Below are 57,088 nucleotides of genomic sequence, written 5' to 3'. Positions count from 1 at the left end.
AGGACGGCGGCATCGGTGACGACAGAGACGGGGGGCGTGTCAACGATCACATAATCGAAGGCGTTCTGCAGCGCCTTAAAGATCTTCTCGGTCGTGGAGGAGGCCAGCAGCTCTGCGGGGTTCGGCGGGATGGTGCCGACCGGCAGGACCGTGATGCCGGTGTCCTTCATCCGGATGAGTGCGGAGGCCAGTGCATTTTCCTCATGGGAGGTGATGACATTCGTCAGGCCCGTGCGGCTGCGCGGGATGCGCAGATAGCGGGAGACGGCGGATTTGCGCATGTCGCAGTCCACCAGCACGACCCGCTTGCCGGAGGAGGCCAGCGTGATGGCGAGGTTGACGGCAACATTGGTCTTGCCCTCCTCGGGGACAGAGGAGGTGATCAGGATGGTCTTGCAGCTGCCGGAGGCAGAAAGGAACTCCAGATTGGTGCGCAGGGACTTATAGGCCTCGGTAAACTGGAACGGGGCATCGGAACCGACCGTGAACAGTTTGCGATGGTTCTTTTTTGCGGGCTTGCTCATTTCTTTTTGCCTCCCTCATATTCAGGGATGACACCGACAACGGTGAGATCCAGATACTTTGTGACATCCTCCTCGGTGTTGATCTTGTTGTCCAGCAGGACGGTGAGGAAGATGATGCCGAGGCTGATGACCAGACCGGCCACGCCGCCCATGGCGGTATTGCGCATCGTGTTGGGGGAGACGGGATCGGGGTTGATCGAGGCGCTGGAAATGACCTTGACCGAGCCGGCCTCGACAGATTCCAGAATGACATCGGGGGAAACCACGGTGATCTGCTCACAGACCTGACGCGCCCACTCGGGGTTGTCACTCAGGACGGTGACCTTCATGACCTGAGTGTCGTCCACGGCGCTGACGGTTACGCGCTCAGCCAGCTCGGAGTAGGTCAGATTCAGGCCCAGATTGTTGATGACCTGCTGCAGCACGGTATCACTCTTGATGATGATGCTGTAGGTGGAGACCAGCTTGGTGGCGGAGTTGATCTGGTCGCTGGTGACATTGCTGGTGGTGTCCTGCCGGGTGTTGACGATCATAAGCGCGGACGCCTGATATTTGGGGGTCATCAGGAACTTGGAAACACCAAAGCCGGCGCAGGCCAAGATCAGGGTTGTGAGAATGACGGCCAGCAGGTGCTGGCGGACGGCATTCAGGACCTCTAAAAGGTCAATGGTTTCGTATTCTTCGTTTTCCATGCGTATCCTCCGATTAAGTGTTTTGACGGCGTTTGGTGCGGCTTCCGGCGGTGAAGGTCAGCGCCAGCAGGATCACGGCAAGGGCACCGTAAACCAGAGCGAACAGGCCGAAACGGCCGAAAAGATTCTGGACATAGGTGATGATCAGCTGCTTGACCGAGGCGGGGTTGAGGTTCAGATTGTTCAGGTGCATGGCAGGCACAAGCGCGGTGGCCCCGATGCTGCACAGAACGGCCGATGCGGTGAAGGCAAAGGTCAGACAGCGCACGGCGAAGCGGGGAGAAGCCGCCAGACGCAGCATCAGGAAAATGCTGGCGGCGCAGACAAGGGCCATGGCGGCAACGCTGATGGGCACAATGCGGTCAAACTTCTCAATGATGGTGTACAGCTGGCTGGCCAGCGGAATGGCAACATAGTTGGCATAGTCAAGGCGGCAGGCATCGGCAACGATCGCAACGGCAGACTCCACATCGGAAGTGACATCAACGCCGCGGGCATTCAGGTTGGCAAGCAGAGCGTCATAGGTGGCGGTCTGGATGCTGTCGCGGCTGTCAAGCGCTGTGTCGCCGTCATACAGCCGTGTGACGGCGCTGTCCATGTCCGCAGTGATCTGGTCGCGCGAGATGGCAGAGGTCATTACATCGGCAGAAAAGCCGGAGGAGGCACCGTAGCTGACGAAGTTGTCATACAGGTAGGTGTACGCAGTCTCGCTGAATCCACTGCGTGCGACCTGCTGCTTCATAAAAGTGGGGCTGCAAATGGTGGTCAGCAGCACCAGAAAAAAAGCAAGCAGCGTCAGCAGAAGGCTGGACAGCCAGGACATGATCAAGGCCCAAACGGTATTGCCCTTGGAACGGGGGCGTGCGGAGACATTCTTATGCATATTCAACACCCCCTTAGCTGTTCTTGTCCAGCACGGGGCCGGATACATATTTGGCATAGACGAAATAGCGGTTCGGGGTAAAGCCGAGCGCATCAAAGGGATAGCAGGTGTACAGGATCAGGTTTTCATCGGTGCGGGAGAAGTCATAGGAGGTCTCGTCCTGATAATCCATGACCTTCATCTCGGTGACCTCGTAGGTGTAGACGCCGTAGTGGGTCGTGATTGTGACGGTCGCGCCGACCTCGGCGTGCTGCAGGTCATTGAAGAAGGTGTTGTTGTGGCCCGCCAGCAGGATGGTCTTGCCCTCGCCGGGAATGCCGGCGCCGCCATTGTCTGCGTAGGTGCCCACGCCCTGATTTAGGATCTTGTTTGTGTCACCGTAAAAGACCGGGGCGTCCACATTGGTGCCGGAGACGGTGATCGTGGCATAGCGGTCACCCACAGTCGGGTAGGTGACAGAACTCAGGGGGATGGAATCGGGCTGGGAGGATGCCTCCTCCGCAGCGCCGCCATTGATGACGGTGGCTGCATTTGCCAGAAGATCCTGCGGCTGCGCAACCTCCGTGGTCGTGAGGACCCAACTGATAAGGGCTTGATAGGGGGCAAGCAGGATTTTAGTTGTGGTGAAAAAAATTACGGCACTGATTGCCGTGAAAACCAACGGCACAACCACATAGGCCAGCGGACTGCGCCGCACAAAAGAATGCTTTTTGTTCGACTGCATAATAAAATAATTTCCCTTCTGATGCAATGAAATCCCAAACGGCTTCGATAAGCTCGACTCTCTATGTATAAAAACGGCCAGTCAACACAAAGTTGACAGTGCCGTGTAAACAACGAAAACGGGCAGAGCCGAAGTTCTGCCCGTCACTGATGATAAGTCATCAGTGTGTGCAACTGTCTTACAGCGCACGCTCCTTGCGGACGGCCATGCCGAGGACGCCGGCAACAGCCAGAGCTGCAACGGCGAACACAACGGCAGAGTTGTCACCGGTAGCCTTGATGACTGCAGAAGTAGCAGTCAGGGGGTTGGCACTGGCAGACAGGCCCTTCTCAGCAGAAGCGGTCTCGGTGATGCCGTTAGCAGTAACCTTGACACTGACCTTCAGCTTGGAAGCATCAGAGATGTCAAAGACAGGCTCAACACTGACGCCGGCAGGCAGCAGACCATTGACGGTCTTGATGCCCTCGTTCACATAAGTGATAGCAGAGTTGGCATCAGCGGTGCCAGCAACGGAAGAAGCAGTGTTGTTGACAGCATTGACCAGAGCGGACTGGTTGTCGCGGATGGTGGCCAGCTGGCTGGGAGTCAGGCTGTCAACCGTGCGGCTCAGGGTGGTGACACCCTTCTGAGCCAGGAAACCCTGGATCGTGGCCTTAGCCTTGGCGGTGTTCTGAACATCAGCAGCAAAAGCGGAGGTCGCGAAAACGCAAGCCATCACAACGCCCAGCAGAACGGCGACGAACTTCTTGAAGTTGTTCATTGGTAGTTTCCTCCTTTCCTCGAAAAATATATACGGCATAAACCGCATATACCGCGCGGCGGAACGGAGATAGACCATCCCGACTGTAACGGTACTAAAAGTATAGCACAAAGGATTGCAAATTTCCAGAGCAGATACGAAAAAATACGAATTTTGGATAAACTAACGAAAAGCGGCCCACCACACGAGATTTCATTGACTGATTTTAGAAAAAAAGCAGAAGTGTTATGCTGAAACAGCCCGAAAGGAGGCTGCTTTATGCTGCGTATTGAAAATCATGCTTGTATATGGTACAATAATCGTAACTATTCGGCCATACGGAGGTCCGTCATGCATTATCATAAAGTACCGCTGCTGTGCTTCTTGAACGCGGCAACTGAATTTATACTGCTCGTCACTGTGTTCATTCTGGCTGGTGTGCTGCGCGCGTTCAGCCCCATCGGCAGCCAGTTCGGCATGTGGGATGTCTGGACCTTCCTGCCGGTGGCGGGGCTGTATGCCCTTGCCAATGTGGCCTGCTATGCGGTCGAGGGAACTTATCGCACGCTGCATGTCAAGAACTGGGGCAAGCAGCTTTTTCTTGTCGGGCTTACAAACCTCGCCGGTCTGGCGCTGATGGCTACCGTGTTCTACACCTTCCGGGTCAATCAGCTCTCCCGCCTGCTGCTGGTGTACTATTATCTTTTGTCCATCGTGGTCATTGTGGGCAAGCGGTTTGCCTTTGACAAGGCCGCCGATGCCTATGTGCGCAGGAACGACATTGCCTCCCGCACGCTGCTGATCGGCAGCGGGGAGCTGGCGCAGCGGTTCTACGCCGAGACTTTCCGCGGGAAAAGCCCGGTGTCGCTGCGGTACAGCGGCTATCTGGCCCCCGCCCCCTGCAAGGCCCTGCCCGATTACCGCGGCACCGTGCAGGACCTGTACCGGGTCGTGCGGGACAACCGCATCGAAACGCTGGTACTGGTGCAGGATGTGCAGGATGCCGCCGAGATCCGCCGCATCATGCTGCTGGCGGACAGCTACCACCTGCGGGTCGCGGCGGTGCCGGTCTACAACGATTTTATGACCGCGCGCAGCGAGCTGGACAGCGTGGGCAGCATGCGCTACACCAACCTGCATCTGATGGACACCTGCGACATTATGGGCGTGAACATTGTGGTCACCGACATGGACAAGACGCTGCGCCTGATCGAGGAAAAGCTTGAGGATTGGCGCGGGAAATACATCTGCGTGGCAAATGTCCACACAACGGTGACGGCCCATGAGGACCCGGACTATCAGGCTGTGCAGAACGGCGCGGTCATGGCGCTGCCCGACGGCGGCCCGCTGTCGAAGTACAGCCGCCAGCAGGGCTACACCAATGCCGCCCGCGTGACCGGCCCCGATCTGATGAAAGAGCTGCTCCGGCAGAGCGCCACAAAGCACTACCGCCACTATTTTTACGGCTCCACGCAGGAAACGCTGGACATTCTGCGCAAAAAGGTTGAGGAAAACTACCCCGGCGCCGTGATCGCCGGGATGTACTCGCCGCCGTTCCGCCCGCTGAGCCCCGAGGAGGACGAGGAGGTCGTGCGCAGGATCAATGAGGCAAAGCCGGATTTTGTCTGGGTGGGCCTTGGCGCGCCCAAGCAGGAGCGCTGGATGGCTGTGCATGAGGACCGCGTGCAGGCGCTGATGGTCGGTGTCGGTGCGGCGTTCGACTACGAGGCGGGCAACATCCGCCGTGCGCCGATGTGGATGCAGCGGCACAATCTGGAATGGCTCTACCGCCTTATGCAGGACCCGAAGCGGCTGTTCAAGCGGTATTTTGTGACGAACACCAAATATTTGTGGTGGACCTGGAGACAGTAAGGCAGCTTTGTAAGAGCATCGCGCCCTTTTTTGGGCGGCGGTGCTCTTTTTTGTTTGTTTATATGTTGTTTTCGGGTTTCCACGCTCTGCGGCAAAAAGCGGCGGGCGGGCGTGGTATAGTCATGGCTGTCCGGACATACACTGTAGGCGGCCCGCACGGGCTGCCGGTACATTGCGGAGGGTGACTGTATGACTGTATCAAGCAGAGAGCATCTACCTATCAACACGGAAAAGCTGCTGCCCGGCGCGCGCAGCGCGGCGCTGCTGTGGCAGGGGGCGGCGCTGCTCGGCGGTGCGGCACTGGGGGCCGGGCAGGTCTATGGCGGTGCGGCACCGTTCGGGCTGGCGCTCGTCATCGGCTGCCCGCCCGCCTACTGTGTGGCGGCGGCGCTCGGCACGCTGGCGGCAGGGTTGGCGTTTCAGCCGGCGCTGCTGGGGATCAAGCTGGGGGTGGCGGCGGTGGCGGCCGCCACGGTGCGGCGGCTTGTCGATGGCAGCACAAAAGCCGGTGTGCTGGCCGGCTGCCTGACGCTGACGGCAGCGCAGGTCATACAGCTGCTGCTGGTGGGGGGCATCCAAAATTTTTCCCAGACCGTCACGGTGGGGTGTACCGCCCTGCTGGCGGCGGGGTTCGGCTGGGCGTTTGCGCATTTTCCGGCGCGGGAGCCGCGGGGCGTCTGCCTGTGGCTGGCGGTGGCCACGGCCTGCCTGCAGCGCTGTGCCGCCGGGCCCTTGGCTCCGGGCCTGGCGCTGGCCGCCGGGGCAGGGCTGTGCGCGGCCATGGCCGGAACGCTGGAACAGACGGCGGTGCTGAGCATCGCGCTGGCGGCGGCCATCACGGCATCCGGCCCGGCGCTTGCCTTTGCGGCGCTGGCGGTCGCGCTGGGCAGTCTGGCGGCGGCCTGCCTCTGCCCCGGGGAGCGCTGGCGCTGCGCCGGGGTCTTTGCGGTGGGCTGTACGGTGGGCGCGCTGGCAGCCCCCGATGCGGTGCATGCCGTGCCGCTGGCCGTCAGCGCCGGGGTGGGTATGGCGGCGGCGATGGCGCTGCCCTCCGGGGCGCTGCGCAGGGTCTTTCCCCCGCCGGCCCCGCCCGTGCAGGCGCAGGGGCTGAGCGGTGCGGCGCGCAAGCTGTCCGGCGTGGCGGATGCCCTGAGCGACATTGCTGACACGGTGAATGCCGTCTGCCAGCGGCAGATGCCGCCGAAGGGAGAGTGCTTTGACTTTGTGGTCGAGCAGGTGGCGCGCACGACCTGCCAGAACTGCACCCGCCGCAGCCGGTGCTGGGTGCGCGGGTATGCCACGGCGATGGACGGGCTGTACCACCTGAAGCCGGTGCTGGAGAGCCGCGGCCGGGTGGAGGTGCAGGATCTGCCGGGGCAGCTTTCGGTCTGCATCCACCCGGCGGACCTCTGCACGGCGGCCAACCACGGCTACCGGCTGTGGCGCAGCCGCCGCCAAAACCGCGCCCGGGCGCAGATGCTGCGCACCGCCCTGACGGAGCAGTACAGCGCACTGGCCGGGGCGCTGGCCCAGCTGGCCGGTAAGCTGGGGCAGGCGGGTCTGCCCGACCCCCGGCGGGAGAGCCGGGTCGCCCAGCTGTTTGCAGGGCTGGGCCTTGAGGCGCTGGAGTGCAGCGTGACCGCCGACCTGGCCGGGCGGCTGACTGCCAGCGTTACGATCTGCCGCACCCATTTTACCCGGGAGGAGATCGCGGGGCTGACGGAGGAGATGAGCCGCCTCTGCCGCCGGGATATGGATCTGCCAGAGATCACCCACTGCCGCACCGTCACGATGCTGACCTTCGGCGAGCGGCCGCTGTTTGCGGCGCAGTTCGGTGCGGCGGCCCACGCGGCGGCGGGGCAGAGCGTCAGCGGCGATGCGCTGGATCAGTTCTGTGATACGAGCGGCCGCGCCCAGATGCTGCTGTGCGACGGCATGGGCACCGGACGGGCGGCAGCGGTGGACGGCCAGATGGCCGCCAAGCTGACAGCCCAGCTGCTGCGGGCCGGCTTTGCGGCCGAGAGCGCCGCCCGCCTTGTAAATGTGGCCCTTGGGCTGAAGGGAGCCGAGCAGGAGGCCGGGGCCACGCTCGATCTGCTGACGGTGGATCTCTACACCGGGCGGGCCGGGCTGTTTAAGGCGGGGGCGGCACCGAGCTTTCTGGTACGGGGCGGTGTGCCCCGGATGCTGGACGGCGCCAGCCTGCCGATGGGGGTGCTGGACAGTCTGGTGGGGCGGTCCTCGACCTTTGCGCTGGACGCCGGGGATTGGGTGGTGCTGGTCAGTGACGGTGCCCTTGCGGACGGCAGCGACTGGCTGATGCAGCAGCTGCAGCTCTGCGCGCGGCTGGGCCATACCCCGAAGCAGGCCGCCGAGACGGTGGCCGATGCCGCCGCCCGCCGCGCCGGGGAAAAGCGGGACGACATCACGGTGGCGGTGCTGGCGCTCAGCCGCCGGTGACAAAAAAGCCCCTGCACCGCGGAAAACGCAGCGCAGGGGCGCGGGATCAAAACAGCTTTTGCTTGCGGGTGGGCTGAGGGTCGAAGGGGGTGTCCTCATGATGGCGGCGGACAAAGACCTGCCGGGTCTTTTCCGTCACGGTGCGGCCGTTGTGCCGGGGGACCGAGTAGAAGGTCCGGGTAATGTTGTAGTAGCCGAGCAGATGCTGGACAAGATACTGCGCCACGGCGGGCAGACAGTCGGTGTCCTCGATGTTTTCGTAGTTATAGTCGCCGTAGAGAAAGCGAACCTCGCCGGTGCCGGCGTAGAGGATGATGCCGGTCTCGTCAAGCAGCACCTCGCGGATGACGCTCTGCTGCAGGCCGGCGGTGCCGCATTCGGCGGCGCGCTTGGTGGCTAAAGGGCGCTGCTCAAGCGGTACGCTCTGGGGGTCCAGCTTTTCGGTGCCGCGCTGGCCGATCTCAAGCAGGATGTCCCGCATCATGCGGCTTTCCAGCAGCGGACGGATGCGCTCCTTCGCACGGACTTGTTCGGTTTTGTTCTGGATGGTGGTGATCAGGCCCATGGGGGCGCCTCCTTGCAGATTTTGACGATATATGCTTAGGGCAACACCGCATAATTCCCGCCTTACGGCTTAAGCACCGCTCCGGCGGATCTCCGCGCCAAGAGCCGCCGCAAGCGGCGGTTGCGCTCCGAAGCGCCTCGCTGCGGCTCGGTGTGCGGCACGGCATCTGCGTTGCCAAAATGCTCGATAATACACAAAGTATTATCTGCGCTTTTGGCTTAGCAGCTGTCGCGCCTCGCTCGCCGTATCGGCACTTAGAATTATGCGGTATTGCCCTAGTATACCACAGGCGGGGCAGCTGTGACAACTGCCCCGCCTGTGAAAATTGTAAATTGTGAACAGGCCCGGTCAGCCGACGATGAGCACCTGCAGGCTGGCGGTGCCGTGCTGCACAGTGTAGCGGTCGGTGATGGTAAAATGCTGCTCAAGCCAGGTGTGGAACGCAGCCATGTCGCGGACCTCGGCGTCATCGTAGAGGATGACGCGGGGCTGCTTTTCGGGCAGCTCGGCGTAATACTGTTCAAACCGGGGGTCACTGTCGGTGCCGGAGATGACCGACGCCTGCGCCACGGTCAGGGTGCCGTCCGCCATCAGAAAGCCGAGGCCGTGCTGTTCGCCGATGGCCTGCAGCACCGGCCGGCCTGCATAGGGGGCCAGCGCCTCATACAGGCACTCCTGCATGTCGGCAGCCTTTTCATCGGCCCATGTCCCGGCGGCGGGGCCGGTGGTGATGCGCTGCACCGCCACCTCCCGCACAGTCCCGCAGCGCCAGCCGGTCTGCTGCACAAGCCAGAGGCGGGGCAGCGCGGCGGCAAGCAGCATACAGAGCAGAAGCAGCTGCGTTTGTCTGCGGCGGTGCGGCGCGGCGGGGCTTTTCAGTGCGAGTGCGGCGGCACCGCAGAGGGCGGGCCAGAACAGGTACATAAAGGTCGTGCAGAGCGCGATGAGGGTCGAGCGCAGGATAAAAAGGTAGGCCGCCATGCCGGGCAGCCAGCCCAGCCAGAACAGCAGGCGGCGCAGTGTGCGGTGCTGCACTTCCCTGCGGTCGCAGCAGAACGTCCAGCCGCCGGCCAGTGCAGCCGCCAGATAGAGGTGGCGGAAATCTAGACTGACCGAGATCAGGCTGTGCGCCGTACACCAGAGCGTCAGGAAAAAGGTGAAATACCAGAGCAGCCGCTCCAGCAGGCGGGCGGGCGCGGGGCGGCTGCCCCGCCCGGAGAGCACCCCTGCAAGGACGGCCGCCGCTGCGGCCAGCGCCGGGACCCGGCAGGTCTGCAAAACGGCGGCAGCCTGCCCGGCCAGCGTGTGCAGCCGCTCCCCGGCTGTGAAGTCATACTGCGGGTCGTTCAGGATCAGTGCGGCGCGGGCCAATAGGGCGGGCAGATCAAAGCCCATGCCCTGCAGCAGCCAAAGCGCAAACGCGCCCCCGCAGACGGCGCAGCTCACCAAAAAGAGCAGCGCGCCGCAGCGGCGGGGCGCTGCACGGTCAAGCAGCCAAAGGCCGAGCAGCAGGAACGGTGCCGCCGCGGCAGACTGCGGGTAGGCTAAAAAGCTGAAGCAGGCGCAGACCGCACCTGCCGCCACCCGCCACAGGCCGCGGTACTGCTGCGGGCCGGGGGCATAGTAGCCGTAAAAAAACAGAAAGGCTGCCAGCGTAAAGTGGAACTGCTGGCTGACATAATCCGGCCCAAGAAACCACTTGGGGGTAAAGACAAAGAGGACCAGTGCCAGCAAGCAGGCGTTGGTGCGGCCCAGCGGGGCGCGCAGGCCGCGGTAAAACCAGACAGACAGCACAGCCTTGAGTACCAGCATGGTGACGCGGACAAACAGCAGCACGCCGGTGGTGGTGCCGGTAACGGCGGTGTATGCCGCGATCAGCAGCGCGGGGGGCAGGGCGGAAAGCTGGTGCGGCTCCCACATCGAATAGAACAGCCGGTCGCCCCGCACAAGGCGGAATCCCAGCGAAAGGGCGTATTCCTCGTCGATCTCCAGCCCCACAAACAGGGTGTGCAGCATGGCGGCTGCGGCCAGCAGCACCGCTGCCGCAGCGAGAAGGCGTTTACAGGTATCGTTTTTTGTCATGATAATTCAATGCTTTGGCGGCTCGACCCGGCGGCGCAGCAGGGTATCCCGCGCCCGCCACAGGTAGGGCAGCCAGTTCAGGCAGAAGGCCTCCCACTTGCGCGCAGGGAAGCTCTGCGGTTTTTTGACGGTGCGCGAGGCATCGATCTGGATAAAGCGCGATTTCTGCAGCACAAGGATCGCCTCATGCCCGGTGGGGGTCTCCTCCGGCGTGCAGTAATCGGGGGGCAGGATGCGGAAGTGCTGCGGCGCCTCGGCCACGAGCCGGTTGAGCTGGCTTTCATCGTGGAACCGCGCAATGACGCCGTGCTGCAGATCCTCATCGGTGCGGGCCTTCAGCTCCCGGCAGAGGGCGAGGAACGCCGCCGCCGTGCCGCCGTTCAGCCCGCCCGCCACATAATACTGCCCGCAGTTGTAGGGGATCGAGGCACGGCTTTTGCCGCTGCGGTCGTAGGGGTGGAACATCGGAGCCCTGCCGTAGTAGGGCAGGTGGCAGACTGCCGTGAGGGTCTGCCCGGCGGCAGGGTCGGGCAGCAGCTCGGCGGCGGAGATGACGCGGGTGCAGTGCAGGTTGGCGTTGGCAAAAAACAGATAGTCGAATTTTGCGAGCGCAGCCTCCTGCCCGAGGAAGGCGTCGAACCGCTGCATCGTGCTGTAGGGCCAAGGCAGCGCCTGCTGCGGAATGCGGCGCACATCGGGCGCGTCCTCATACGCGATGTGGTCGGCATCGGTAAAGACGAAGAAGGTGCGGTCGCAGTCCGGCAGGAAGTTTGCCTTGAAGTTGGGGTAAAAATCGCGCCAGAACGCAACATAAGCGCCGGTGCAGATATAAAGAACAGCGAGGGTTTTCATACTATCACCTGTTTGCAGGACAGTTACTTTTTCAGCAGCTTTTTGGCTACCTTGCCGCCGTACTGGCGCAGGTAGGCGGCATCTTTGCCCCAAGCGTAGACGGCCAGATTCAGCACATTGGGTACAATAAGCACAATAAGGATGCGGGGCACAAGGCCAAGCCAGCCGCCGGGCATTTTGGCGCACAGTGCGTAGCTGCCGCCCATGCAGGCGGCCAGCGTGGCAAGGTGCAGCGCCTGCACCGCAAGGTAGTGCGCAAGGCCGCCCCGCATATACTGGCGGAAAACGACCCGGATGCGCCCGGCCCACATGATGCAGTGGGCCACCACGGTGGCGATCAGCGCGCCGGTGATGTCAAATCGGGGAAAGAGCAGAAAGCTCAGCGCCAGATTCACCGTTGCGGACGCGACCATAAACCACTGGTCATCCTCAAAATGGCCGAGGACGGCGCGGTAGCTGCCGAGCATCCGGTGGTTCCAGCCGACATACTCATTCAGGCAGAACACCAGCACAAAGCCGAGGGGGAGCAGCCACTGCTCACCCATCCAGGACGCCATGAACGGCTGGAACAGGCAGAAGTAGGCCGTGGCCACAAAGCTGGCAAACAGGTAGCTGAACAGGTCCATGCCCCAGAACACCTGTTTGTCGTGGTCGTTGGCGGCGGCAGATTTGTCGTAGACGATGTTGCCGATGGCGGCCGCAAAGCTGTCCATGACCTTGTTGCCGAGGTCGGTTGCCGAGGTGGAAATGGTATTGTAGTTGCCCAGAAAGGTCGTCTGGGTCGAGCCGCCCATGCGGGAGGTCACGATGGTGTCGGACGAGCCGTAGATCGTGTTGGAGAGGCGATGCACCAGAAAATACCGCAGATCGTGGAAAATACCCAGCTCTTTAAAGTCGTTGACCGTGACTTTTACATCATGCACATAGGGGAAGTCCTTTTTGAACCGCCGCGCAATGAGCAGGTTGGCCATGACATTGAAGAAAATCGTCACGCTGAAATACAGCACATAGTTCGCAAACCAGAGCGAGACGGCGATCTTGGCAAGGCTTGTCAGCACATTGCAGCAGAAGTCGATCTGGGTGCAGCGGTAGCCCTGCTGGGTGCAGGTGTACATCAGGCGGCGGGTGATCAGAAAATAGCTGCACAGCGTTGAAACTACATTTAGCCCGTACACGGTGTAGGCCGTGGCGGGGGGCACATCGGGCATGATCCAGCGCAGCGTTACCGCGCCGAGGAGCGCAAGCCACGCAATGACCATGCCGACGACCCGGTAGGCCCACTTGTACATCGACATATACTTGCTGATTTTTTCCTCGTTTTTCGCGGCGATCTGCTCATACAATCGGTAGCTGATGACGCTGCCGACACCGAACTCGGCGATCGAGAAAAAGTTGAAAAGCTGGCTGACGACCTGAGATGCGGTGGTGATCTGCGGGCCGAAGTTATCGACCAGCAGACGCCGCGTGACAAGCCCCAGCAGCAGCAAAAGCAGGCTGGAGCCCAGGGCGTAGGCCATATTCAGTAAGGTACGTTTGGTACGCAAGGCAGTTCCTTTCACAAAAGCCTTCCCCCGAGGGGGAAGGTGGCCCGGAAGGCCGGATGAGGGGAGAGTATGAGTTGTAAGCCGTTAATGGGCGGTGATGGCGAGGTTAGCCCTCATCAGTCGCCTACGGCGACAGCTTCAGTCTCCGCGTCAAGAGCCGCCTACGGCGGTTACGCTTCGACACGCGCCTGCGGGCACAGCCCCTTGGGGGAAGCCTTTAGCGGCGGCTCGCCGCCCACAGGGTAAATTTCGGCCCGAAGGTCTGCATCAGCTTTTGGAAAAGCCGCCAGTCGCGGCGGGTCGTGACCTCGGTGCCGCAGGCGTAGAGCGGGCGCAGTTGTGCAAGATAGGGCAGACACGCTTTGCGGATGGCGGCATCCTTTACCGCCGCCGTGCGGGCCTGCGGCCAGAACACATCGGCGGCCGCATCCTCCATGACGGCATAGGTCGCGGCATCCACCGCGCCGCTGGCCGAAAGCTTCGCCAGCCGCCGCTGGGCCGCCGCCAGCCCCTTGAGCCGCTTGGGCAGGTTCTTCGCGTCAGTCAGCAGGCTGCCCTGCCGCCCCACGCGGTAGTGTGTGAACACCACATCCAAAAAGTACAGCCGCTCGCAGTGGAGCAGCAGCTCCAGATCGAAGGGCCAGTCCTCGGCCCAGCAGCAGTCGGGCAGGAACTGCACGCCCGTCTTTTGCAAAAAGGACCGGCGGATGCAGTATTTCCAGACAGACCAGTGTCCGGCGCTGTACAGGGCCTTGAGGCGGGCCGCATAATCGGTGCTGTCAAAGGGGCCGGGCACCAGATGCAGGCCGTCATGCGCGGTCAGGCGGCCGTCCGGCTGCCATTCCAGATGACGGCCGATGAACCAGTCATACCCGGGGTGGGCGGGCAGTGCGGCGCGCAGTGCCTCCAGCAGGCCGGGGGCCATGGCGTCATCACTGTCCAAAAACAGCAGCCAGTCGCCCTGCGCGGCCTGCAGGCCGGTGTTGCGCGCGGCGGCCAGACCGCCGTTCTCCCGGTGGATGACCCGCAGGCCGGGGATCTCAGCGGCAAGGGCATCGCAAAGCTGGCCCGACAGATCGGTCGAGCCGTCATCGACAAGGATGCACTCCCAATCGCGCTCCCCCGCTTGCTCCGCCACGCTCTTGACACACGCCGCGAGGTAATTCTGCACATTATACACCGGTACAATAATAGAAAATCGCGGCATAACGTTCTCCTTCTCTATGCTTCCCCCAAGGGGGAAGCCTTTATAAGTTTCCACCCATCCAGATACAGCGCACTGTCTTTCGTATGCGCGTACCACCTGTCCGGGGCCCAGACCTGCTTATCCGGGGCCTCAGCCAGGTATTGCGCCCACCAGCTGTAGGTGGAGTTGCTTACCACAAACCCATGGCAGAGCTGCATAAGCGCAAGGTCGGCAGCGGCCTCGCCCCGGGGCAGAAAGACGGCGGGCAGACCGCAGGTGGTCAGGTTTGCCTGCGCCCAGTCAATGTCGTCCGAAAAGACAAAGAGCGTGGCATCGGGGTGCGCTGCCTTGACGGCGGCGATGGCACGGGCATAGTACGCCGGGGTGCAGACCTGCAGGATGGCATTCTCAGGCTTTTGGTAATCGCCGCGCCGCAGATGTACGCAGACCGGCCAGACGGCGGCGCGCAGCTTGGCCGCATACGCCCCCGCCGGGGGCGTTTTGCTGCGCAGCTCGGTTTTTATAACATCGGCAAATTCGGCAAAATATTTCTCACTCTGGAAGTACCCCCACGCGAGGAAATCTTTGCTTTTCCCTCGCCGTACCGGCGTGTAGCCGTCGGTGGCAAAGTGCAGGCCCAGCGTGTTGAGCAGCGGTGCGGCGGCAGCCTCAAAGCCGTGCCAGTCCCGCGCCAGCAGGCCGCGGCGCTGCTCGTATTTGATCATCAGCGCCTTGGCGGCGTTCTGCCGTGGCAGATGCGACTTGGCAAAGCCTGAATCGGCCAGAATTTCCACCTCGGGGCTGATGTTCAGCGCCCCCAGCGCACAGACTGTGTGGGCGGGCGCACCGTCCCGCCAGTCCTGCCGGTCCAGCAGGGTCACGCCCTCGCCGCAGCGCAGGCCCAGCGCCCGGGCAAAGGCGTAGATGAACATCTGGTTGCCGAGTCCCCCGGCCAGCTCTGCGTAGATCATGGCTGCCCTCCCAGCTTATCATAGAGCTGCTCCATGCGGCGGGCAGCGGTCTTTAGCTCATACCCGGCGGCGGCAAGGGTCTGCCAGTGATCGGCGTGGTCACCGCCCGGGGCGATGGCGTCCGCCTTGGAGGCCCAGTCAGAGAGCGGTGCGGCCAGCGGCAGAAAATGCACCAGCTCGGTCACCGAGCCGTCATCCGGCACATTGGTCGAGGCCAGACACGGCACGCCGCAGCCCTGCGCCTCGACAAGAGTGACGGGGCTGCCCTCAAAATTGCTGGGCAGCAAAAACAGGTCGAAGGCGTTCATAAAGGCGGGCACATTGCTCTGCACGCCCGCAAAAATCACACGGTCGGTCAGGCCGTGGGCCTCGGCGGCGGCGCGCATTTCCGGCTCTTTCTCGCCGGTGCCGACAAGCATCAGCTTCCACCGCACATCCTGCGCGGCCATGGCGGCAAAGACCTCCATCAAAAACAGCGGGTTTTTCTGGTGGTTGAGCCGCCCCACAAACCCGGCCAACCGGTCGGTGTCGGCAATGCCGTATGCACGCCGGGTGGCGGCGCGGGCGGCGGCATCGGGGTGGAACCGCTCTTGATCTACCGCATTGCAGGCAACGGAAAAGTTCGGCTTTTCGTCAATATGGCTGCCAAAGACGAAACGGCCGGCGGCCACGCCGCAGCCGAGGAAGTAATCGGCAAACAGCTGGTAGACCAGATGCGCCGCCCGCCAGGTCAGCGTAAGCGGCGGGTAGACGATGTGGCTGTGTACCACGATTTTAGCCCGGGGGCAGAGCAGCCGCATCATGCCGCAGACCGGCGCGCCGATCTTGCTGGCCGTGTGGTAGTGGATGATGTCGTAGTCGCGGTGGGTGCGCAGGTGGGCGGCCAGCGCCCGGATGCGGTCCTTTTTATGGTCCGGCACGGCAATGATGTGTACGCCGTGCGCCTCCAGTGCCGGGGCGGTGCTGGTCTGGTCGGGCGGGCACTGCCCCACAAACAGGTCGATCTGATAACGGTCTGTGTCAAGGTTGAGCAGCAGATTCTGCACATACCGCTGGACGCCGCTTTGCACGCCGAGGTGGTTGCTGATCATTAAGATACGCATAAAGTTCTCCGATTACCAGTAGCTTCCGCCTTCCACTTTTTCCTTGTTTGTGATGCCCTCGCTCTCATCGGGGCGGACCCAGGCGGGATTGTAGAGCTTGGAAATGACGGGATGGTCATCCCACCGGCGGCCCTTGATGCCAAACAAAAGCTGTGTCGCGCCGCTCATCTGGATGGCGGCATGGCCGGTGTCCCGCGCGTGGGCAGCCAGCGGCAGGCCGTAGGCACCCGCGCCGATGATCGCAACATCGTAGTCGGCGGCGTCCATCTTGTGCTCCATGGCGTCCAGCGCATCGAACCAGCTGTCGTAGCCGGTGTCCTGCCCGGCAAGGCCCTGCACGGCCTGAATGACCGTCAGCGAGGCAAACTCCGGCAGGATGTCCCTGCCGGGGAAAAGCTGCGCGCGCTTTTCATACTGGGAGAGGATCGTCTTGCGGAAGGGATGCACGACCAGCACCCGCTTGCCCGCGAGCGCGGCGCTCCACGGGCGGGTGTGGTAGTAGGGCTCCAGCGCGCGCAGCTCGGTAAAGCGGGTGGCATCGCAGCCGCGTATGACCTCCCGCTCGGCACCCACATTCCAGAGCGCGAGCAGCTCGGCGCTCTGGGCGGTGCGGATATAGAGTTTGCAGAACCGCTCCAGCGCGGCGTCATCCGTTGGGAAAACGCCCGAAAGGTTGCGGATGTCGGCGCGGGTGCGGTCGGCAAACGGGCGGCCGCCGTTGTGCAGGTAGTCGGCGGCGGTGCGCATCTCGGTCGCGCCGCAGCGGCCGAACAGGAAGGGCTGGCCGCTTTCCAGCAGATCACGCGCAAGGTCATTGCCGGCCCCGGCAGACAGGATAGGCACGCCGCGGTATTTCATTTTAAAGCGCAGGCCGCGGTAAAGGTCGGCGGCCTTTTGCACCAGCAGGTTATCGTTATCCATGGGCGGCTCCCTTTTTGGGCAGCAGGGTCAGCGCCAGCTCGGCGCTGTTCTGCCACAGAAAATGCTCGTTCACACGGGTCTGGGCGGCATGGCCCATGGCGGTATCGGTCTTGTCCAGCGCGGCGGCCATCTCGGCCACTGTGCTGCAGAGCAGGCCGCTGACGCCGTTCTCAATGATAAGGTCGGGGCCGGGGGCGTGGCGTGCCACCGGCGGGCAGCCCGCGTACATCGCCTCCAACAGGCTCATGCCGAAGATCTCGTTTTCGTTGAGGTTCACAAAGGCATCGCAGGCATGATAATAAATGTGTACCTGCTCGTTGGGCAGCTGGGCGATCAGGCGGCAGCGGGAGGCGAGGCCGGCCTCCTCCAGCTGTCTGGTCAGCTCGCCGCTCAGCGCGCCCTGACCGATGATGACGGCGTACCAGTCCGGCGCGGCCTGCAGCAGCGGCACAAGGTCGAGCGGCTGCTTGTAGGCATCGAGCCGCCCCACAAAGGCAAGCACCCTGGCCTGCTCGTCGATCTTGAGGGCACGGCGGATCTCCGCCTTACTGCCGGGGACCGCCGGGATGATGGCGGTGTCCAGCCCCACGGGCATCAGCCCGGCGCAGGGCACGCCGAGGCTTTCCAGCTCGGCTGCCACAGCGGGGGTCTTGGCGTAGGTCGGTGTTTTGCGGTAAACCGCAAGGTTGCGGCCAAGCAGCAGATCCATGACGCGGCGCACAACGGCGCTGTTGGAGGTGCTTTTCAGTGCGCCGAGCTGGCTGTAAAACAGGATGCCGTGCTTTTGGCAGAACCGGTACAGCCCCGGCACGCCGAGGGAATTGTCCCCCATGACATGCACGGCGTCCGCCTGCTCATCAAGCAGGATCTGCCAGCTTTTATAAAACGCCTGCACGCCGAAGGCGGCGGCGGGCATATAGCAGATCTTGACATTCGGCTCCGGCGTTTCGATGCGGGGGGCCTTGGCGCCCGGCTCCGGGTAGAGGACAACGGCGCGGCAGCCCAGCGCGGCAAAGGCGCGGGCAAGGCCGACCTCCTGCCGGTTGTACAGCCCGCGCTGGCCGGACGGACCGCGGTAAAATTGCGGGATGACGATGGTTTTCATGTGGATAGGTGTACCTCTTTTACAGAGAAAGGCAGACGGCGCCCCGCAGCGGGGGCGTTACGGGGCGGTATCCCCGGGGGCCGGTTCGTCCGCCGGGGCGGGCTTGGCGGCTTTCTCGATTTTGGGCAGGCGGGTCAGATACCGCGCGTCAAGGATCTCCAGCTGGTCATCGCGGCAGTAGGTGTGTACGCCGATGAGGTCCGCCGGAGCAATGCCGGTGATGGTGACATTCTGGGGCGTGGCGGCGCACAGCGGGATCTCGGAGCTGCCGCGCCGGGCCAGAAACTGCAGATAGAGGCCGTAGTCCACGGTCGAGCTGACCTGCGTGGGGTGGATGATCTGCTCCCCCAGCACAAAGAGGGGGCCTGCGTTGCGGCTGACAAGGTCAAAGTCGCGGTGCTGCAGGTTGTAGGTCTCATCGGGTACAAGCTCAAACGGGCCCTGCGGCGGCAGGGCGGCCGACTCCTGCACGGCATGGCGCAGGGTATAGCGGCGGTAGCGGACATAGAGCTGGTTGTCGGGCTTTGTCTCGCTGCACAGGATGGTCAGCGCCTCGGCGCGGCGGTCCAGCAGAATGGCATCGCAAAGCTCCTCATCGGTCGCAAAGCGCTGCACAAGCTCCCACCCGGTGGGAAACGCCCGGCAGCGGTAGAGCCGCAGGCTGTGGTCGCTGCCGGTTTCGGGCAGCATCCAGATCTCGCCGTTCCAGTCAAAGACAGTCGGGAAGGAGAGGTGAAAGTCCTCCTCCAGCGCGGGCTGCCAAGCGTCGATCGTGCCGTCCTCATGCAGCTCGCAGACCTCGATGCGGCCCTTGCCGGTAGAAAGGTCCATTGCCTCGGCAAAAAGCCAGCGCCGGCCGCCGCGGCGGTAGAGCAGTGGGTCGGCAAACCACCAGCCCTCGCGCCCGGGCAGGGGGGTGTAGGCCCCGCCGTCCAGCGCGGGCAGCGGCTCGGTCCCCTCGGCTGTGGGGCGGGGGCGCACGGCGATGGTGTAGACTTCCTTTTCGCCCAAAAGCTTGCGCAGCAGCCGTCTGGGCGGCATCTGCAGGGCGCGGTAAAACTGGTTCATAGCGATTCCTCGGCGGCGCGGCGGCCGTATAATTTCATCAGAGTTCTGTAGTTTTCTTCCTCGCTGAAGCGGCGGCGGGTGGCGGCGGCAATGGCCGCGCAGTCAAACTGCATGGCCCGCAGGGCGCGCACGGCCCCCGCCAGCGCGGCGGCATCGCCCGGCGCAAAGCAGAGCCCGTCAAACCCGGGGCGCACCGAGGCCCCCACATTGCCGATCCGGCTGGCCAGCACCGGCGTGCCGAGGGCGTGGGCCTCGGCGGGGACAAGGGCAAAGCTTTCATAGCAGAGGCTTGCGGCAATGACGGCATAGCTTGCGCCGATCAGACGGTGCAGCTCCGCACGCTCAAGCTGGCCGAGAAACCGGACCCGGGGCAGCGCCTGTGCGCGCGCCCAGTCGGCCAGCGGGCCGTCCCCGGCGATGAGCAGCTCGGGTGCGGTGTCGCCCAGCAGACGCCACGCCTCAATGACGGTGCGCAGCCCCTTGAGCTCCTCCAGCCGGCCGGCAAAGACGAAGCGGCGGTCGCGCTCCTCCCACGGGATGACCGGCCCGGCGGGCACATTGACGGGGTTTGGCTTGACAACAAGGCGGCTCTCGTCAAAGGTGGGGCGCAGCCTGTTGAAGGCCAGCAGCTTTTCGCGGTCAAACTCGGTCGGGGTCGTGACCCAGACACCGCGCCAGCTGCCCAGCGCCCGGTGCAGCCGGTAGGACGCGGCGACCACAAGGGTCTGCGCCAGACTGCCGCGGTAGCAGCGGTGCTGCAGTGCGCAGTGCAAGCCGCGGCGGGGGCAATCCTCGCAGACGGCGCCGTCCCGCAGCAGGATGCCGTTGGGACAGAACAGCCGGAAATTGTGCAGCGTCTGCACGACCGGCACGCCGCAGCGCTTGGCGGCGCGGACCACGGCGGGGCTGAGCAGTAGGAGCGTGTTGTGGATATGCACGGCCTCGACCCCCTCCCGCCGGATGAGGTCGCAGACCTCGCGGGCAGCGCGGCGGTTCCAGACTGCGTGCAGCGGCAGCAGCGCTTTGGCAAGGCCGTGGGCGGCCTCCTCATTGCTGCGCTCATACACCAGCACGGTATGGCCGCGGCGCTCAAGCAGGGCGCGCTCCGCGGCAAAGACGGCGTCCTCGCCGCCGGGCAGCCGGTAATGACAGTGTATCAGCAGAATTTTCAAGCCGCGGCCTCCTTGGGTGTAAAGGCAACACCGCACAATTCCCGCCTAACGGCTTAAGCACCGCTCCGGCGGCTGCGGCACGGCATCTGCGTTGCCAAAATGCTCGATAATACACAAAGTATTATCTGCGCTTTTGGCTTAGCAGCTGCCGCACCTCGCTCGCCGTATCGGCACTTAGAATTATGCGGTATTGCCTAAAATAAACCTATTTTATTATTATACCTTTTTTTGCAGTGGGGTGCAAGATGGCAAAAGCCGCGCCCAAAAGGAGGCGGCAATAAAAAAGAGGAACGCAGCTTGCGTTCCTCAAGGGGTCAGTCCTCGTCGTGGCTGTCGAGCTGGGCATCGCGCATTGCCTTGATCTTCGCCTCAAGGTCGAAGCTCTTGTTCAGGGCAGGGTAGATGGCCAGCAGACTCAGCGAGCAGGGAAACCAGAGGCTTGTCAGGATCAGCACAGCACCGGACAGAGGCCAGAACAGCGCGATGGCGGCCCAGTAAAGGCCCTGCCACAGGATGCCCAGCGCGCTGCGGGGCAGATACCCCAAAAAGAGCATCAGAGAGTTCTTGAGCAGGCTGGAAAACGGCAGATCGACCAGCGCGACCTGGGCGTAGAGGTACTGCGCGATGCCCGCCAGCAGGATCAGTGCGACAAAGATCGCCACCATGACGGCAACGCTGCCGGCCTCGGTATGGAATGCGGTGAAGATCTCCATTGCCAGCAGCAGGCCGCAGATGGCACCGGGCAGCAGCGCGGCCTTGGCGTTGCGCTTCCATGCGCGGCGGTAGGTCACCCACCAGTAGCCCGGCTCATCGCGCAGGGCGCGCAGGACGGTATCGTTGAGGCCCACGATCTGCGGGGCGGCCAGCATGCCGCCCAGAATGCCGGCCAGCAGCATCGGGATCAGCGAGTGGGTCGTGACGGCAAACCACAGCCCCAGCGCAAAGGGCAGGCTGCTGATCATGGCGAGCAGACCTGCCATCCAGAAGGTGGAAAAATCGCGGGCCAGCACCTCAAAATAGCGGGCAGCACCCTTTTTGCGGGGGGCGTTGGGCGAAACGCCCGGCCCCGGTTTGTCAAAATTCTGATGAAAAAGTCCCATGACGGTGTTCTCCTGATTCTATAAATTTTGTATGTATTTTGCCTTGCCACATATGTAGGGGCGGGGCTTTGCTCCGCCCGCCAACTTTGCCCATACAGCATCTTTCCGGGAAAGCTGCTCACCCGGAAAGATGCCCCGGGCGGAGCAGAGCCCCGCCCCTACTGCATTTTTCAGATGCCACGCCTAACCCTTCGGCCCATACATCGCCGCACCACTCGTTATCAGCACATCCGGCTCGACGCGCAGGCCGGTGCGGCGGCCCTTTTGCGCCTCGACAAGGAAGAGCCACGGTGCGCCGTTTGGCCGGTTTTTGACAAAGGCCAGCCGCTTCGGCTCAAGGCGGGCAGCGCGCAGGGCGGCTAAGATCTCGGCCAGCTGCTCGGGGCGCTGGCACAGCACAAAGCGGCCGCCGTCCCGCAGGGCGCGGCGGGCGCAGTCCACAGCATCGGCGGTGGTGCAGCTGTCGGTATGGCGGGCCTCGGCCCGGCGCGGGTCGGGGCTGCGCGGCCCGGCCGCAAAATACGGCGGGTTGCAGGCGGCAAAATCATACTGCCCCTGCTCCGGCCCGGCGGTGCAGAACTGCCGCAGGTCGGCGCAGAGCGGCGTGATGTGGTCGGCCTCGTTGTCGGCGGCGGCCTGCGCGCAGAGGGCGGAGGCCGCGGCGTCCAGCTCAAGTGCCGTGCAGGGGCCGCGGTGGCCGGCATCGTGCCACAGCAGCGAGATGATGCCGCAGCCGCTGCACATATCGAGCGCGCGCTCCCCCCGGCGGGGCAGGGCAAAGCGGCCCAGCAGCAGCGCATCGGTGCCGAAGGTCGCGCCCGGCGCGGTCAGCACGCGGGTGCCGTGGTCCAGTATCTCAACGCCCATTCAGGCTTTGCCGCGCAGCTGCGCGTATTTCAGCAGGGCCACCTGAGTCTTGCTGTCCTTGATGGTGCCGTCCATCACAAGGCCGAGCGCCTTGTCAAACGGCATTTTGACGACATCAAGGAACTCCCCGGCATCCAGATGCTGGCGGACCTCATGCAGGCCGGTGGCGGCCCACAGGTAGATCTTCTCGCTGTCATAGCCGACGGTTGCGTAGACGATGCCCAGATCGACAAAGTGGTCGGCGGTCAGGCCGCACTCCTCGCTCAGCTCGCGCTTGGCGGCCTCAAACGGGTCCTCGCCGGCCTCCAGCTTGCCGGCTGGCAGCTCCCAGATCTCCTCCCCAAAGGCATAGCGGAACTGGCGTACCAGTGTAATATTGCCGTCTGCATCAACGGGCAGGATGCAGGCCCCGCCGTGGTGATGGACGATCTCGCGGGTGGAGGTGGAGCCGTCCTCCAGCTGCACCTTGTCAACGGTGACGCGGATGACGCGGCCATTGAAGATCTCTTTGCTTTCCAGCATGGTCTCGGTATGTGCCATGGCGTTTTCTCCTTTTACAAACGGGTGATACACAAGACCATTTTACAGCAGCCGCAGACAATAATCAATAAAGTCGAGGGTATATTTTTTGCTGCGCACCCGCTCCCCGGCGCGGCACAGGTCCAGATAGCCGAGCATCGCATCGGTCAGGACGGGATCCTCCAGCAGATATTCGCGGCAGAACAGCTCATCCGGCGCGGTCGTAGCCTGACAGAAAACGATGCCGCCGCCCTGAAAAACATTCACGCTCATGGCGGGGGAGAGGGGCAGCTGGGTGGTGTCCACGATGCGCAGCGTCTGCCGGTCGGCTGCAACGGCCTGCCGCAGCCGCTGCAGCAGCCTGCGCCGTATCTCGGGCGCAGGCGGGTCGTAGAGTGACGGTGGCAGGTCAAACATCAGGCCATTGCGCACAAACTGCAGGATGCCCTCCTCACAGAAAAAGATGTCCGGCGTCTGCTGGCTCCAGCTTGCCAGATAGTCGAGCATCGAGGGCAGCAGCTCCCGCAGGGTATCGTCAAGGCGCAGGACCTGCAGTGCCATCTCTTTGTCGGCGAGCAGGGAAAAGGGCGGCTGGTAGCGGATCATGCTGCACCGCTTGCGGCGTGCAAACAGGCCGCTGTACAGCGCCATCGACTCGAGAAAATCATGCTTGCCGCTGGTCAGACGCAGCACGGAGGAGGCATCAAAATATTGGCGGCTGAACGAAAGGCGCAGGCTTTCGACCGCCTTGCGGTTGGTGACGAGCAGCGCCTTCTGCCCGAGGCGGTCCATCAGGAGCGCGCTCTCCGGCAGGAGCAGGTAGACCGGCATCAGGGCGCCGGGAATCGGCTCACCGGTGATGCAGGAGGCTATGCGGGCATCATACCGCATCTTGGGCAGAAAAAGCAGCGGCAGCGTATGGGTAAGTTTGGCAATGTCGGAGGCAAGGTGGCGCGGTATCTTACGATCCTGCGCAAAAAGCAGCAGCTGCGCGACGGCGGCGGGTTCTCCGTCCGCCACCGAGAAGCGCTCGATCAGGGCGTTGTCCAGCACGGGATTGGTGAAGGGGGAGAGCAGCAGCGGCCGGGTATCGCCCGATGCAAGGTGGCGGGCGATCAGGGCCCCGGCCAGTGCGCCCACAGCGCGCGGCCCCTCGACATAGCGGTCGGTGCAGGAAATCTCCGAAAAGGCGGTGTTGGGGGCTACGCCCTCATGGCGGATAGACTCCTGCACGGTGCAGGCCGTGGTCAGCAGCTTGTGCAGCTCGGTGCGGATCCGTGGGTCGGTGGAGCGGCCGCGCTGCTTGTACTGCAGCAGCAGGGTGTCCTTTTGCTCGTCATTCAGCTCAAGGGCCTCGGCCAGGCGCTCAAGCTGCTCCTGCCGGGGTGTGCGCTGGCCGTTGATGATCTTGTACAGGGTGGAACGGTCGATGGCGGTGCGGCGCGCCAGCTCTGCCATCGTGCCGGGATAGCGGGTAACAGCGATCTGGAGGCTTTGCGTCAGTTCACTCATGGGAAACCCTCTTGAATTGTAGCAGGTGCGGTAAAGCCGATGAAAAGACCGGCGTATACTTTGACCCCCTGCGGAGTGGGTCATAAATAAGTATACTATACCGCGAAAACAGCGCGGTGGTAAGTGTGAACTTTTTTGTCAAAGCGTTGCGGTGCGGGCGGGAATTTGCTATAATCGGAACAAATACAGCAATGGAAACTGAGGTGATCCCCCATGAAAAAGCATCCCCTGCTCAAGGCGGCTGCAGCGGCCGGTGCGGCGGTGCTGGGCGCTGCCTACGGTGTCTACCGCGTGGGCTTTTACAATAAGCCCACCACGCAGGTACCCTCCCCGGCGGACATGCCAACCCGCGAGTGCTACCGCAAGGCGATGGGCCCCGATGCCGATGCGCTGGCGCGCGACCGGTTTGAGCCGGTGCATATCACGGCGCAGGACGGCACCCCGCTGGCGGCGCGGTACTACCACCATGCCGACGGTGCGCCGTTGGCCATCATCTTCCACGGATACCGCGGCTATGCCACGCGGGACGGGCTGGGCGGCTACACGCTCTGCACGGCGCTGGGCTACAATGTGCTGCTGCCCGACCAGCGCGCCCACGGCTACAGCGGCGGGCACACCATTACGATGGGCGTCAAAGAGCGCTACGATGCCCGGGACTGGGCCGTCTGGGCGCGCAGTCATTTCGGGCCGGAGGTGCCGATCTTCCTGATGGGTGTTTCGATGGGGGCGGCCACTGTGGTGCTGGCGGCCGGGCTGAGCCTGCCGGACAATGTGTGCGGCGTTGTGGCGGACTGCGGCTATACCAGCCCGCGGGAGATCACCCGCAAATGTCTGCCGGAATACCTGCCCGGTATGCCGGTCGGGCTGACCTATGCGGTTGGGCGGCTGGGGGCGATCCTGTTCGGCCGCTTTGACCCCGAGGACGCCGACTGCACCGCCGCTGCCGCGCAGAGCAAGGTGCCGATCTTTTTTGTCCACGGCGATGCGGACGGCTTTGTGCCCTATGAGATGGGGCGGCGCAACTATGAAGCCTGCCGCGCGAAAGGTAAGAAATTTTTGACCGTACACGGCGCAGAGCACGCCGTGAGCTACTACCACGACAACGCCGCCTACACGGCGCAGGTCACCGACTTTTTACAGGATTGCCTGACCCGGCGCGGCTTTGTCTGGCCGCCCGAGGCTGACAAGGATAAACAAGCATAAGAGGAGTGTATAAGGTTATGAAACGAATTGCAACAAAGAACGCCCCGGCCGCCCTCGGCCCCTATGCCCAGGCGGTGGATACCGGCACAACGGTCTACTGCAGCGGCCAGCTGGGCCTTGACCCCGCGACCGGCGCACTGGCGGAGGGTGTGCAGGCCCAGACCCATCAGGCCCTGAAGAACCTGCAGGCCGTGCTGGGCGAGGCAGGCCTGACGCTGGACAGCGTTGTCAAGACAACGGTGTTCGTGCAGGATCTGGGGGATTTCGGCGCGGTGAACGAGGTCTACGGCAGCTATTTCCACGGCGGTTTCCCCGCGCGCAGCTGCGTGCAGATCGCCGCCCTGCCGAAAAACGCCCTTGTGGAGATCGAGTGCATCGCGGTGCGGTAAAAACGCATTGCAGGGGCAGATTCCGTATCCGCCCGGGAACATTTCCGCCGCCGCGAACGGCGCGGGCGCATATAGAATGCGCCCCTACGGCGTGACCCATGTTGTGAGCGCCGGCCGCAAAGCGCAGCGGAGGGGTCAAGACCCCTCCCTACAGAAACAGATAACCGGCAGGCCGTTGGATCGAACGGTCTGCCGGTTTCGTTTATTTCCCGTAGCTTGCCAAAAATTGGCGGGTGCGTTCCTCTTTGGGGTGGTCGATGAGATCCTTTGCGCTGCCCTGCTCAACCACAACGCCGCCGTCCATAAAAAGGATGCGGTCCGCCACATCGCGGGCAAACTTCATCTCATGGGTGACGATGATCATGGTGGTGCGGTGCGCGGCAAGCTCCCGCAGGACGCGCAGCACCTCACCGGTCAGCTCGGGGTCAAGGGCCGAGGTCGGCTCATCAAAGCAGAGGATGTCGGGGTGCAGCGCCAAGGCGCGGGCGATGGCCACGCGCTGCTGCTGCCCGCCCGAAAGCTGGTGCGGGTAGTGGTTCTCCCGGTCGGAGAGGCCCATCTGCGCCAGCAGCGCCCGCGCCTGCTCCTCGAGTTCGGCAAGAATCCGGCGCTTGTTCTGCTTGTAGTCGGGGCGTTCCCGCGCCAGCAGCTGCCCGGCCAGCATCACATTTTGCAGCGCGGTGTACTGGGGGAACAGGTTGAAGTTCTGGAACACCAGACCGAAATGCAGCCTCTTTTTGCGGATGGCCTCCTCGCTCTGGGTGCGGGTGTCGGCGGCGCTCCACAGCGTTTCGCCCGCAACGGTGATCGAGCCGGTGTCGGCCGTCTCGAGAAAATTCAGGCAGCGCAGCAGCGTGGTCTTGCCTGAGCCGGAGGAGCCGATGATCGCCAGCGCCTCCCCCTCGGCCAGATCAAAGGAGATGCCGCGCAGCACGCTTGTGGCACCAAAGCTTTTGCCGATGCCGTTTACTTCCAACAATGCCATGACTGCACCCCCTTATCGGAAATAGTCCAGCCGCTTTTCCAGCCAGCCGAACAGCAGCGTCAGCACACCCACAAACACAAGGAAGAACACCGCCGTGGAGAACAGCGGCCAGATCAGGCCCTTGGCGCTGTACTCCTTCGCCATCATGATGATGTCCTTGTTGGCAATGACATTCGCAAGCGAGGTGTCCTTGACGAGGGTGATGATCTCGTTGCCCATCGGCGGCAGAATCCGCTTGATGACCTGCAGCAGCGTGACGCGGAAAAAGATCTGGGTCCGGGTCATGCCCAGCACCTGCCCGGCCTCGGTCTGGCCCTTGGGCACAGCCTCGATGCCGCCGCGGTAGATCTCAGAAAAATAGCAGGCGTAGTTGATGGCAAAGGCCACCACGGCCGCCACCAGACGGCCGCTGCCGCCCGACGGCCACGGGCTGGCAAAGCCCATCAGGCCGGGGCCTAGATAAATCACAAGGATCTGCAGCATCAGCGGTGTGCCGCGGATGATCCAGACAAAGGTCTTGACTGCGCCGCGCAGCGGGGCAAGCCTGCTCATGGAGCCGAACGACACTACCAGCCCCAGCGGCAGTGCGAACAGTAAGGTAAGGCCGAACAGCTGGCAGTTGAGCCAGAAGGCTTCGGTCAGGCGGCCCCAGATGACTGCTGCCTCGCCCATCAGTCGGCCAGCGTCAGGCTGTATTTGTCGGCAAGGGCCTGCATCGTGCCGTCTGCCTTCAGCTCGTCAAAGGCGGCGTTCACGGCCTCGGCGGCATCGCTGCCCTTGCGGAAGGCAGCGCCGTATTCCTCGGCGTTCAGCTCGTCCTTGATGGCAAGGTTCGCGTAGTCGGTGCCCTCACCGATCATGGCGGTGGCCAGCGTCAGGTCCAGCACAGCGGCATCGGCGGTGCCGGCGGCAACCTCCATCAGGCAGTCGGTCTGCACGCTCTTGCTGATGTACTCTGCCTGCGACAGGCTCTCGTCCTCGCTGATGGCGCTCTCACCGGCGGAACCGGCCTCGGCCACAACGGTCTTGCCCGCCAGATCGGCGGTGGAGGCGTAGGCGGCATCGGCCTTCATCACAACGACCTGCGCGTTCTTGGCGTAGGGCTTGGTGCAGGCGGTGTTGGCCATGATGTCATCGGTCAGGGTCATGCCGTTCCAGATGCAGTCGATGCTCTTGGCGTCCAGTTCAACGACCTTGGTGTCCCAGTTGATCTCGACAAAATCAGGCTCAACGCCGAGCTTGGCGCAGACGGCGGTGGCAAGCTCGGTGTCAAAGCCGGTAAAGTTACCGTCGGCATCGGTGTAGTTCATCGGCTCATAGACGGTGTAGCCGATGGTCATCTTGCCCTTGCCCTGAATGTAGGCGAGGTCGGTGTCGGCGGCTGCGGTGCTTTCGGTCGAAACGGCGTCCGCCGTGCTGGCGGGGGTCGCGGCGGCGCTGCTGCCGCAGCCGGCCAGACCGGCCGCCATGCCAAGTGCCAGAACGGTGCTGATAAGCTTTTTCATGATAACTCCTCCTATACTTTGCACAAATCCCTCACACTGCCGATTTAAAGCGGTGGTGTTCTTTAATAGTAATGCAAAACCGCAGGTTATGCAAGAGGTTTGGGCAATTTTTGCAGAAAAAAGAATATTTATGCAGGGGTGGGGGCGAGAGGCTGCGGCTTGACAAAGAGACTGCACAGCGTTATAATAAACATAGAAAAAGGCACTGCGACAAGCGGTTGGTCTCTTTCAAGCTAGGGTAATTAGATTAGACCTAAGAACCGTCACTTGGCAGAGTGGCGGTTCTTGCTTTTTACAATGATGCTCAATGTAATGGTCTTGTGACCCACATAAAACGTAAATGTAAAACGCATGATCTCACCTCCTTTCGGGAGGGAAGACCAACCGCCTGCCGTATGTGCAGTGCCCGCCGCATAAAGCGGCATAAAAAGAATACCATGTTTCGACGGTTTTTGCAACCGGGAGGCATGGTATTTTTTGTTGCTTTTTACTTGATGATCCGCACCATATCGCGGGTGATGGCATCGAGGGTCGGCGCGCCGCACAGGCGCATCGTGTCGGCCAGCTCGCTGCCGATCTTTTCGGTGTAGGCGGCAACGCCGTCCGCCCCGCCGCCGTAGACGGCTGTGACGAAGGGCCGTGCGATCAGCACGCCGTCCGCGCCGAGAGCCAGCGCCTTGAACACATCGTTGCCGGTGCGGATGCCGCCGTCCACAAGGATCTTGGCGCGGCCGTCCACTGCGGCCACGATGTCGGCCAGAACCTCCGCCGTGGCAGGGCAGTCGTCCAGCACGCGGCCGCCGTGGTTGGACACAACGATGCCGGCAGCCCCGGCCTCAACGGCCTTTTCAGCACCGCTGACGGTCATGATGCCCTTTAAGATGAACGGCACACCTGCGCTTTTGGCAATCTCCTGCAGCTGCTCCACGGTCTTGCTGCCCGCGGGCGGGTCAAGATGCTGCAGAAACGGCAGCCCTGCGGCGTCAATGTCCATGGCCAGCGCAAAGCAGCCGGACTGGCGGGTCATCGCCAGCTTCTGCGCCACGGTCGCGTTGTCCCACGGCTTGACGGTCGGGATGCCCGCGCCGCCGCTGGCGGCGATGGCAGTGGTCGCGCCCTCCATGACCTTGGGGTTCGTGCCGTCACCGGTAAAGGCGGCAATGCCGGCCGCCGCACAGGCGGGGACCAGAATGTTATTGTAGTCAAGGTCGTTGTATTTGTCGCCGTAGTGCAGCGCCAGAGCACCCACCGGCCCGGCAAAGAAGGGGTACTTAAAGGTGCGGCCGAAGATGCGGAGCGCGGTGTCCGGCTCAAAATTTTCGTGGATCGTGTCCATGTTCAGCCGCACATCGCGCCAGGCGTCAAAGTTGCGGATCGCCACCGTGCCGCTGCCCTTGGCACCGGGGCCGGGAATCGTGGCGCCGCAGGCGCGGCCGTTGCATACCGGGCAGGCATGGCAGGGGCCCATCTGGCCGCGCGCGGATTCAAGAACTTCTTTATAGGTCATCTGGATTTTGCCTCCTGAGTTGCGGGCCGATGCGAGCATCGGCCCCTGCAAAAATCGGGTAATTATGCTCCGCGGTCATTATAGCGCGTTTTGTGCGCGGCCGCAAGGGCGCTGACGACGACAAGTGCGCACAGTACACAGAGCCCTGCACCCGCCTGGCCGGTCAGGTCGCCCACAAGGCCCACAAGCGGGCTGGCGGGGATCATCAGCAGACTGTAGGCCATGCTGTCCACGCTGATGAGCGTTGCGCGGCGGTCACTGGGGATCGCGTCGTTGAGCCGCTGCATACTGTGCAGGAACCAGACGGAGAGTGCCCCCTGCACGAGTACCGGCCCAGCGGCGCAGAGCAGCGCCGGGGCCGCGCCCGCCAGAAGCGTGCCTGTGGCGACGAGCAGCGCACAGCCGAAATAGAGCGCGCGCAGCTGTTTGGGGTGCAGGCGGCGGCCTAGCGATGCGCCCGCCATGCCCGCGGCCCCAGCCAGCAGACCCGGCAGAAACAGCCATTTCATGGCCCAGCCCTGCTGGGTCAGCCGCTGCTGGACGAACATCGAGGTCAGGTAGGACGGCAGCGAGATGACGGCATCGGCCATGATAATGCGCCGCGCCGGTGTGCTGCTGCACAGGCAGTCGAGACTGTCCAAAATGTGCACACGCAGCCGGGCGGGCAATTCTTGTAAGATGTGCTTCTCGCGGGCGGCCTGTTCGTCGGTGACGACAGGTTCGGTCAGGTTGGCCGCGGCCAAGGCGGAGACGGCGCTGACCGCGGCGTCCGCAAGGTAGTAGCCCGCCGAGGTCAGCACCCCGGCCAGCAGGCTGGCCAGTGCGCCGAGGGCGGAGGCTAGCTTCATGAAGATTGACGCTTTGGCGTCAACTTTAATGTAGTTGCGCTCCCGTCCGGCGGTTTTCAAGCTGTCGTAGGTCAGGGCTTCCGTTGTGCCGGAGAGCAGGTTGTAGCCCAGCGCTTTCAGCCCCATGCCCGCGCAGATGAACGCGAGACTGGGCGCAAACGCCATGGTGGCGGCGGAGACAACGCCCAGCGCACCGCTGAAGATCAGCGTGCGCCGCCGCCCCAGCAAATCGGCGGCCATGCCGCTGGGGACCTCACACAGTAGGCTGACGCCGTGGAAAACGCCCTCGGCCAGGCCGATTTGCGCCAGCGTAAAGCCGCGGGCCGCCAGCAGCGCGACCCAGACGGCGTCGGTGAAGCGCAGGGTAGAGGTAAATGCGTGCAGATACACGCAGCGAAGCTGCTTTTGTAAATTCATGGGGAACACCCTTTCATGATAGTATACGAAAACGTGCCCTTAAATTTTTGTAAAAAGGCAGCAAAAAGCGCCCCGCGGCAAAGCCACAGGGCGCAAAAACTGCACACTTACAGCGTCACCGAGGTAAAAAAGGGCACACTTACAGCGTCAGTACGTCAGGGATTTCCTTTTTTCTGGAACACAACACCAAACTGCCAACGCATAAGGGGTGCTCTCCTTCCTCGGTGAATTTGGGATAAGTATAGCACAGCGTTTGCCAAATGGCAAGAAAAATTGTACAATAGAGGCATGATTTTTGAAAGCTAAGGGGAACGGGTATGAAACGACTGGTCGTTGGGCTGCTGGCCCATGTGGACAGCGGCAAAACCACATTGGCCGAGGGGCTGCTTTACCGCGCGGGGGTACTGCGCAAGCTGGGCCGCGTGGATCACAGGGACGCATTTCTGGATACCGACAGCCGGGAGCGGGCGCGGGGCATTACGATTTTTGCCAAGCAGGCGGTGCTGGCGCTGCCCGCCGCCGAGGGGGCCGAGGAGTGCGAGCTGACCCTGCTGGACACGCCGGGACATGTGGATTTTTCCGCTGAGGCCGAGCGCGCCCTGCAGGTGCTGGATTATGCGGTGCTGGTGGTCTCCGGCACGGACGGCGTGCAGGCCCACACCGAGACGCTCTGGAAGCTGCTGGCCCGCTACCGGGTGCCCACCTTTGTGTTTGTGAACAAGATGGATCTGCCGGGTGCTGATGCCGCCGTCCGCCTGCGGGAGCTGCGCGGGCGGTTCGGGGACGGGTGCGTGGATTTTTCTGCCGTGCCCGACCCGGAGGCGCTGGCCCTGTGCAGTGAACCGCTGATGAACGAGGTGCTGGAAAACGGCGCGGCCTCGCCCGAGACCGTGGTGACGGCCATTGCGCGGCGGCAGGTGTTCCCGGTGTTTTTCGGCGCGGCACTGCGGCTGGACGGGCTGGACGGCCTGCTGCGCGGGCTGCAGACGCTGACCCGCACCCCGCCGCGCTGGCCGGAGTTCGGTGCGCGGGTGTTTAAGATCAGCGAGGACGCGGGCACACGGCTGACATGGCTCAAGATCACGGGCGGCGTGCTGCCGGTCAAGGCGGTGCTGCCCGGCGGCGAGAAGGCCGATGCGCTGCGGCTGTACAACGGCGGCAAATTCCGGCTGGTCAGCGAGGCATACCCCGGCATGGTCGTGGCGGCGGCAGGACCGGCTGCCACCCGCCCCGGGCAGGGCCTTGGGGCAGAGGCTGACGCCGATACCCCGCTGCTGGAGCCGGTGCTGAACTACCGTGTCGAGAGCGCAGCCGACCCCCATACCCTGCTGAAGGCATTGCAGACGCTGGAGGACGAGGACCCCCAGCTGCATGTGAACTGGCGGGACGACCTCGGCGAGGTGCATGTCCAGCTGATGGGCGAGGTGCAGCTGGAAATTTTGCAGAATATCCTGCAGGAGCGGTTCGGGCTGGATGTAACATTCAGCGAGGGCGGCATTTTGTATAAGGAGACGCTGACGGCGGCTGTCGAGGGTATCGGCCACTATGAGCCGCTGCGCCACTATGCCGAGGTGCATCTGCTGCTGGAGCCTGCGCCCCGGGGCAGCGGCGTCCAGCTGGCGGCGGACTGCCCACCCGACACGCTGGCCGAAAACTGGCAGCGGCTGATTTTGACCCATCTGGCCGAGCGCACCCACCCGGGCGTGTTGATCGGCGCACCGCTGACCGATGTCAGGATCACGCTGGCGGCGGGGCGCGCCCACCAAAAGCACACCGAGGGCGGGGACTTCCGGCAGGCGACCTACCGCGCCGTGCGGCAGGGCCTGCGGATGGCTGCGGCCGGGGACGGCGTGCAGCTGCTGGAGCCGTGGTACGATTTTACGCTGGAGCTGCCTGCCGATGCACTGGGCCGCGCCATGGCCGATGTGCAGCGGATGTGCGGCAGCTTCCATGCGCCTGAAACACTCCCGAATTCCGAAAACACGGTGCGGCTGACCGGCCGCCTGCCCGTTGCCACGGCGCGCGGCTATGCGCGGGAGGTCGCAGCCTACACCCACGGGCTGGGCCGGTGGGCTGTGCTGCCCGCCGGGTACGATGCCTGCCACAACACCGATGAGGTGCTGGCCGCCGCAGGCTATGACCCCGATGCCGATACCGACAACCCGGCGGATTCAGTGTTCTGCTCCCACGGGGCCGGGTATCTTGTCAAGTGGGACGAGGTCCCCGCCCGCGCCCATGTTTCCAGCGGGCTGGAGCGGAGGCTGGGTGCTGCACCCGCCGCCGGGCAGACGCAGGAGGAGGACGAGGCCAACGCGCGCCGCCGCCGGGCCTCCGCCTACTGCGGCACGCTGGAGCAGGATAAGGAGTTGCTGGCAATTTTTGAACGCACCTACGGCAAGATAAAGCGCCGCGGCGGCGTTGACGATGCCAAAAAGGCCGCCCGCGCGGCGTTGCACACCGCCCCGGCGGCGAGCGTGCCGGCTGCGCCTGTGCCCGCCGGGCCGGACTATCTGCTGGTGGACGGCTACAATGTCATCTTTGCGTGGGACGCCTTGCGCAGGCTGGCGGACGGCAGCCTTGACGCCGCGCGGCGCAGGCTGATGGACATTCTGTGCAACTACGCAGGCTATAAGCGCTGTGTGCCGATACTGGTGTTTGACGCCTACAAGGTGCGGGGCGGCGCGCGGGAGGTCGAAAAATACCACAACCTCTATGTCGTCTACACCCGGGAGGCCGAGACCGCCGATATGTACATTGAGCGTGCGACCCATGAGCTGGCGCGTGAGCATCGCATCCGCGTGGTCAGCAGTGACGGCGCAGAGCAGATCATCGTGATGGGCCACGGCGCGCTGCGCGTTTCGGCTCGTGCGTTTGAGGAGGAGGTCAACGCGGTCGAAAAGGAGATCCGCGAATTTTTGGAGGAATAATATAAGCCGCTGTGCCAAAGATGCACAGCGGCTTTTGTATTTGCTGTTTTATCGTTTCCGGCTACCGGCACAGCTGCACGGAGCGGTCAAGACCGCTCCCTACAACCCTGCGGCGAAAGCTCTGTAGGGAGGGGTCTTGACCCCTCCGGGAAAGCTCCCGATACCGCCCAATCTGCCTTATAGCTCCTTCGCTGCGCACAGCAGAATTTCCTCGGCCTTGTCCAGCCCGAGTTTGCTGGTGCAGAGGGTCAGGTCATAGTTGCGGCTGTCGCCGTAGATCTGGCCGGTGTGCTGCTTGCAGTAGCTGCGGCGGGCGCGGTCGGCACTGTCCATGTCGGCCTCCAGCTGCTCAAACGGGGTGTCGGGCATCAGCTTGCGCATGTGCAAAAGACGCCAGTTGCGGTCGGCATGGACGAACACCCGCAGGCAGTGGTCAAACTCCCGCAGGATATAGTCGGCGTTGCGGCCCACGATGACGCAGCTTTCCCGGTCGGCGATCTCGCGGATGGCGCGGACCTGAGCATCCCACAACTCCTCACTCAGGGGGCGGTTGTAGAAGTTGAAAAGGCTCTGGGTAAAGCCGAACTCATGGGGGACACGCTCGTCCCAGCGGCGCACCTGCTCCGGCGTCAGGTGGGCGCTGGCCTTGGCGGTCTTTAAAATAATGTCGCGGTCATAGTAGGCAATGTCCAGCTCCCGGGCCAGACGGCGGCCCAGCTCGCCGCCGCCTGCGCCGAACTCGCGGCCGATGGTGATGATACGCTTCATGGCAGGATCCTCCTTCAGGTAAGCAGGAAGTGTAGGGCGCTGCCGTACCGCAGGGCGGCTCGATAACGCCATCATACCCTTATTGTATCAAATCCGGCGGGAAAGTCAACTGGCGCTGTTCAGCCGGTAGCCGACCTTGTAGACGGTCTGGATGTCGTTTTCCAGCCCAAGCTTGCGGCGCAGCCGGTTGATGTGGACATCAACGGTGCGGCTCTCGCCGATAAAGGCGTAGCCCCATGCAGCCTCAAGAAGCTGGCTGCGGCTCAGGGCCTTGTCACAGTGGGTCACAAGGACGGCCAGCAGGGCAAATTCCCGCGGCGTCAGGCAAAGCTCGCAGCCGGCGCGGCGCACACGGTGGGCGCGCAGGTCAACGGTCAGGTCTTTGTAGGCAATGTACGGATCATACGGGGTCATGATAGGGGCCCTCCTTTCAGATAGGGTAGGGGGTGCTGTCATCTATAATAACGATAAATGTTTCCGAGTTGTTACAAAAATCGGAAAAATCCGTAATTTTTTTAAAAAATGGGAAGAACGGGCGTTTTCCACATTTCAACAAAACCTATATATCGTGGGTTTTGGACAGTTTACACCGGGTTTTCCACAGTTTCAACATGGTTTTCCACATTTCAACTGTGGAATGATGTGGAAAACCTGTGCAAAATGCAAGGGCAACACCGCACAATTCCCGCCGGAGCGGTGCTTAGAATTATGCGGTATTGCCCAAAGACTGTGTCGGACGGCCCGGCGCGGCGGCATTTTTTGCGATTCGTTCAAAGTTGTGTCACATGCTGTTCATTTTTAGGGCGCATGCTATACTTGTACAAAGGACAGCACCGCCGGAGGTGCGGTGCCTGCCCGGACAAAAGAGGAGGCCAATGGCATGAAAGAAACGACACAGCCGCCGAAGGACCCGAAAAAGAAACTATGGGTCGGCTATGCGGTCATTCTGGCAATCGTGATTTTGAGCAACATCTTCCTGTATCCGGCGCTGATGCAGGCCGGTGTCAAGAGCGTGAACTACAGCACCTTCCTGCAGATGCTGGAGAGCAAGGAGCTGGCCACCGTCCAGATCGAGGACCAGCAGATCTATTTTGTGGACAAGAACGAAAACTCCTTCAAAACGAACGCCATCGCGCAGGACAACAACCTCGTGGCGCGGCTGGAGGATGCGGGCGTGGAGTTTGGCACCGTCTACCAAAGCCCGACGATCTGGGACTCGCTGCTGAACCTTATCATCTCCTTCCTGCCGATGATCCTGCTGTTCTGGTTCATCAACCGCTGGGCTTCCAAAAAGATGGAGCAGATGGGCGGTGCCGGCGGCAATGCAATGCTGTTCGGCGGCAAATCCGGTGCCAAGCAGTATGTTGTCGATGATGAGACCGGCATCAAGTTCAATGATGTCGCCGGTGAGGACGAGGCCAAGGAGAGTTTGCAGGAGATCGTAGACTTTCTGCACAACCCCAAGAAATACGAGGACATCGGCGCCAAGATGCCCAAGGGCGTGCTGCTTGTCGGCCCTCCGGGTACCGGCAAAACGCTGCTGGCCCGCGCGGTCGCCGGTGAGGCCGGTGTGCCGTTCTTCTCGATCGCCGGCAGTGAGTTTGTCGAGATGTTTGTCGGCATGGGCGCAAGCAAGGTGCGCGACCTGTTTAAGCAGGCAGGCGAAAAAGCACCATGCATCGTCTTTATTGATGAGATCGACACGATCGGCAAAAAGCGTGACGGCGGGGCAAACCTCGGCGGTAACGATGAGCGCGAGCAGACCCTGAACCAGCTGCTGACCGAGATGGACGGCTTTGACGCCGCCAAGGGCGTTGTCATTCTGGCAGCCACGAACCGGCCGGAGTCGCTTGACCCGGCGCTGACCCGCCCCGGCCGCTTTGACCGGCGCGTGCCGGTCGAGCTGCCCGACCTCAAGGGGCGCGAGAGTATCCTGCGCCTGCACGCCAAAAAGGTGCGCCTTGGCCCCGACTGTGATTTTTCCGTTATCGCCCGGATGACGCCCGGTGCCTCCGGTGCCGAGCTGGCCAACATTGTGAACGAGGCAGCCCTCTGTGCGGTGCGCCACCGCCGCAAGGCCGTGACCCAGTTTGACCTGCAGGAGGCTGTGGACACGATTTTGGCCGGTGCGCAGAAGAAGAATAAGATCCTGAACAATAAAGAAAAGTGCATCGTCTCCTACCATGAGGTCGGCCATGCACTGGTGGCGGCACTGCAGACGAACAGCGCCCCCGTGCAGAAGATCACCATCGTGCCGCGTACCTCCGGTGCGCTGGGCTTTACGATGCAGGTCGAGGACGGCGACCACACCCTGATGACCAAGGAGGAGATCCTGAACAAGATCGCCACCCTGACCGGCGGCCGCGCCGCTGAGGAGCTGATCTTCCACTCCATCACGACAGGTGCCAGCAATGATATTGAGCAGGCCACCAAGCTGGCCCGCGCGCTGGTCACCCGCTACGGCATGACCGAGGATTTTGACATGGTCGCGCTCGAGACGGTGAACAACGCCTATCTGGGCGGCGATGCCAGCCTTGCCTGCAGTGAGCAGACCGCAGCGAAGGTGGATGCCAAGGTCGTGGAGATCGTGCAGGCCGAGCATAGAAAGGCCTATAAGCTGCTGGCTGACAACAAGCGCAAGCTGGACGAGATCGCCCAGTACCTGTACGAAAAGGAGACCATCAGCGGCGAGGAGTTTATGCGTATTTTGAACGCGCAGCCGCAATTACCGGCGGGGACTTCGGCAGATTCCACAAACGCGGTGCAGTAATTTTGTATAGTTGTCGTTCGATTGCCCCTTGACGCCGCCGTCACAGCCTTGTATGATAAGTACACAAACCAACCCGGCGAGAGGGGGAAAACGAGAGTGACCTTTGAAGAATTGCAGGATCTGCTGGCAGAGCAGTTCAGCTGTGACACCGGCGATCTGACCAGAAGCACGGCGCTGGAGGATCTGGACGCCGACCATGAGGATATGATCGAGCTGGCCTGGGCGCTGGGCGAGGCAATCGGCGTGGAGATCGATGAAAGCGAGCTGAGCGAGGATCTCACCATCGGTGAGCTGTGGCGCTTTGTGCGCGATAAGGAAGAAAACGCCGAGGAGTAACAACAAACGGAAGGCCTGCCCTTTGCGGCAGGCCTTTTTGGTATCTGAACGGCCAAGCCGCCCGGGGCGGCGCAGGATGAGAAAGCGGGAATCATGACAAACACGAAAGCAAAACATTTCTGGGCAGTAGCGGCGCTGCTGGCGGTGGGGCTTGCGGTGATGCTGCTCTATGCCGGGCGCAAGCAGGGCTACCATGTGGACGAGCTGTATACCTATGAGTTGGCCAACTACCCCGGCGGCTTTTATGCGCTGCAGGACGGCTATCTGGACAGCTGGCATGACGGCAGCTTTTACAAGGCGATCCTGTCGGCGGAGCGGCCCTTTGCCTACAGCATCCCATGGAACAACCAGAAGATCGATGTCCACCCGCCGCTCTATTACTGTCTGGTCTACACGGCGGAATCGCTCTTTCCGGGACTGGGGCTGCCGTGGGTCGGGCTGCTGCCGAACTTTGTCTGCCTGCTTGCGGGGGCAGCGGTGCTGTACCTGACGGTACGCCGTCTGACCGGGCGGTTCTGGCCTGCGTGGACAGCAGCGGCCTGCTGGCTGCTGAGCGTCGGCGTGCAGGGTATGGCCGTCTTTACCCGTATGTACAGCCTGATGATGCTGGAGGGCATCGTGCTGCTGTACTGCCATGTGGTGCTGTGGCAGGCGCTGCAGCAGGGGGCGCGGCCGCCCCGGACCGTATGGGCCGGGCTGTTTGCTGCCACACTGGCGGGGGTGCTGACCCAGTATTTCTTTTTGGTGTACTGCTTTTTCCTCTGCGGGCTGTTCGGGCTGTGGCTGCTGGTCACGCGGCGGTTCAGAACGGCGGCGGGCTATGCGGCGGCTGAGCTGGCCGGGCTGGGGGCGGCGTATCTGGCCTTCCCCACGATGAAGCAGCATATCTTTTCCGGCTCCCGCGGGAAGCAGGCGTTTACCAGTGTGTTCGATGTCTCGGCGCTGGCGGACTGGGCGGCCAGTCTGGGCCGGGTGTTCCGCCTGCTGGCGGCGCAGTTCGGCGGGCTGGCGCTGTGGGGCGTTGTGCTGGCGGCTGCGGCGGTCCTGCTGTGGCGGCGCGGTGCGCGGCTGCGGGGCAACGGCCTGTTTGCCGCCGGGCTGCTGCTGGCTGCCTGCGGGTATGTGGTGCTGATCGACAAGGCTGCGCCGTTTGAGGCTGACCGCTACTATGTAGTGATCTATGGTGCAGTCGTGACGGCGGCGGCGGTGATTCTGGCGCGGTTGGACCTGCGGCGGGATGCTGTGCTGGCGCTGGCTGTGGTGCCGGTGCTGGCAGCACATTTTGTGCATCCCAACGAATATTTGTACGAACAGTATGCCCCGCGCACCGAGGCGCTGGCCAAGACGGCCGCCCTGCCGGCCGTTGTGCTGAACAACGCCGGCTACGATGTGGCACCGGACCTCTTTGTCACAGAGTTCGCCGCGCGGGAGGCTGTCTATCAGGCAGGCACCGGTGACGATGCGGCAAGCCTGCAGGCGGCCGCCCAAAGCCGCGATCTGCAGGATGGATTTGTGGTGTACGGGTATGTATATGACGCAGATGCGCTGAAAACGATGATCGAGGACACGCTGGACACAGAAAGCGTGGAATTGCTGACCGATGTGGCGAAGTGCCCGGTGTATTATGTGAAGCTGAAGTAAGGAAAACGGGGCAGACGAAAAGGGGCTGTGAATGGTTTCTAAGAAAAAAATCAACGGCTGGGCGGCGGTGGCGCTGGTGTTTCTGGTGTGTGCGGTCGTCTATGGGCTGCTGAGCAGCTACCCGCGGGAGCTGGCCGTCTACAGCGATGAGCTGCGCTATCTGGATGTGGCGCGCAGCCTGCTGCAGGGGCGCGGGCTGCGGGTGCGCAATATGCCCAGCGATTACCAGAAGATCCTCTACCCGCTGTGCATCCTGCCGGCGCTGCGGCTGCGGACCACAGCCGCGCAGATCACGGCCATCGGCTGGCTGAACGCTGTGTATATGGCAAGCGCGGTCTTTCCGGCCTATGCGCTGGCGCGTGCGATGCGGCTGAACCCGCGCCGCACGGCGTTTCTGGTGGGGGTCACGGCGGTGCTGCCCACCATGTCGGCAGCGGCTACCTTTATGAGCGAAACGGTGTTTCTGCCGCTTTCCCTGTGGCAGGTGTACTTTTTCCTGCGGGCAATGCTGGCTGCGCCGCGGGCCCGGGTGGGCTGGTGTGCGGCGGCGGGGGCGTTCTGCTACCTGTTGTATCTGAATAAGGAGGTCGCACTCTATTACCTGATTGCATGGGTGCTGGTGCGCGGCTGGGTTTGGTGGCACGATAAGGCAGGCTGGCGTGCTGAGCTTGCCTGCAATGCGGCGCTGTTGGGCAGCTTTCTGGCCTGCTTTGTGCTGGCCAAGGTCACGCTGTTCCGGGGGCTGGGCAACTCCTACAACCAGACCGGCTGGCTGACCGGGGAGCAGTGGCGCTTCCTGCCCTTTGCACTGGTCTGTGATGCGCTGTTTACCGTGCTGGCGTTCTGGGTGTACCCCGTGCTGCTGCCCCTCTGCGGGCTGCACCGCCCCCGCCGGGGCAGCGATGCCCGCCGTACCCAGCTGCCGCTTTTCCTGCTGCTCTGTCTGGGCATTGGCGTGGCGGTCATCGCATGGTCTATCACCGTGCGGGAGGATCTGCACGATCCCTCGCCCCGGCAGCATATGCGGTATCTGGAGCCGCTGCTCATCCCGCTGCTGGCCGTGACGATGGATACGCTGGACGAGGCACTGACACCCGCCCGGAAATGCCTTCTGGCTGCGCTGACCGCCCTTTGGAGCATCGGCTTTGCAGTGGTCTGCCGGGCCATTGGTGCGGGCGCGGGGGATAATACTCTGCTGCAGTGGTTTGACTTTGTGGCCGACCGCACTGACCGCCTGCCCGGCGGCAGCCAGACCCTGTGGCTGGCTGTCTGGCGCGTCTGCATTGTGCTGGGCGTGGCTGTACTGGGCGCTGTGCTGGTGCGGCACCGCGGCCGCAGGGTGCTGGCTGCCGCCGCGCTGGTGCTTTGCGCGGCCTGCTATCTGGGCGAGTGGCGGATCAACCGCTGGACCTACGCGATACCCGCTGAGAGCGCAGCCGGTGCCAGCGCACTGAACGAGAGCCTTGCCGCGCTGGACGGCAAGGTGCTGTTCCTGCCCTGTGGGGTGCGCCAGCGGGACAGCCAGCTTATCGAAACGTATGTCGCGCGGGATGTCTATATCGTCGAGTATGAGACGCTTTTGCAGAGCGGTGCGCTGGCAGACGGCGTGCTGGACCTGACCGCCGAGGCGGTCGGACCGGAGTACCCGGGCCGCGCGTATGAGGATCTGACCGCTGCAGACTGGGTGCTGGCCGCAGACGGCGTGCCGGTGGATACCGACATGCTGCAGCCGTCCGGCATCGACTGCCCGCAGGGCTACTGCCTGTACAAAAACCCAACCCCCGGGCGCGTCTGCTTTCAGGCGCAGGGATAACTGCTGAAGCACCTTCCTTTTTTTGAGGGAGGTGTTTTTTTGTTGGCGGATTGGCTTGCGAACGGGGCGGCGGTGATGTATAATTTTTATTATCTACAACTATGTCCGGAAAAGGAGCTTTCCATGGAGAAACTACTGGTTTTTATCCCTGCCTACAACTGTGAAAAGCAGGTCACGCGGGTGCTTTCGCAGCTGCTTGACAAACGCATCGCCCCTTGGGTGGGGGAGTGCATCGTTGTAAACAACCGTTCCACCGATGGCACTGAGGCCGCTGTGCAGGACTGGATGGCCCGCCACCCCGATGCGCCGGTGCGCCTTTTGCGCAATGACCGCAACTACGGTCTGGGCGGCAGCCATAAGGTGGCGTTCGGCTATGCGGCCGCCCACGGGTATGCGCATCTTGTCGTACTGCACGGTGACGATCAGGGGGCCATCGCCGACCTGCTGCCGATCCTGAACGATGATACCTATAAAAAATACGACTGCTGCCTCGGCTCCCGCTTTATGCGCGGCAGCAAGACCGGCGGCTACAGTGCGCTGCGCACGGTGGGCAACTACGGCTTCAACTGGCTTTTCAGTCTGGTGGCGCGCAGAAAAATCACCGACCTGGGCAGCGGACTGAACCTGTATGCCGTGGCCCCGCTGAAAAACGAATACTACAAAAAGTTCCCTGACACGCTGTATTTTAACGATTGCATGATTCTGGCACTCTGCCAGATGAAGCAGCGGGTGCTGTTCTTCCCCATCAGCTGGCGGGAGGAGGATCAGGTCAGCAACAATAAGCTGACGAGCTTCGGTATCAGTCTGCTCAAGCTCTGCGGGAAGTATCTGGCAGGGCCGAAGGCGTTTGTTGAGGGCGAGTGGCGCGACAACATTATTGAGGATTACAGCTACGAGGTCGTAGCGTCCAACCTGTAAGGAGGTTTTTGCAATGAAGGTTCTGGTAACGGGTGCAGCCGGGTTTATCGGTGGTCAGCTCTGGCACAAGCTGTGGCAGCGCGGCGATGAGGTCGTGGGTATCGACAACTTCTCCTACGGCAATCTGGACAACCTGAAGTTTGATGACCATGATTTCGGTGCCGAGGTGCGGAAGATGGATATCCGCGACAAGGCCGGGATGCTCCAGCTGTTTGAGGAAGAACAGTTCGAGGTCGTGTACAACATTGCGGGCATTGCCCCCCTGCCGGACTGCCAGAGCGACCCGGTGCAGGCCATCGAGGTCAATACGCTGGGCCTTGTGAACCTGCTGGAGGCAGGCCGCCGCACCGGCATCCGGCAGCTGGTGCAGGCCTCCACCAACGCTATGTATGAGAACGAGACCGAGTTCCCGACCGTGGAGTCGAAGTTCAACCCGCCGACGCTGATCTACCCCAACACAAAATACTGCGGCGAGCGGTTTGCCCAGAGCTTTGCTGACACCTACGGCATGACCGTGACCTGCCTGCGCTTTGCCAATGTCTACGGCCCGCACATCGACTGCCTGCGCAAGCAGCCGCCGTTTGTGGGCTACATGATCCGCGAGCTGTACTATGACCGCACGCCGGAGTTCCACTCTGACGGCAACCAGCGCCGCGATTATATCTATGTCGATGACCTGATCGCGCTGGCGCTGCGCGTGGTGGAGCAGCCCCAGAAGGGCTTTGACGCGGTGAATGTCTCCAGCAACCGCAGCTATTCCGTTAAGGAGCTGTATGCCATTGCCAGCCGCCTGATGGGCAAGAGCATCGAGGCCAAGTACTGCCCGAGCAGTCATTATTGGGCCAAATATCCCGAGCTGTACGGCGGGGCCTACGGCATCAAACCGGAGATCCTTGACCATGAGGTGAACAAGTTCAGCCAGTGCGACAACACCCACGCCCGCGAGGCCTACGGCTGGCAGCCGCAGGTGGACATCGAGACAGGCCTGAGCCGGGTCATCGAGGCAGAAACGAAGATGCTGGCGGAAAAAGATAAGAAATAATAGATAAAAGATAATAAAAGATGGGGAGTTTTGACCTGAAGGTCAAAACAAAATTGTAGGGGCGGATTCCATATCCGCCCGCGGCGTTGCCCAAAGCAGAATGGGCGCATATGGAATGCGCCCTTACGGTCGTAGAGAAATTTTGAAGCGGTGCGCCAGCACCGCGAACCACCATTTTTATTATCTATTATCTTTTATCTATTATTTAAAAAGGAGCTTCTTATGAGTAAGCTGCATTTGATTTTACCTATGGCCGGTCGGGGGAGCCGCTTTTTTGAAAACGGATTTGTCTGCCCGAAGCCATTGATTGAAATTAACGGAAAGCCGTTCTTTTACTGGGCGGCGCGCAGCATTGAGAAATATGTGGATTGCGCCGACATCACCTTTGTTGTGCTGCAGGAGCATATCCGCGACTTTGCGATTGACGAAAAGATCCGGACATACTGGCCTGAGGCGCGCATCATTGCCCTGCCGGAGGTGACCGAGGGGGCAGCCGTCACGGCGCTGAAGGGCTGCGAGGGCCTGCCCGACGGTGAGCCGATCCTTTTCAACGACTGCGACCACCTGTTTATCTGCAGCGCGTTCAATGCGTTCTGCGAAAAGGGCCACTTTGCCGACGGCCCTGCGGGGGCGCTGCTGACCTTTGAGAGCGATTCCCCGGCCTACAGCTACCTGCAGTACGGCGCGGACGGCAATGTCTGCCATACGGTGGAAAAGCAGGTCGTCAGCCATGACGCCATCTGCGGCGCGTATTATTTTAAGGATAAGCGCACCTACGCCGACGCCTGCGCCGCATATCTGAAAAACTGTGAGTATAAGGAATTTTTTGTATCCGGCATCTACAATGTGCTGGCAGCGCAGGGCGCACGGATCGCAGGCTTTGCGTGTGATCTGCACCTGCCCTTCGGCACACCGGACGAATACCGCACCGCAGAAAAACCGGAGAACCGCGCCGGATTTGACGCGCTGGGGTGACCGATGGAAGGAGAACACATGAACACATCGGCAAAAAAACAAATCATCCCAGAACTGCTTGTGGCCGTGCTGTGGGGGATACTGACGCTTTGGACGGACAGACTGTTTTTCCGGTATGATTGGCGAACCACGGCGTTTTTTGTTTATAAGGCACTGTTTGTGCTTCTTGCTTTTCTGCTTGTCCACGGAATCGTGACGCTGGTCAAAAAGCTCCGCGCGAAGGATCGCTTTGTCTGGCACTGGCTGCAGTGGACGCTGCCGTATCTGGCGGTAAATCTGATCGTGCTGCTCATCGTCTGGCCGGGCTGCTGGGGCAATGACGACCTGAATGTGCTGTCTCTGGCGAGAACACTGCAGATGGATGCATGGCAGCATTTTCTGACGAGCAGTGCCTTTATCCTGTCACTGATGTTTGTGCCCATACCCGGAGGGGTAGTGCTTATCCAGAATCTTCTCATCAGTGCGGCGGTAGGTTGCTTTGCAGCTACGGCCCAAGATCTTACCGAGAAACGGCTGGTTCGACCGGTGAAGCCGGTGTGGTTTGCCATCGTCTACCTGCCGTTCCTGCTGCCGCCGGTGCTGATGCACAACCAGAATCCATTCCGGACGACATGGTCATGCTGGTGCGAGCTTTTTCTGGTTTTCATGCTGGTGGCCTTCTACCTGCGCGGCACCAGGCTGACCCGGGCTGAGTTGACGGCTGTTGTTGTGCTGGGGGCGCTGGCAGCCTCCTGGCGCAGTGAGTGCGTCTATTATCTGGCGGCGATTCCGGTCATGCTGGCCGTGCTTTGCTGCAAAAAGCTGCTGCGGCCGCTGGCGCTGGGTGCTGTGACAGCGCTGATTTTGTGCGGATATATGGCATCCTCCCGATACACCGGCTCCCTGATGGGGGAGGCGTGGCAGTACCAGCGGATCGCACTGTGCTACCAGATGGCGGCGCTTGTGCAGGATGCCGATCCGGCAGAGGATGCAGCGGAGCTTGCTGCGATCGATAAGATCTATGATGTGGATTACTGCCGCAGTCATCCCGAAATCCATGGCAATGCGCTGCGCGAGGCAATCCTGCGCAATGGCGGCAGCGATGCGGAGTGGAAGGAATGCCGCGGTGCAATCGCACGGCTGGCGCTGCGTTACCCCAAAAGCCTATTGCGGGAGCGGCTTGATGTGTTTAACAATACGCTGCGCCAGCGTCAGAACGGGCGGTCCAACCAGAAGCTGGTCTTTGCATCGTCCTTCCTGATGTATGAGGGCGAGCCGGAGCGCGATGTGCTGATAGAATTTTTGCAGGACAGCGCGGCGGTAAAGCCCCTTAATCAGGAACTGCGCAAGAACTTTATCATAAATGTGGCGCTGAGCGGGGACTTTGCGGGCGGATTGATCGACTGGACTTGGTGGATGCTGCCGCCCTTTGTGCTGCTGTTTGCGGCCTGTCTGGTACTGCTGGTACGGCGGCGCTGGATGCTGCTGTTCGCGGCGGGAACATTTTTTGTGCGGATTCCGCTGGTGTTCCTGACCGCACCGGATACATATTTCCTGTATTATCTGACGCCGTTCATTGCCGGGTATGCAATCACGGCGGCGGGAATCATCTATGCGGTGATGAGAGATAAAAAGAAGCGGGAGAGGGTCACGGACTGATGATCGGACTTTATTTTGTGTTGGCGCTGGTGCTGGTGCTGGTGGGCCATGCGTTCCGTCTGCTGCGGTGGGAGCAGTTTATCCGCATCTATGAGCGGCCGCTGCGCGGGCAGATGCTGCGCGGTATGGCCGGCGGCTATGCGCTGAACTTTGTGCTGCCGTTCCATCTGGGGGATGTGTTCCGCGCGGTATTCCCCGGGCGGCGGATGAAGAGCGGGGTCGGCTTTGCGCTGGCCACCGTCATTATGGACCGGTTCCTTGATGTCTGGTTCGTGGCGCTGGGCTTTATCGCCTTTTCACTGCTGGGGCAGGGCGGGGCTGCTGTGCGCGGCGCAGCGCGGTACTATCTGGTGTTCTCGCTGGTGCTGGCGGCGGCGCTGGTGCTGGTGTCGGTGCTGCGTGACTGGCTGAAAAAGATCTGTCTGGCGTTCTGCGGCATCTTCAATGATACGCTGAAGCTTGACGGCATGATGTTCTTCTGGAGCTTGATCAACACCTTCAAGGATCTTGGCCGGGTGAAGATCGGCCGCCTTGCCGCCAATACAGTGCTGATGTGGGCGGCGTATCTGGGGTCCTACACGGCGCTGGGGGCGGCCCTGACCGCTGCCGGGCAGCCGATGAAACTGGTCGGCGTGTTTGACCTTTTGTTCGGGCGCAGCGCGGCCGATCTTACGGCGCTGCTGCCCGGCGGTGCGCTGGGCACCGCCGCCCCTGCGGCGCGCGGGCTGCTGCTGGCTTGGTTTATGCTGCCGCTGGCGGCCATGTGGGCAGCTACGCTGCTGCCCGAGCGTGTGCGCGGTGCGGTCAATCAGGCAACGCAGGCCGCCCCGGCGGAGGAAAGCTATCTGAATCTGCTGCCGCAGGCCGACGAGCATGACCGTGCCGTCTTTCTGGGCAAGTATTTCGGACTGGAAAACAAGGAGTATCTGCAGCGCTTTCTGCAGATGAACCGGGATATTACGATCCTGCAGGATTATTCGGCGGGCTCCAACGCCACAACGATGCTCTGCATGGACAAGCAGTCTACCTTTTACCGCAAATATGCCTTTGGCGCGGACGGAGACAAGCTGGCCGAGCAGATCGACTGGCTGCGCGCCCAGCAGGACCGGCTGCCGCTGTGCGAGATCCTGCGCACTGCGCGGGAGGACGGCTGCTGCTGGTATGACATGACCTACAACCCGCAGGCGGTGGGGATGTTCCGCTATCTGCACTCCAACCCGGTCGAGAAGAGCCGGCGCATCCTGCGGGAGGTGCTGCAGACGCTGGAGGAGCAGCTGTACCGCCCGACCGCCCGCGCGGCGGACCCCGCGGCGATTGAGAAGTACATCGAGACAAAGGTGGACGGCAACCTTAAAAAAATCCGCGAGGACCGCGCCCTGCGCGAGCTGGTCAGCTGCGATACGCTCTGGATCAACGGTACAGAGTACAAAAATCTGAACCGGCTGGACGGGCTGTTTGACCATGCGCGGCTGCGCGAGCTGTTTGCGGCGGACCCCGTGGGGACGATCCACGGCGATCTGACGATTGAAAACATCATCTGCCGTACCGACAATGACGGGTGGTATCTCATCGACCCGAACACCGGCAATCTGCACGAAAGTCCCTTCCTCGATTACGGCAAGCTGCTGCAAAGCCTGCATGGCAGCTATGAATTTATGATGAAAACGCCCCGCGCGGCGGTGCAGGAAAACCGCATCGACTTTCAGCTGACCCGCAGCGCCGCCTACGATGCGCTGCTGGCAGCCCTGATGGAGGATCTGAAGCAGCGCTACCCGCGTGCGCAGGTGGAGAGCATCCTGATGCATGAGGTCATCCACTGGCTGCGGCTGATGCCCTACAAGCTGGCCAAGGACCGCAAGCGCGCGCCGATGTTCTATGCAGGGCTGGTGATGGTGGCCAACGATGTGGCTGATTTTTGTGAAGGAAAAGAGGGAAAGCTATGCTGATCTGTGTGGATCTGGACGGGACCCTGCTGGACACGGTGCCGGCCAATGCGGCGTCCTACCGCGCGGCGCTGGAGGAAATGGGCTTTACCGTGACCGATGAATACTATGCGGCGTCCTGCAACGGCGGGCATTACACCCGCTTTCTGCGCCCGCTGATGGGCGGCGACCCCTGTGACGCCGATGTGGAGCGGGTGCATGACCGCAAGAAGGAGCTGTACAGTGACTTTTTGGACATGGTGCGGCCTAACACGGCGTTGATGGAGATACTGCGCACGATGCAGGCGGCCGGGCATGATCTGGCCTGTGTGACGACCGGCAGCAAGCAAAACGCCACCGAGGTGTTGGAGCATTTTGGTGTGCGGAAACTGTTTGGGCTGATTGTGACCGGCGAGGATGTGGAAAAGCAGAAGCCCGACCCGGAAGGGTATTGCAAGGCGATGGCGTATTTCCATGTGACACCTGCCGAGACGATGATTTTTGAGGATTCGGGCATTGGGCTGGAAGCAGCCAAGGCCAGCGGAGCGACCGTATTTAGGGTGGAGCAATTTTAAGGCTTAACGGCGCGGCAATGGCACGGCCCGGCAAAGCCCCTCCGGCCATCGCTGCGCTCGGCCACCTCCCCTGTAAGGGGCGGCTTTTTGCGGGCGAAGCCCGCGTGATCAAGGCTCTCCACGCAGTGGGGAGCTGGCCGCGAAAGCGGCCTGAGGGGCTTTGGCCGTTTGCTATAAGTAAAAAAAATCCCTTGAGGAATCTGCGTTCCCCAAGGGATTTTTATTGATGTAAATTATTTCGCGTCCGGGCGGACGATCTCGCGGATGGCGCTGACGATGTTCTCGGCAGTCAGGCCGTAATCGCGCAGGACCTCATTGGCGGGGCCGGAGTGGCCGAACTGATCCTGCACGCCGATGCGATGCACGAGGCAGGGCAGCTTCTCGCTGACAACTGCGCAGACAGCCTCACCCAGACCGCCGATGACGCTGTGCTCCTCGACCGTGATGATGCGGCCGCACTCGCGGGCAGCCGTCAGGATGATCTCCTCGTCAATGGGCTTGATGGTCGGCATGTTGATGACGCGGACATTCAGACCCTGACGCTTGGCCAGCACGGCGGCGCGCAGCGCCTCGTTGGTCATCAGGCCGGTGGCGATGACAGCAATGTCGTAACCATCGGTCAGCTTTTCGCCCTTGCCGATCTGGAACTCATAGGTTTCCGGATCGTGGAAAACAGGGGTGGCCAGACGGGAGAAGCGCAGATAGACGGGGCCCTGATAGTTGTAGGCGGCGATGACGGCGGCGCGGGCCTCGACATCGTCAGCGGGGCTCAGCACCACCATACCGGGGATGGAGCGCATCAGGGCGATATCCTCGCAGCACTGGTGGGAGGCACCGTCCTCACCGACAGAAAGGCCGGCGTGGGTGGCGCCGATCTTGACATTCAGGTGGGGGTAGCCGATGGAGTTGCGGATCTGCTCAAAGGCGCGGCCCGCAGCAAACATCGCAAAGCTGGACACAAAGGGAACATAGCCCATCGTGCTCATGCCGGCGGCAACGCCGACCATGTTCTGCTCGGCAATGCCGCAGTCAAAGTGGCGGTCCGGGTAGGCCTTCTTGAAGATATCGGTCTTGGTGGCGGCGGCCAGATCGGCGTCAAAGACCACCAGATTGTCAGCGCCCTGCTGGGCCAGCTCTACCAGCGTGTTGCCGTAGCTGACACGGGTAGCAATTTTTTTAATCTCAGCCATTGTTGAACTCGATCTCCTTTTCCAGCGATGCGTGGGCGGCGCGCAGCTCAGACATGGCCTGGGCGTACTCGTCGTCATTGGGGGCCTTGCCGTGCCAGCCGACGGAATTTTCCATGAAGCTGACACCCAGACCCTTGGTGGTGCGCAGCAGGAAGCAGGTGGGCTTGCCGCTGCCGTGGGACAGGTCAAACATCTTGAAGGCCTGCTCCAGATCGGCGAAGGAGTTGCCGTTGCAGACGATGGTGTTGAAGCCGAAGGCATCCATCTTGCGGTCCAGCGGCTCAGAGTTCATGACATCGCGGGTGGCGCCGTCGATCTGCAGGCCGTTGACATCGATCATGATGCACAGATTATCCAGCTTGTAGTGGTTGGCGAACATGAAGGCCTCCCAGCATTCGCCCTCCTCGATCTCGCCATCGCCCAGCAGGGTGTAGACATTGATGTCGCTGCCGGACTTCTTGGCACCCAGCGCCATGCCGCAGGCGGCAGAAACGCCCTGACCAAGGCTGCCGGTGCTCATATCGACACCGGGCACGGTGTTCATGTTGGGGTGCCCCTGCAGGTAGCTGTTGGAGTGGCGCAGGGTGGGCAGGTCAGCGACCGGGAAGAAACCGCGCTCCGCCAGCGTGGCATACAGGCCGGGCGCGCAGTGGCCCTTGCTCAGGACAAAGCGGTCGCGGTTGGGGTCCTGCGGCTGCTCGGGATCAATGCGCATCTCGCGGAAATACAGGTAAGTAAAGGCATCCGCTGCGGACAGGCTGCCGCCCGGATGACCGCACCCGGCACCGTGGGTGGCTTCGATCACACCCATGCGCACGCGGGTCGCAGTCAATTTCAACTGCAGCGTTTCCAGTTTTGTCATAGCTAAGTTCCTCCGGTCACTATTGGTAAAATCGGGTGGCATTTTGAGATACCACTACACAATATACTACTTCTATTATACACATTTCGCAGAAACACGCAAGATTTTTTTACAATTTTCGTGCCTGTACGGCGCGGCGGAGAAAAAACCGCCCGCCGCGCAAAGTGCGATGCTGCGCACCCTTTGTGCGTTGTGCCAAAAAATGGCGCGATTCGTACATAAACTACGGCGAAAAGCCCCTTGCGCGCGGGGAGGTTTTGCTTTATACTTTATATAAAGCCGCGGTGCGGAAAACCCATCATCTTACGCAGCCGCCCGGCCCATACTACTATATCTGGGAGGGAAACAGAGTGCCCAACGGGATCTACATCCAGACTGAGTACCACGGCAAGCTTATCCGCAAAATCGTCTGCAACGGGGACGAACGGTGGTTCATCGGCTCCAACTGCGCCGTGACCTTTATGTCTATGGACGACTGCATGGCCGCCATTGACCGCCTGTAATGGAATAAAATGCTGCTGCACCCCGTCCTATGCGATGGGGTGCGTTTTGTTTTACGGGATCATGCAGCAGGAGGAAAGCCCTTATGAAAAAACATAACTGGCGGCTGATGCTGCGCCGGGTGCTGAACCTTGTGTTCAGCCGTCTGGTCGTGACGGCCGTGCTGCTTGTGCTGCAGGTGGTGTGGCTGTTTGCGCTGTTTTACCGTCTGGCGGACTATGCCCGGTGGTTCAACGCCGCCGGCCTGACGCTGAGCATCATCATGTGTCTGGCGCTGATCCGGCAGGACTCCACCGTGCCGGAGTTCAAGATCAGCTGGATGATCCTGTTTGCAGTCATGCCGGTGCAGGGCGGCCTTTTGTACCTGCTGTGGGGCAACAAGCGCCCGGCACTTGGCCTGCGCCGCCGGCAGGAGCGGGCCGAGCAGGCCATGGCGGATACCCGGCGCGAAGATCCCGCCGCTGCGGCCCGGCTGCGCGCAGCTGATCCGCGGGCGGCGCTGACAGCGCGCTATCTGCACGATTACGCCCCGGCGCCGCTGTGCGGCGGCACGGCGGTGCGATACTACCCGGACGGCCAGACAATGCTGGCCGACATGCTGCCCGCCCTGCAGAGCGCCGAGCGCAGCATCTTTGTTGAGAGCTTTATCATCGGCATGGGCGAGATGTGGGGCCAGATCCATGAGATCCTGCGCCGCAAAGCTGCTGCCGGGCTGGATGTGCGGGTCATCTACGATGATGCGGGCTGCCTGAGCCTGCTGCCCCACAACTATGCCGAGCTGCTGCGGGCGGAGGGCATCCGGGCGTTCAGCTTCAACCGCTGCGTGCCGGTGCTGAACCTTGTCATGAACAACCGCGACCACCGCAAAATCATGGTCATTGACGGAAAAATCGGCTTTACCGGCGGCGTGAATCTGGCCGATGAATACATCAACCGGCTGGTGCGGTTCGGCTATTGGAAGGACAGCGGCGTCCGGCTGGAGGGGCCGGGCGCAGGGGCGCTGGCCAACATTTTCCTGACCTTCTGGAAGGCACAGTACCCCGAGGAGGATGTTGACATCGACCGCGACCTGCCCGCTGCCGCGCCGGTGCCGACCGATTGTCTGGTACAGCCCTTTGCCGACAGCCCCGTGGACCGGGAGGCCGTGGCGAAGAATGTTTATCTGGAGCTGATCAATCAGGCGCAGCGGCGGCTGCAGATCTGCACGCCCTACCTGATACTGGACAACGACCTGCTGGCCTGCCTGCGGCTGGCGGCCAAGCGCGGCGTGGATGTGCGCATTTACACGCCCGGCGTGCCTGACAAGCCGACGATCTACCAGCTGACCCGGAGCTACTTCCCGCATCTTCTGCGCGCGGGGGTCAGGATCTTCAGCTACACACCGGGCTTTCTGCACGCCAAGACATGGCTGGTAGACGACCGCATTGCGGCGGTGGGCACGGTAAATCTGGATTACCGCAGCCTTTATCTGCATTTTGAGAACAGCGTGCTGATTTACGGCGGCGCGGTGCTGGACGATGTGCGGCGCGATCTGGCGGAGATCGAAAAGGAGAGCGCCGAGGTGAAGCTGGCGGACTGCCGCACAGGGTTCTTCGGCACGATGTACAGTGCGGTGCTGAGATTGGTAGCACCGCTGTGCTGAGACGATGCAGGGCGGCTGCTGGCCGGGGGTTATAGGGGACGGCGTCCCCGATGCCCCGGAAACAGGCAGCGGCGGGAGGCGGCGGGCGAGCGATGCTCGCCCCTACCGAAGAACATAAGATAAAAGCAAAGCCCGTCCCGGGTCATACCGGGGCGGGCTTTGTAGGTTCAGGAGCCGCTGGCGCCGCGGGAGCTGACGCTTGCAGGCGGGGCAGCGGTGTAAAAGGCGGTGCCGTTTACGGTGCTTTGCGTCATGCCGACAAGGTCGAGCAGCTGATTTTCCGTGTAGGGGGCGGCGTCCAGCTTGGAGGATGTGCAGCGGTAGACGCCGTCGGAGACCGACACGATGCCGCGCTTTGCAAGGCGGGCCAGCGATTTTTCCAGCGTCTGCGGGTCGCAGGGATAGCCCTTTTCGGTGAGCGCCGCCGCGAGCTGGGCGGCGGTGCGCGGCTTATCCCTGAGCAGGAGGGCAAGAGCAAGCTGCTGCCCACGGAGATAGTACGGGAGCAGACCGCAGCGGAGCCAGATACCTTTTATGCACTTCATGGTGGGACACTCCTTTTCCTCGTAGTATCGTCATCGTAGCATGGATGGGAGCGGGTGTCAAGCGCGGGAGCTGAAAAAGAGAGTGGAAGTCCCATTTTTTGTATTGACAAAGAAAAGTTGTTAAAATACTATTGACAACTGTCGGTTGTTGATATAGGATGGAGATAACCAACATTTTCCGCAATGACAGAGGCAATAAAGGAGGAACGCGATGAACTATCAGGAAAAAGTGGCGTGGCTTGGGCGCTACCAGACCGCGCTGAGCTGCCAGCGTATGCTGGAGGAGGAGATCACGGTGCTGCGCAGCGATGCGGCGCGGGTGACGGCGTGCATGTCCGGTATGCCGGGGCGCAGCGGCCCCGATGCCGACCGGCTGCCCCGCGCGGTGGAACATATCGAAGATGCGCAGAAAAGGCTGGCACAGCAGCTGGATGGCTGCATGGCGGCCCGGATGGAGGTGATGCGCGGCATCCTGACGGTGGGGGACAGCGCAGGGCGGCAGGTGCTGCAGCGGCGCTACCTCATGGGGCAAAGCTTTGCAGAGATCGCCGATGCGATGGGCGTGGTGCAGCGCCGGGTCTACCAGCTGCACCGCGCGGCGGTTGAGCGGATGGAGCCGGAAAAGGAGGCGTGAAAAACATTTCCCGAAATTTCGCAGAGACTTCACGGGATTTCATTGTATTTCACAACCAATAGTGGTAATATGGTAGCATCGAAACTCGTGGGAGACAGGTAAGTCGCCCGCGAGTTTTTTCATGCCCGAAGGGAGGAATGTCATTGTGCGAAATTAACGCGGACCATGTGCTGGGCGAGCTGGCCGAGATCGCCTTCGCCGTCCCGGGGGAGGAGGGCGGCCCGCCGGTCAAGGTGGCCGATAAGCTGCGCGCACTCGAGATGCTCTACAAGCATCTGGGGCTGGGGGACGGCGCAAGGGAGGAGGGGGTCGTCATCGTGGACGAATGAGAGAGAGGAGCTGGCGGCAGACCGATGCGGGTGAGATTGAAGGAAAAGATACCGGGCGTTTTCTGGCCGGTGCATACCGCGATACGCAGCGGCGGCATCAGCGAGGTCGTGGCCAAGGGCGGGCGCGGGTCGGGCAAGTCCAGCTATCTGTCCATCGAGCTTGTGTGGCAGATGCTGCGCCGCCCGGACTGCCATGCCGTGGTGCTGCGCAAGGTGGGCGGCACACTGCGCAACAGTGTGTACAACCAGATCGTATGGGCCATCGGGGAGCTGGGCTGCGCGGGGTACTTCCGCTGCACGGTCAGCCCGATGGAATGTACCTACCTGCCGACCGGGCAGAAAATTTTGTTCTTCGGGCTGGACGACCCGGGCAAACTGAAAAGCCTGAAGCTGCCGTTCGGCTCGGTGGGGGTCTGCTGGTTTGAGGAGCTTGACCAGTTTGACGGCCCCGAGGAGGTGCGCAATGTCGAGCAGACGGTGCTGCGCGGCGGCAGCTGGGCGCTGACGCTGAAAAGCTTCAACCCGCCGGCTATGGCGCGCAGCTGGGTCAACCGCTACGCGCTGGAGCAGCGCCCCGGCAAGCTGGTACACCACTCGACCTACCGCGACCTGCCCCGCGGGCTGCTGGGGGAGCGGTTCTGGGAGGATGCAGCGCATCTTGAGCGGACAAACCCGGCGGCATACCGGCATGAGTACGGCGGCGAGGTGGTGGGCAGCGGCGCAGCGGTGTTTGACAATTTGCAGCTGCGCACCCTTGCGCAGGACGAGCTGGACCGCTGCGACCGGGTCTACCACGGCGTTGACTGGGGCTGGTACCCCGACCCATGGGCCTACAATGCGGTGTGCTATGATGCGGCGCGGCGCACGCTGATCATCTATGACGAGCTGACCCGCCGACGAACCCCCAACCGCGAGACGGCCCGGCTGCTGGCAGAGCGCGGCCTGACCGACCCCGACAGCGGCCCGCTTACGGCGGACGCCGCCGAGCCGAAATCCTGCGCCGACTACCGCGCCGCCGGGCTGCCCTGCCGTGCGGCGCAAAAGGGCCCCGGCAGCGTGCGGCAGAGCATGAAGTGGCTGCAGGGGCTGGCGGCCATCGTCATCGACCCGGCGCGCTGCCCGGACACGGCGGCCGAGTTCAGCGAGTATGAGTATGCGCGCGACCCCCGCACCGGCGAGGTGCTGCCCGGCTACCCCGATGTGAACAACCACCACATTGATGCGGTGCGCTACGCGCTGGAAGGGGTGTGGAGAAGGAGAGGAAATTGAGGTAGCGCGGCTTCCCCTTTGGGGGAAGCTGTCAGCGGCTCCGACCGCTGACTGATGAGGGGCGAAGCTGCCGGGATTGCCCGTTTATGGGATGCGCCGGAAACGCTGCCCCTCATCCGGCGCTGCGGCGCCACCTTCCCCCGCAGGGGGAAGGCTTTAAGAAAGGAGGAACGGACTATACAAACTTATCTGGAACAGGCTTTTGGAAAAAGCGATGTGACCTCAGCAAAAATGCGGGCCGCGCTGCGGGAGTGGCTGGATTTGTACTACGGCGCGCCGCGCCCCGGCGAGGATGCGGCCCCGCGGCTGGCGGCGCTCATCGTGGGCAAGCTCTGCCGCACCGTGTTTGCTGAATATGAGACCCGGCTGCCGCCCGCTGCGCCGGAGGCCGTGCAGCGCAGTCTGGAAGCCCTGAACGCGGCGGCGCGCACCGCCATGCAGTACGCGCTGGTCGGCGGGGAATGTCTGCTCAAGCCGGTGCCGGCGGACGGCGGGTTTGACTTTACGGCCATCCGCCGCGACTGCTATGTGCCGCTGGCGCGGGATGCACACGGCCGGCTGCTGGCGGTCGGCACGATGGAGCGCCACAGCTGTGACGGGCGGCAGTATGCCCTGCTGGAGCGCCGCACGGCCGGTGCCGAGGGGCTGACCATCGAGACACGGCTGTTTGAGCTGAACGGGCAGGTGCTGGGGCGGTGCGTGCCGCTGAGCACCCTGCCCGCCTGTGCGGCGCTGGTGCCGCAGCTGGTGCTGCCCGGCGTGCAGGGTGTGGGGCTGGCCGTGCTGCGGATGCCGCTGATGAACTGCGTGGACGGCAGCACCGATGCCGTGAGCATCTACGCCCCGGCGGCGGGGCTGCTGCACGCGCTGGCCCGCTGCGAGGAGCAGCTGAACACCGAGTTTGCGAACGGTGCCTCACGAGTGTTTGCGTCGGAGGACCTGCTCCGGCCTGATGCACAGGGGCGGCGCGCGCTGCGCGATGATTTGTTTGTCGGCCTGCCGGACGACCCCGCCAATGTGGGGGTGACGGTCTACAGCCCGGCCCTGCGGGAGCAGAGCTATCTGGCCCGCAAGCAGGATCTTTTACGCGGCTGCGAAAGCCTGCTGGGGCTGCGCCGCGGAATCCTGAGCGAGCTGGACGGCACCGGAGAGCCGCGCACCGCGACCGAGATCACCGCAACAGCGGTGGACTATGACCTGACCATCCGCGACCTGCAGGCCGCCTGGGCGGACACCGTGCGGCAGGCGATGGCACTCTGCGGCACACTGGGCGCGCTGTACGGTGTGCCGCATGGTGCGGCGGACGCGGCCCCATCTATAGACTGGGGCGACGGCGTTTTGTATGACCGCGCCCGCGTCTGGGCAGAGCAGCGCGAGATGGTGGATGCAGGGCTGCTGCGCCCCGAGCTGGCGCTGGCATGGTATTTTGACCTGCCGTGCGAGACAGAGGCGGAGCTGGCCGAGATACGGCGCCGG

General features: G+C 62.4%; 51 protein-coding genes and 1 pseudogene (2 of these 52 running past the window's edge). 22 read left to right on the top strand and 30 right to left on the bottom strand.

The features are described 5' to 3' along the window. From OGM67_10305 to OGM67_10285, 5 genes are all read right to left on the bottom strand, one after another. Positions 1-524: the 5' portion of a CpsD/CapB family tyrosine-protein kinase gene (locus OGM67_10305; GenBank protein UYJ33973.1), read on the bottom strand. The gene continues 217 nt to the left of window position 1, outside the view; only the first 524 of its 741 coding nucleotides appear in the window; the start codon lies at positions 522-524; its stop codon lies beyond the left edge, outside the window. Then, entirely contained in the window at positions 521-1,216 is a 696-nt protein-coding gene (locus tag OGM67_10300) for a Wzz/FepE/Etk N-terminal domain-containing protein (protein UYJ33972.1), read from the bottom strand. Before OGM67_10300 ends, OGM67_10305 begins: the two co-directional genes overlap by 4 nt. 13 nt (positions 1,217-1,229) lie before the next feature. Continuing rightward, the gene (locus OGM67_10295; GenBank protein ID UYJ33971.1) at positions 1,230-2,099 is read right to left on the bottom strand and encodes a hypothetical protein; all 870 of its coding nucleotides are present in this window, start codon (positions 2,097-2,099) and stop codon (positions 1,230-1,232) included. A 13-nt stretch (positions 2,100-2,112) separates the two neighbouring features. Continuing rightward, positions 2,113-2,823, bottom strand: coding sequence for a class D sortase (locus OGM67_10290; GenBank protein ID UYJ33970.1), 711 nt, complete (start codon positions 2,821-2,823; stop codon positions 2,113-2,115). Positions 2,824-3,001: 178 nt separating this feature from the next. Then, positions 3,002-3,583 (bottom strand): hypothetical protein, encoded by a 582-nt coding sequence (locus OGM67_10285; GenBank protein UYJ33969.1) that lies wholly within the window; start codon positions 3,581-3,583, stop codon positions 3,002-3,004. A 456-nt stretch (positions 3,584-4,039) separates the two neighbouring features. Between OGM67_10285 and OGM67_10280 the strand changes: the two are divergent. The 3 genes and pseudogenes from OGM67_10280 (at position 4,040) to OGM67_10270 (ending at position 7,894) form a co-directional block, all read left to right on the top strand. Beyond that, positions 4,040-4,528, top strand: a pseudogene (locus tag OGM67_10280) (hypothetical protein). A gap of 177 nt (positions 4,529-4,705) precedes the next feature. Then, complete coding sequence (locus OGM67_10275; protein ID UYJ36222.1) at positions 4,706-5,434, top strand: WecB/TagA/CpsF family glycosyltransferase; 729 nt, start codon at positions 4,706-4,708, stop codon at positions 5,432-5,434. Positions 5,435-5,623: 189 nt separating this feature from the next. Further along, entirely contained in the window at positions 5,624-7,894 is a 2,271-nt protein-coding gene (locus tag OGM67_10270; protein UYJ33968.1) for a SpoIIE family protein phosphatase, read from the top strand. Positions 7,895-7,940: 46 nt separating this feature from the next. Here the strand turns inward: OGM67_10270 and OGM67_10265 are convergent, their stop codons facing one another. The 15 genes from OGM67_10265 to OGM67_10195 form a co-directional block, all read right to left on the bottom strand. Further along, complete coding sequence (locus OGM67_10265; GenBank protein UYJ33967.1) at positions 7,941-8,459, bottom strand: hypothetical protein; 519 nt, start codon at positions 8,457-8,459, stop codon at positions 7,941-7,943. Positions 8,460-8,807: 348 nt separating this feature from the next. Beyond that, positions 8,808-10,541, bottom strand: coding sequence for a hypothetical protein (locus tag OGM67_10260; GenBank protein ID UYJ33966.1), 1,734 nt, complete (start codon positions 10,539-10,541; stop codon positions 8,808-8,810). A gap of 6 nt (positions 10,542-10,547) precedes the next feature. Next, positions 10,548-11,393 (bottom strand): hypothetical protein, encoded by an 846-nt coding sequence (locus OGM67_10255; GenBank protein ID UYJ33965.1) that lies wholly within the window; start codon positions 11,391-11,393, stop codon positions 10,548-10,550. Between the two features lie 23 nt (positions 11,394-11,416). Beyond that, positions 11,417-12,910, bottom strand: coding sequence for an oligosaccharide flippase family protein (locus OGM67_10250; GenBank protein UYJ33964.1), 1,494 nt, complete (start codon positions 12,908-12,910; stop codon positions 11,417-11,419). Positions 12,911-13,154: 244 nt separating this feature from the next. Next, positions 13,155-14,144: a glycosyltransferase gene (locus tag OGM67_10245; GenBank protein ID UYJ33963.1), complete on the bottom strand. Its 990-nt coding sequence runs from the start codon at positions 14,142-14,144 to the stop codon at positions 13,155-13,157. A 14-nt stretch (positions 14,145-14,158) separates the two neighbouring features. Further along, positions 14,159-15,094, bottom strand: a complete 936-nt coding sequence (locus OGM67_10240; GenBank protein UYJ33962.1) for an alpha-1,2-fucosyltransferase — start codon at positions 15,092-15,094, stop codon at positions 14,159-14,161. Next, positions 15,091-16,197, bottom strand: a complete 1,107-nt coding sequence (locus OGM67_10235) for a glycosyltransferase (GenBank protein UYJ33961.1) — start codon at positions 16,195-16,197, stop codon at positions 15,091-15,093. The genes OGM67_10240 and OGM67_10235 overlap by 4 nt, the downstream gene beginning before the upstream one ends. 12 nt (positions 16,198-16,209) lie before the next feature. Then, positions 16,210-17,118, bottom strand: a complete 909-nt coding sequence (locus OGM67_10230; GenBank protein UYJ33960.1) for a hypothetical protein — start codon at positions 17,116-17,118, stop codon at positions 16,210-16,212. Continuing rightward, the gene (locus OGM67_10225) at positions 17,111-18,223 is read right to left on the bottom strand and encodes a glycosyltransferase family 4 protein (protein UYJ33959.1); all 1,113 of its coding nucleotides are present in this window, start codon (positions 18,221-18,223) and stop codon (positions 17,111-17,113) included. The genes OGM67_10230 and OGM67_10225 overlap by 8 nt, the downstream gene beginning before the upstream one ends. A gap of 57 nt (positions 18,224-18,280) precedes the next feature. Further along, the gene (locus OGM67_10220; GenBank protein ID UYJ33958.1) at positions 18,281-19,291 is read right to left on the bottom strand and encodes a hypothetical protein; all 1,011 of its coding nucleotides are present in this window, start codon (positions 19,289-19,291) and stop codon (positions 18,281-18,283) included. Further along, on the bottom strand, positions 19,288-20,463 hold the full coding sequence (locus tag OGM67_10215; protein ID UYJ33957.1) for a glycosyltransferase: 1,176 nt from the start codon (positions 20,461-20,463) through the stop codon (positions 19,288-19,290). The genes OGM67_10220 and OGM67_10215 overlap by 4 nt, the downstream gene beginning before the upstream one ends. 314 nt (positions 20,464-20,777) lie before the next feature. Next, positions 20,778-21,563 (bottom strand): hypothetical protein, encoded by a 786-nt coding sequence (locus tag OGM67_10210; GenBank protein ID UYJ33956.1) that lies wholly within the window; start codon positions 21,561-21,563, stop codon positions 20,778-20,780. A gap of 183 nt (positions 21,564-21,746) precedes the next feature. Then, on the bottom strand, positions 21,747-22,430 hold the full coding sequence (locus OGM67_10205; protein UYJ33955.1) for a methyltransferase: 684 nt from the start codon (positions 22,428-22,430) through the stop codon (positions 21,747-21,749). Continuing rightward, entirely contained in the window at positions 22,431-22,970 is a 540-nt protein-coding gene (locus OGM67_10200; GenBank protein ID UYJ33954.1) for an NUDIX hydrolase, read from the bottom strand. Between the two features lie 42 nt (positions 22,971-23,012). Next, positions 23,013-24,461 (bottom strand): helix-turn-helix domain-containing protein, encoded by a 1,449-nt coding sequence (locus OGM67_10195; GenBank protein UYJ33953.1) that lies wholly within the window; start codon positions 24,459-24,461, stop codon positions 23,013-23,015. A 213-nt stretch (positions 24,462-24,674) separates the two neighbouring features. Between OGM67_10195 and OGM67_10190 the strand changes: the two genes are divergently transcribed. Next, entirely contained in the window at positions 24,675-25,664 is a 990-nt protein-coding gene (locus tag OGM67_10190; GenBank protein ID UYJ33952.1) for an alpha/beta hydrolase, read from the top strand. A gap of 17 nt (positions 25,665-25,681) precedes the next feature. Further along, the gene (locus OGM67_10185) at positions 25,682-26,053 is read left to right on the top strand and encodes a RidA family protein (protein UYJ33951.1); all 372 of its coding nucleotides are present in this window, start codon (positions 25,682-25,684) and stop codon (positions 26,051-26,053) included. 202 nt (positions 26,054-26,255) lie between these two features. On the opposite strand, the gene OGM67_10180 is transcribed toward OGM67_10185, so the two are convergent. The 5 genes from OGM67_10180 to OGM67_10160 form a co-directional block, all read right to left on the bottom strand. Next, positions 26,256-27,032, bottom strand: coding sequence for an amino acid ABC transporter ATP-binding protein (locus OGM67_10180; GenBank protein ID UYJ36221.1), 777 nt, complete (start codon positions 27,030-27,032; stop codon positions 26,256-26,258). 18 nt (positions 27,033-27,050) lie between these two features. Then, a complete protein-coding gene (locus tag OGM67_10175) occupies positions 27,051-27,710 on the bottom strand; it encodes an amino acid ABC transporter permease (GenBank protein UYJ33950.1) in 660 nt (219 codons plus the stop codon). Then, positions 27,710-28,543: a transporter substrate-binding domain-containing protein gene (locus tag OGM67_10170; GenBank protein ID UYJ33949.1), complete on the bottom strand. Its 834-nt coding sequence runs from the start codon at positions 28,541-28,543 to the stop codon at positions 27,710-27,712. The genes OGM67_10175 and OGM67_10170 overlap by 1 nt, the downstream gene beginning before the upstream one ends. Positions 28,544-29,030: 487 nt before the next feature. Then, positions 29,031-30,050: an alpha-hydroxy-acid oxidizing protein gene (locus OGM67_10165; protein UYJ33948.1), complete on the bottom strand. Its 1,020-nt coding sequence runs from the start codon at positions 30,048-30,050 to the stop codon at positions 29,031-29,033. A 62-nt stretch (positions 30,051-30,112) separates the two neighbouring features. Beyond that, entirely contained in the window at positions 30,113-31,315 is a 1,203-nt protein-coding gene (locus OGM67_10160) for an MFS transporter (GenBank protein UYJ33947.1), read from the bottom strand. 317 nt (positions 31,316-31,632) lie between these two features. Between OGM67_10160 and OGM67_10155 the strand changes: the two genes are divergently transcribed. Beyond that, positions 31,633-34,242 (top strand): TetM/TetW/TetO/TetS family tetracycline resistance ribosomal protection protein, encoded by a 2,610-nt coding sequence (locus tag OGM67_10155; protein UYJ33946.1) that lies wholly within the window; start codon positions 31,633-31,635, stop codon positions 34,240-34,242. A 177-nt stretch (positions 34,243-34,419) separates the two neighbouring features. Here the strand turns inward: OGM67_10155 and OGM67_10150 are convergent, their stop codons facing one another. Both OGM67_10150 and OGM67_10145 read right to left on the bottom strand, forming a co-directional pair. Continuing rightward, positions 34,420-35,010, bottom strand: a complete 591-nt coding sequence (locus OGM67_10150; protein ID UYJ33945.1) for a cytidylate kinase-like family protein — start codon at positions 35,008-35,010, stop codon at positions 34,420-34,422. Positions 35,011-35,115: 105 nt separating this feature from the next. Then, positions 35,116-35,424 (bottom strand): winged helix-turn-helix domain-containing protein, encoded by a 309-nt coding sequence (locus OGM67_10145; GenBank protein UYJ33944.1) that lies wholly within the window; start codon positions 35,422-35,424, stop codon positions 35,116-35,118. A 466-nt stretch (positions 35,425-35,890) separates the two neighbouring features. Here OGM67_10145 and ftsH point away from each other — a divergent pair, with 466 nt between their 5' ends. The 10 genes from ftsH (at position 35,891) to OGM67_10095 (ending at position 48,640) form a co-directional block, all read left to right on the top strand. Then, positions 35,891-37,780 (top strand): ATP-dependent zinc metalloprotease FtsH, encoded by a 1,890-nt coding sequence (ftsH, locus tag OGM67_10140; GenBank protein ID UYJ33943.1) that lies wholly within the window; start codon positions 35,891-35,893, stop codon positions 37,778-37,780. A gap of 96 nt (positions 37,781-37,876) precedes the next feature. Next, the gene (locus OGM67_10135; GenBank protein ID UYJ33942.1) at positions 37,877-38,116 is read left to right on the top strand and encodes a phosphopantetheine-binding protein; all 240 of its coding nucleotides are present in this window, start codon (positions 37,877-37,879) and stop codon (positions 38,114-38,116) included. 93 nt (positions 38,117-38,209) lie between these two features. Beyond that, the gene (locus OGM67_10130; GenBank protein UYJ33941.1) at positions 38,210-39,757 is read left to right on the top strand and encodes a glycosyltransferase family 39 protein; all 1,548 of its coding nucleotides are present in this window, start codon (positions 38,210-38,212) and stop codon (positions 39,755-39,757) included. Between the two features lie 31 nt (positions 39,758-39,788). After that, on the top strand, positions 39,789-41,570 hold the full coding sequence (locus OGM67_10125; protein UYJ33940.1) for a glycosyltransferase family 39 protein: 1,782 nt from the start codon (positions 39,789-39,791) through the stop codon (positions 41,568-41,570). A gap of 123 nt (positions 41,571-41,693) precedes the next feature. Continuing rightward, complete coding sequence (locus OGM67_10120; protein ID UYJ33939.1) at positions 41,694-42,488, top strand: glycosyltransferase family 2 protein; 795 nt, start codon at positions 41,694-41,696, stop codon at positions 42,486-42,488. A 13-nt stretch (positions 42,489-42,501) separates the two neighbouring features. Beyond that, positions 42,502-43,530, top strand: coding sequence for an NAD-dependent epimerase/dehydratase family protein (locus OGM67_10115; protein ID UYJ33938.1), 1,029 nt, complete (start codon positions 42,502-42,504; stop codon positions 43,528-43,530). Between the two features lie 222 nt (positions 43,531-43,752). After that, entirely contained in the window at positions 43,753-44,505 is a 753-nt protein-coding gene (locus OGM67_10110) for an NTP transferase domain-containing protein (protein UYJ33937.1), read from the top strand. A gap of 18 nt (positions 44,506-44,523) precedes the next feature. Continuing rightward, entirely contained in the window at positions 44,524-46,143 is a 1,620-nt protein-coding gene (locus OGM67_10105; GenBank protein UYJ33936.1) for a hypothetical protein, read from the top strand. Further along, positions 46,143-48,089, top strand: a complete 1,947-nt coding sequence (locus tag OGM67_10100; GenBank protein UYJ33935.1) for a flippase-like domain-containing protein — start codon at positions 46,143-46,145, stop codon at positions 48,087-48,089. The genes OGM67_10105 and OGM67_10100 overlap by 1 nt, the downstream gene beginning before the upstream one ends. Beyond that, positions 48,083-48,640, top strand: a complete 558-nt coding sequence (locus OGM67_10095; GenBank protein UYJ33934.1) for an HAD family hydrolase — start codon at positions 48,083-48,085, stop codon at positions 48,638-48,640. Before OGM67_10100 ends, OGM67_10095 begins: the two co-directional genes overlap by 7 nt. 233 nt (positions 48,641-48,873) lie before the next feature. Here the strand turns inward: OGM67_10095 and OGM67_10090 are convergent, their stop codons facing one another. Both OGM67_10090 and OGM67_10085 read right to left on the bottom strand, forming a co-directional pair. Next, entirely contained in the window at positions 48,874-49,830 is a 957-nt protein-coding gene (locus OGM67_10090) for a transketolase family protein (protein ID UYJ33933.1), read from the bottom strand. Beyond that, on the bottom strand, positions 49,823-50,692 hold the full coding sequence (locus tag OGM67_10085; GenBank protein ID UYJ33932.1) for a transketolase: 870 nt from the start codon (positions 50,690-50,692) through the stop codon (positions 49,823-49,825). Before OGM67_10085 ends, OGM67_10090 begins: the two co-directional genes overlap by 8 nt. 350 nt (positions 50,693-51,042) lie before the next feature. On the opposite strand from OGM67_10085, the gene OGM67_10080 reads away from it, so the two are divergent. Both OGM67_10080 and cls read left to right on the top strand, forming a co-directional pair. Beyond that, entirely contained in the window at positions 51,043-51,195 is a 153-nt protein-coding gene (locus OGM67_10080) for a hypothetical protein (GenBank protein UYJ33931.1), read from the top strand. 83 nt (positions 51,196-51,278) lie between these two features. Beyond that, positions 51,279-52,835: a cardiolipin synthase gene (gene cls, locus OGM67_10075; GenBank protein UYJ33930.1), complete on the top strand. Its 1,557-nt coding sequence runs from the start codon at positions 51,279-51,281 to the stop codon at positions 52,833-52,835. A 167-nt stretch (positions 52,836-53,002) separates the two neighbouring features. Here cls and OGM67_10070 read toward each other — a convergent pair whose 3' ends face one another. Then, the gene (locus OGM67_10070) at positions 53,003-53,380 is read right to left on the bottom strand and encodes a hypothetical protein (GenBank protein ID UYJ33929.1); all 378 of its coding nucleotides are present in this window, start codon (positions 53,378-53,380) and stop codon (positions 53,003-53,005) included. A 211-nt stretch (positions 53,381-53,591) separates the two neighbouring features. On the opposite strand from OGM67_10070, the gene OGM67_10065 reads away from it, so the two are divergent. The 4 genes from OGM67_10065 to OGM67_10050 form a co-directional block, all read left to right on the top strand. Next, positions 53,592-54,014: a hypothetical protein gene (locus OGM67_10065; GenBank protein ID UYJ33928.1), complete on the top strand. Its 423-nt coding sequence runs from the start codon at positions 53,592-53,594 to the stop codon at positions 54,012-54,014. 143 nt (positions 54,015-54,157) lie between these two features. Then, positions 54,158-54,343 carry a terminase small subunit gene (locus OGM67_10060; GenBank protein UYJ33927.1) on the top strand — a complete coding sequence of 62 codons (186 nt, stop codon included), beginning with the start codon at positions 54,158-54,160 and terminating at the stop codon, positions 54,341-54,343. Between the two features lie 30 nt (positions 54,344-54,373). Continuing rightward, positions 54,374-55,612, top strand: coding sequence for a PBSX family phage terminase large subunit (locus tag OGM67_10055; protein ID UYJ33926.1), 1,239 nt, complete (start codon positions 54,374-54,376; stop codon positions 55,610-55,612). 216 nt (positions 55,613-55,828) lie between these two features. Beyond that, positions 55,829-57,088, top strand: the 5' portion of a protein-coding gene (locus OGM67_10050; protein UYJ33925.1) for a hypothetical protein. The gene runs 39 nt beyond the window's last position; 1,260 of the gene's 1,299 nt are visible here — the first part of the coding sequence; the start codon lies at positions 55,829-55,831; the stop codon falls past the right edge of the window.

The organism is Oscillospiraceae bacterium (assembly GCA_025757985.1).
In the GTDB taxonomy this organism is placed as follows: domain Bacteria; phylum Bacillota; class Clostridia; order Oscillospirales; family Ruminococcaceae; genus Gemmiger.
This window is presented reverse-complemented; position numbering and strand designations above follow the sequence as displayed.

Excerpts from the sequence above, each read along its gene's own strand:
- OGM67_10300 (UYJ33972.1), bottom strand. The coding sequence starts at position 1,216 with ATGGAAAACGAAGAATACGAAACCATTGACCTTTTAGAGGTCCTGAAT.
- OGM67_10295 (UYJ33971.1), bottom strand. The coding sequence starts at position 2,099 with ATGCATAAGAATGTCTCCGCACGCCCCCGTTCCAAGGGCAATACCGTT.
- OGM67_10290 (UYJ33970.1), bottom strand. The coding sequence starts at position 2,823 with ATGCAGTCGAACAAAAAGCATTCTTTTGTGCGGCGCAGTCCGCTGGCC.
- OGM67_10285 (UYJ33969.1), bottom strand. The coding sequence starts at position 3,583 with ATGAACAACTTCAAGAAGTTCGTCGCCGTTCTGCTGGGCGTTGTGATG.
- OGM67_10275 (UYJ36222.1), top strand. The coding sequence starts at position 4,706 with ATGGACACCTGCGACATTATGGGCGTGAACATTGTGGTCACCGACATG.
- OGM67_10270 (UYJ33968.1), top strand. The coding sequence starts at position 5,624 with ATGACTGTATCAAGCAGAGAGCATCTACCTATCAACACGGAAAAGCTG.
- OGM67_10265 (UYJ33967.1), bottom strand. The coding sequence starts at position 8,459 with ATGGGCCTGATCACCACCATCCAGAACAAAACCGAACAAGTCCGTGCG.
- OGM67_10260 (UYJ33966.1), bottom strand. The coding sequence starts at position 10,541 with ATGACAAAAAACGATACCTGTAAACGCCTTCTCGCTGCGGCAGCGGTG.
- OGM67_10255 (UYJ33965.1), bottom strand. The coding sequence starts at position 11,393 with ATGAAAACCCTCGCTGTTCTTTATATCTGCACCGGCGCTTATGTTGCG.
- OGM67_10250 (UYJ33964.1), bottom strand. The coding sequence starts at position 12,910 with ATGGCCTACGCCCTGGGCTCCAGCCTGCTTTTGCTGCTGCTGGGGCTT.
- OGM67_10245 (UYJ33963.1), bottom strand. The coding sequence starts at position 14,144 with ATGCCGCGATTTTCTATTATTGTACCGGTGTATAATGTGCAGAATTAC.
- OGM67_10240 (UYJ33962.1), bottom strand. The coding sequence starts at position 15,094 with ATGATCTACGCAGAGCTGGCCGGGGGACTCGGCAACCAGATGTTCATC.
- OGM67_10235 (UYJ33961.1), bottom strand. The coding sequence starts at position 16,197 with ATGCGTATCTTAATGATCAGCAACCACCTCGGCGTGCAAAGCGGCGTC.
- OGM67_10230 (UYJ33960.1), bottom strand. The coding sequence starts at position 17,118 with ATGGATAACGATAACCTGCTGGTGCAAAAGGCCGCCGACCTTTACCGC.
- OGM67_10225 (UYJ33959.1), bottom strand. The coding sequence starts at position 18,223 with ATGAAAACCATCGTCATCCCGCAATTTTACCGCGGTCCGTCCGGCCAG.
- OGM67_10220 (UYJ33958.1), bottom strand. The coding sequence starts at position 19,291 with ATGAACCAGTTTTACCGCGCCCTGCAGATGCCGCCCAGACGGCTGCTG.
- OGM67_10210 (UYJ33956.1), bottom strand. The coding sequence starts at position 21,563 with ATGGGACTTTTTCATCAGAATTTTGACAAACCGGGGCCGGGCGTTTCG.
- OGM67_10205 (UYJ33955.1), bottom strand. The coding sequence starts at position 22,430 with ATGGGCGTTGAGATACTGGACCACGGCACCCGCGTGCTGACCGCGCCG.
- OGM67_10200 (UYJ33954.1), bottom strand. The coding sequence starts at position 22,970 with ATGGCACATACCGAGACCATGCTGGAAAGCAAAGAGATCTTCAATGGC.
- OGM67_10195 (UYJ33953.1), bottom strand. The coding sequence starts at position 24,461 with ATGAGTGAACTGACGCAAAGCCTCCAGATCGCTGTTACCCGCTATCCC.
- OGM67_10190 (UYJ33952.1), top strand. The coding sequence starts at position 24,675 with ATGAAAAAGCATCCCCTGCTCAAGGCGGCTGCAGCGGCCGGTGCGGCG.
- OGM67_10185 (UYJ33951.1), top strand. The coding sequence starts at position 25,682 with ATGAAACGAATTGCAACAAAGAACGCCCCGGCCGCCCTCGGCCCCTAT.
- OGM67_10175 (UYJ33950.1), bottom strand. The coding sequence starts at position 27,710 with ATGGGCGAGGCAGCAGTCATCTGGGGCCGCCTGACCGAAGCCTTCTGG.
- OGM67_10170 (UYJ33949.1), bottom strand. The coding sequence starts at position 28,543 with ATGAAAAAGCTTATCAGCACCGTTCTGGCACTTGGCATGGCGGCCGGT.
- OGM67_10165 (UYJ33948.1), bottom strand. The coding sequence starts at position 30,050 with ATGACCTATAAAGAAGTTCTTGAATCCGCGCGCGGCCAGATGGGCCCC.
- OGM67_10160 (UYJ33947.1), bottom strand. The coding sequence starts at position 31,315 with ATGAATTTACAAAAGCAGCTTCGCTGCGTGTATCTGCACGCATTTACC.
- OGM67_10155 (UYJ33946.1), top strand. The coding sequence starts at position 31,633 with ATGAAACGACTGGTCGTTGGGCTGCTGGCCCATGTGGACAGCGGCAAA.
- OGM67_10150 (UYJ33945.1), bottom strand. The coding sequence starts at position 35,010 with ATGAAGCGTATCATCACCATCGGCCGCGAGTTCGGCGCAGGCGGCGGC.
- OGM67_10145 (UYJ33944.1), bottom strand. The coding sequence starts at position 35,424 with ATGACCCCGTATGATCCGTACATTGCCTACAAAGACCTGACCGTTGAC.
- ftsH (UYJ33943.1), top strand. The coding sequence starts at position 35,891 with ATGAAAGAAACGACACAGCCGCCGAAGGACCCGAAAAAGAAACTATGG.
- OGM67_10130 (UYJ33941.1), top strand. The coding sequence starts at position 38,210 with ATGACAAACACGAAAGCAAAACATTTCTGGGCAGTAGCGGCGCTGCTG.
- OGM67_10125 (UYJ33940.1), top strand. The coding sequence starts at position 39,789 with ATGGTTTCTAAGAAAAAAATCAACGGCTGGGCGGCGGTGGCGCTGGTG.
- OGM67_10120 (UYJ33939.1), top strand. The coding sequence starts at position 41,694 with ATGGAGAAACTACTGGTTTTTATCCCTGCCTACAACTGTGAAAAGCAG.
- OGM67_10115 (UYJ33938.1), top strand. The coding sequence starts at position 42,502 with ATGAAGGTTCTGGTAACGGGTGCAGCCGGGTTTATCGGTGGTCAGCTC.
- OGM67_10110 (UYJ33937.1), top strand. The coding sequence starts at position 43,753 with ATGAGTAAGCTGCATTTGATTTTACCTATGGCCGGTCGGGGGAGCCGC.
- OGM67_10105 (UYJ33936.1), top strand. The coding sequence starts at position 44,524 with ATGAACACATCGGCAAAAAAACAAATCATCCCAGAACTGCTTGTGGCC.
- OGM67_10100 (UYJ33935.1), top strand. The coding sequence starts at position 46,143 with ATGATCGGACTTTATTTTGTGTTGGCGCTGGTGCTGGTGCTGGTGGGC.
- OGM67_10095 (UYJ33934.1), top strand. The coding sequence starts at position 48,083 with ATGCTGATCTGTGTGGATCTGGACGGGACCCTGCTGGACACGGTGCCG.
- OGM67_10090 (UYJ33933.1), bottom strand. The coding sequence starts at position 49,830 with ATGGCTGAGATTAAAAAAATTGCTACCCGTGTCAGCTACGGCAACACG.
- OGM67_10085 (UYJ33932.1), bottom strand. The coding sequence starts at position 50,692 with ATGACAAAACTGGAAACGCTGCAGTTGAAATTGACTGCGACCCGCGTG.
- cls (UYJ33930.1), top strand. The coding sequence starts at position 51,279 with ATGAAAAAACATAACTGGCGGCTGATGCTGCGCCGGGTGCTGAACCTT.
- OGM67_10070 (UYJ33929.1), bottom strand. The coding sequence starts at position 53,380 with ATGAAGTGCATAAAAGGTATCTGGCTCCGCTGCGGTCTGCTCCCGTAC.
- OGM67_10065 (UYJ33928.1), top strand. The coding sequence starts at position 53,592 with ATGAACTATCAGGAAAAAGTGGCGTGGCTTGGGCGCTACCAGACCGCG.